A 57,671-nucleotide genomic window follows, 5' to 3' on the forward strand; every position below is an offset into this window, starting at 1 on the left:
GCCGGCGCCACCGTCACCCCGGAACGCCGCGGCACCGCGCTGGCCATCGTCAACGGCGGCATCTCGATTGCGGTCGCCTTCGGCGTGCCGCTGGGCGCACTCATCGGCGCACATCTCGGCTGGCGCATGACCTTCTTCGGCGTCGCGATGCTGTCGGCGCTGGCAACCGCCGGCCTGATCTTCGGCCTGCCGCGCGGCATCGGCGCCAATCTGCCGGTCGCCAGCCTGCGCGAGCGCATCGCTACGGCACGGCGCCCGATCATTCTGATGAGTCTGCTGGTGACAACCTTGTGGGCCATGGGCGCGTACACCGTCTACACCTATCTCGCACTTCTGGTGTCGCATGCCACCACGCTGCGCGGCGCCGAGATCGGCTACGTGCTGTTCATGTGGGGCGCTGCTGCCGCAATCGGCGTGGCTATCGGCGGCAAGGCGGTCGACCGTCTCGGTCCGCGTCCGGTGATCCTGCCCAGCCTTGCCATCATGGCGCTGGCGTTTGCCCTGCTGTCGGCCACCGCTTACTGGCTCTCGCCCGTGCACGCCCTGCTGCCGCTGCTGATCGGCGTGGTTGCGTGGGGCCTGGCGCACTGGTCGTTTTTCCCGGCGCAGCAAGCCAGCCTGATCGGCATCGCCGGCCTGAAGGGAACGCCCATCGTGCTGTCGCTGAATGCTTCCTTCATGTACCTGGGATTCTCACTCGGCGCAGCGCTGGGTGCGCTGACCCTGAGTGTGTTCTCGGTCGCGGATCTCGGCTGGGTGGCGGCAGCGTGTGAAGCCGGCGCGCTGGCGCTGACGCTGGCGGTGAACAATGTGTCTGCGCGTTGCGTGAAGCCGGCCGTAGCTTGATGAATCAGTAACCGCTGCTGCGATCCACCAGATTGCGCAGCGGTTCGCCTTGCTGCAGGCGGCGGATATTTTCTTCGATCTGATCGAGTACGCTGTCGTAGCTGGCGGCAGCGGCGATGTGTGGCGTGACGATGACGTTGGGCATGGACCAGAACGGACTCTCGACCGGCAAGGGCTCCTTCTCAAACACGTCGAGAATGGCGCCGCGCAGATGGCCGTTTTCCAGCATGGCTTGCACCTCTGCCGATACCAGATGACCGCCGCGGCCGACGTGGATCAACGCAGCGCCGGCCGGTAGTGCAGATAGCGTGGCGCGATTGAGGATGCCCTGCGTCTGCGCCGTCAGCGGCAACAGGCACACCAGAATATCGGTGCCGCCGAGGAAGTCGCTGAACTGCGGATCGGACAAGGATTCGCCGTAAAAACTCTCCATGCCCTCCACCGTCTTTTCCTGACGCGACCATCCTCGCACCTTGAAACCCATCCGCAGCAATTCATCGGCAACATGCGCGCCGAGCTGGCCCACGCCCATGATGCCGACCGTGCATGACGACGCAGCGGCAGGCGCGGTGCGATGCCAGATCTTGTTGCGCTGATTGGCGAGGGCACGGTCCAGATCCCGATGGTAGTAGAGCACGCCCCAGCTGATGAATTCCGTCATGGCGACGGTGAGGTCAGGCGCGACCACGCGACACAGCGGCAGCGCCGGCAGTTGCGGATCGCACAGGATGTTGTCGACACCGGCGGCGATCGCATGGATCAATCTCAAGCGCGGATAACTTGCCAGTGCGCCGGGAGGCGGCGACCAGCAGACGGCGACTTCGGCCTCGTCCGCACCGGCATCGCCGGGCAGCAAGACCTCGATGTCGCCGGCACGCTCGCGCGCCAGCGCCGCAATTTTAGGGACGTCGGAACTGACGCCGAGAAAGACGACCTTGGTCATGGCTAGAGGATCAGTAGAGAATCAGCGGAAACTCATTGACGATAATCGGGCTGGTCGTTTTCGATCAGCCGCAATGCCGCCTGCCATGCCAGATCCATGATGCCGCTCGCGTTGTCGCCGGCGAACTGTTGCGCCGTGCGCAGCCGCACCGCTTCCGGCGGCAGGCGCAACGCCTGTCCGCCCGACGTCGCGGCAACCTGCGCCTGGCAGGCGCGTTCAAGAAAATAGATTTCGTGGAAAGCTTCGGCTGCCGTCGACCCCGCCGCCAGCAAACCGTGATTGCGCAGGATCATCGCCTTGTTGTTGCCGAGGTTGGCGACCAGCCGCTCGCGCTCGGCGAGGTCGAGCGCGATGCCTTCGTAGTCGTGATAGCCGAGCTTGCCGTAGAACTTCATCGCATGCTGGCTGATCGGCAATAATCCCTGCTCCTGCGCCGCCACGGCGATGCCAGCCGAGGTATGCGTATGGATGACGAAATGCAGATCGGGCCGCGCATGGTGAACCGCCGAATGGATCGTGAAGCCGGCGGCATTGACGCGTTGCCCGGCCGGTGCGCCGTTGCCGGTTTTGAGTTCGCGTCCGGCGTAGTCGACCTTGACCAGATCGGAGGCGCGCATCTCATGGAACAGCACGCCGTAGCGATTGATCAAAAACTGATCTTCATACCCCGGCAACCGTGCCGAGATATGCGTGTCGATCATGTCGGTCATGCGGAAATGCGCCGCCAGCCGGTACAGCGCCGCCAGTTCGCAGCGCGTCTTCCATTCCGCGCTGTCGGTAACGTCGGCAACCTCTGTCATGGTTTATTTCCCCTGATTCACTGCAACCGGCATGCTCGACGATTGCAGCTTGTACTTCGCCAGCAGCTTGTCGTAGGTGCCGTTGCGTTGCAGGTTTTGCAGTGCGCCCAGCACAGCGGCCCGCAGTACCGGCTCGGTCTTGGAAACCGGGATGCCGGTCTCCTGCTGGAACAGCGGCTGGCCGAGCAGGACGTAGGTGTTGGCTTCCATGGTCTGGAAGTACGGCAGGGTCTCGCTGCCTTGCACGGCGACGTCGATGCGGCCGGTCTTGAGTTGCGTGCGCGCATCGACCGAACCTTCGGTGCCGATCACGGTGATGGCTGGCTTGCCCTTGGCGACGCAATTGTCCGTGCTCCAGGCAGCGATCTGGACCGGCCAGTTGGTGTTGCGGCTGGCGCCGACCTTGGTGCCGCAGACATCGGCGATGCCCTTGATTTTGGCGGCATTGGTTTGCAACGTGAAGAACTGCGGGCCGGTCTTCATGTAGTCGATGAAGTCGGCGACCTTCTGGCGTTCCGCCGTGTCGCTGATAGCGACCATGGCGATGTCGACGCGGCCGGTAGCCAGCGAGCTGAAGACCTGGGCGAAGGCGGTTTCCTGATACTCTACCTTGAGGCCGAGTTCCTTGGCGATGGCTTCTCCGAGCTCAATGTCGAGGCCCATCAACTGGCCGGTTTCGGGATTCTTGTAGGCGATCGGCGGGTAGTTGGCTTGTGTCGCGATGACCAGCTTGCCGGCTTTCTTGATGCGGTCGGGCAGATCGGCGGCGTGTGCCGACAATGCGCCCATTGCAGTGATGGCAGTGACTGCCAGCGCAACACTGCGCAGGCTCATATTGGTCAGAATTCGGTTAAACAGTTGCACGTGATTCCCCTTAAAAATTTCACTTCAAGATCAGCTCAAAATCGCTGCAATAAATTCCCTGGTGCGCGCATGCTGCGGACGCGTCAGGACTTCAGCCGGCGTGCCGCATTCCAGCACCTGGCCCTGGTCCATGAAGACCACGCGATCCGACACTTCACGTGCAAACCCGAGCTCGTGCGTGACTACGATCATGGTCATGCCGGACAGCGCGAGATCTTTCATCACACCCAGCACTTCGCCGACCAGTTCCGGATCGAGCGCGGAAGTCGGCTCGTCGAACAGCATTAGCTTGGGCCGCATCGCCAGCGCGCGCGCAATCGCCACGCGCTGCTGCTGGCCGCCCGACAATTCGCCCGGATAGGCGCCGGACTTGCCGGCCAGGCCGACGCGCTCAAGCAGGGCTTCGGCCTCGTCGCGCACCTCGGCGCGCTTGCGCTGCTGGACGACGACCGGGCCTTCCATGATGTTTTGCAAAGCGGTCATGTGGCCGAACAGATTGAAGCGCTGGAACACCATGCCGCTGGCCAGCCGCTGACGCGCGATCTCGCTGTCGCTGAGTTCGCGCAGTTCGTCGCCCTTGCGGCGATAACCGCACAGTTCGCCGCCGAGCCAGATTGCCCCGCCGTCGGTGCGCTCCAGCTGATTGATACAGCGCAGGAAGGTGCTCTTGCCGGAACCCGACGGCCCGACGATACACATCACTTCGCCGCTCGCAACTTCCATCGAAATGCCCTTGAGAGCGTGGTAGCTGCCGTAGTATTTCTGAACATCGTGCGCGACTACCATCGGCATGGCGGTTTGCGCTTGCAGGACGGCGCTCATGGCTACACTCATGATTGCGCTCCTTCGATGACCGCGACGGGCGCCGCTTTCAGCTTTACGGTCTTTGCCACCTTGCGCTGATTGCGCGCGAACGCTTTTTCCAGAAAATGCTGGCCGATGGAAAACACCGTCACCACCGCCAGGTACCAGACCGTCGCCACGATCAGCAGCTCGATCACGCGCGCGTTGGCGAAGTAGATGGTCTGGGCGTTGTGCAGGATCTCCGAAAACTGGATCACGCTGGCCACCGAAGTCAGCTTGACCATGCTGATGACTTCGTTGCCGATGGGCGGAATGATCACGCGCATCGATTGCGGCAGGATGATCCGGCGCAGCGCGGTCAGGCGCGTCATGCCGATGGCCTTGGCGGCTTCGGTCTGGCCGTTGTCGACCGACAGGATGCCGCCGCGCACCACTTCGGCGGTGTAAGCGCCCTGCCCGATGCCCAGGCCCAGCAGGCTGGCGATGAAGGGCGTGATCAGATCCACCGTGCGTGCTTCGAACAGACCGGGAATGCCCATCGTCGGAAACACCAGCGCCAGGTTGAACCACAGCAGCATCTGCAGCAGCAGCGGCGTGCCGCGGAAGAACCAGATATAAAAACCGGCGATGGCCTTGAGCATGGGATTGGGCGACATCACCATCACGGCGAAAATCACACCCAGCACAATGCCGATGGTCATCGCGTAGATAGTCATCAGGATGGTATTGAGCAGCCCGTGCATGATGACCTTGGCGGTCATGAACTGCGCGACGATCTTCCATTCGATCTGGCCGTGCGCGAAGGCGTTGACGATGAAGGCGAACACCAGCAGGATCAGCGCCGCCGACAGCCAGCGTCCGTAGAAACGGCGCGGCACGATCTTCAGGTGATCGATGGCGAACGGTGAGTTTGCGGAGGTCGTTGAAGAAGACGGCATCGTCATGAGGCACCTGCACTGGATAATTCCGAAGAGCCCGTCGGTCCGGCTTCATTGCCGCACCATGCGCGCTGGCCGGCGACGGTCTGTTGCAGCCGCTGCAATTGCGCGGCCACCTGGGCCGGCGCGGTGCCGCCGTAGCCGCTGCGGGCGTTGACGGCGGCTTCCGGCGTGAGCACGCTGCGTACTTCCGGCAGCAGGTACGGACTGACGGCGCTCATCTCGGCGTCGCTCAGTTCGTGCAGTTCGACCTGTTTGTCTTCGCACAGCTTGACCATCGCGCCGGTGATTTCATGCGCAGCGGAAAACGGCACGCCGCGGCGCGCCAGCCAGTCGGCCACTTCAGTCGCCAGGGTGAAGCCCTGCGTAGCATCGCGGCGCAGCTTCGCAGTATTGACGCGCATGGTGCGGATCATGCCGGCCATCGCGGGCAAGACTTTGTGCAGCACATCGACCGCTTCAAAGGCGGCGAACTTGTCTTCCGCCAGATCGCGGTTATAGGAAAACGGCAAACCCTTCAGCGCCACCAGCATGGTGGTCAGCATGCCGATCAGACGCGCCGCGCGGCCGCGCGTGAGTTCGGCGATGTCGGGATTTTTCTTCTGCGGCATGATCGAGCTGCCGGTGGAAAAGCTGTCGTCCAGATCGATCCACTGGAACTGGCGCGACGCCCACAGCGTGATTTCTTCCGACAGGCGCGACAGGTGTACGCCCAGCATGGAAGCGACGAACAGAAATTCGGCGACATGGTCGCGGCTGCCGACGGCGTCGATGGAGTTTTCGCACGGCGCATCGTAGCCCAGATCGGCCGCGGACAACTCGGCGTGCAAGGCGATCGCCGAACCGGCCATGGCGGCCGCGCCCAGCGGCGAGCGCGCACTGCGGCGATCCCAGTCAATGAAGCGCGACATGTCGCGGCTGAAGGTCTGGGCATGCGCCAGCAGCTGATGCGCAAACACGATGGGCTGCGCCGCCTGCAAATGCGTGAAGCCCGGCGCCAGCGTTTGCAGATGCTGGCCGGCTTGTCCCATCAGAGCATCCTGCAAGTCGAGCAACAGGTCGCCGATGGCGCGGCTCTCGGCGCGCAGGTAGAGCTTGAGATTGTTGGCCGCCTGGTCGTTGCGCGAACGTCCCGCGCGCAGCTTGGCGCCGGTGTCGCCGAGTGCGGCCACGAGGATGCGTTCCATGAAGGTGTGCACGTCTTCATCGGCGGGCGATGGCGTGATCTCGCCGCGCGCAAAGGCGGCGCCGAGTTCGCCGAGCTTGCCGACGATGGCGCTGCATTCGTCCTCAGTCAGCAGCCTGGCGCGCAGCAACTCGCGCGCGTGCGCCTGCGACGACACGATGTCGAAATGCGTCAGCCGGAAATGCGCCATGCCGCCGCGCGACAGGTTCATCAGGGCTTCGTCAGGGGCGGAGCGGAAACGCGCGCCCCACAACCGGGTTTCACTCATGGAATGCCATCCTTCGATTTCGTTTTAACAATACTGATATGACGCGCAAAGCATCAGGCCCGATACTTCACGCCGGGAAACACGCACAACATTTCATACGCCAGATTGGCCGCCACCAGCGCCGTGGTGCCGGCCTGGTCGTACGGCGGCGAGACTTCGACGATATCGGCGGAAGCAATATTCAGGCCTTTGGCGCCGCGGATGATCTCCATGCCTTGCTGCACGGTCAGGCCGCCGATTTCCGGCGTGCCGGTGCCGGGCGCAAAGGCCGGGTCGAGGCCGTCGATGTCGAAGGTCAGGTAGACCGGGCCGTCGCCCATCTGCGCGCGCACTTCCGCCATCAGCGGCGCCAGCGACTTGTTCCAGCATTCTTCTGCCTGCACCACGCGGAAACCCTGAGCCCGGCACCAGTCGAAATCGTCGGCGTGATAGCCGGTGCCGCGCAGGCCGATCTGGACCACGCGCTGCGGATCCAGCAGGCCTTCTTCAAAGGCGCGGCGAAATGGTGTGCCGTGGGCAATCTTTTCGCCGTTCATGGTGTCGTTGACGTCGGCATGGGCATCGACGTGGATCAGGCCGACCTTGCCGTATTGCTTGTGGATCGCGCGCAGGATGGGCAGGGTCATGGTGTGGTCGCCGCCCATGCTGATGGTTTTGCAGCCGGTGGCGTAAATACGGTCGTAGGCTTCCTCGATCATGCGCACCGAGTCGAGCAGGCTGTAAGGATTGAGTGCGACATCGCCGATATCGGCGACCTTGAGCGAATCGAAGGGCGCGGCGCGCGTGGCCATGTTGTAGGGACGCAGCAGCACCGATTCAGTGCGGATCTGGCGTGGGCCGAAACGCGTGCCGGAACGGTTGGAGGTGCCGAGATCCAGCGGCACGCCGACGAATCCGACATCCAGGCCGGCCGGATTTTCGACATACGGCAGCCGCATCATGGTGGCAATCCCCCCAAAACGGGGCATCACATTGCCGCCCATGGGCTGATACAGTGCATGTTCCATCGATATGCGTCCTTGTAAATGGAAGTGGTTTTACCCATTGTAGCGATGGACTTTGCAAACAAATATGCGTATCTCGCGACGTTTGCATCGATTGGCATCGATGTATAGACTGAGGCCTTTCCTTCTTGATGGCGGCCCATGCTCAACAACGTATTCGATCTGGATATCCGCCTGATCCGGGTGTTCCTGACGGTGGTCGACGCCCACGGCGTGTCGGCTGCGCAATCCAAGCTCAACGTCGGCCAGTCCACCATCAGCGCCCAGTTGAGCGCACTGGAGACGCGACTCGGCTATCGCCTGTGCGAACGCGGCCGCGCCGGTTTCCGGCTGACCGCGAAGGGGGAAAAATTTGCCGATTCGGCGCGCCGCATGATCGAGGCGCTGGCCGAGTTCGGCATGGAAGCGCGCAATCTCGACAAGAAGCTGGTCGGGCGGCTCAGCATCGGTCTGATCGGCCACACGCCGACGCATCAGAACACGCGCCTGTCGGAAGTCATCCGCCGCTTTCGCCAGCGCGATGAGGCGGTGCGCCTCGACATCGTGGTACGCACGCCGAGCGAACTGGAAGAGATGCTGATCAACGGCAGCATCCAGGTGGCGATCGGTTATTTCTGGCGGCGCGTGACGGCGCTGCAATACACGCAGTTGATGCTGGAGCGCCAGGTCGCCTACTGCGCGCCGCCGCATCCGCTGTTTTACAAGGAAGAAGAAATCGATCCGGAAGAAGCCGCCGGCTATGCCTGGGCCTGGCGCGACTATCCGGTGCCGCCCGGCCATGTGCCGATCCACCGCCGCAACATCATGGCCATGACCGGCAACATGGAGGCCATGTCGATCCTGATCCTGTCAGGCCAGCACCTCGGCTACCTGCCGGAAGAAATGGGCCGCGAACACGTCGCGCGCGGCGCCATGAAAGCGCTCAACCGCACCGAGCTGTCATACGAAGTCGGCATCAGCGTAGTGACCAACCGCGCCAATGCGAACGAACCCATCGTCGCGGCGTTTCTGGAAGATCTGAAGTCGGTGCAGCTGTAGTCCGCTTCACGCGCCGGACCTGATCGGACGAGAGCGCCGCGTTCCTGCGCGCCGGCGGCAGCCACGGCGTGAAGCGGGCGGGCGCCGGCGGCGGCCCATACCACTCCCCTCTTCTTCGGATAACGATCCCGGCCGGCATGCCTGGGCGACAATGTCGTTTCATCAATATATCTCTCGCGCACGCAAGAAAACCGCACATTTTCTTTACAAAATGAGACAGGCGGGTAAGCAGCGAAAGATTTCTCTGCCACAATCTTTGTGGCAGGCAGAAAACAAGACCTCTGAAAAACGCAACAAGGGAACAGGCGCGGCCTGGCGGGCAGATTGCGGGAGACATGGACACGGCGTCGCGCATGGCGACGGCCGGCGGCAATTGCATTGCCGTGTGCAACTCATTCTTGAGGTCTTATGGAACAGACATTACCGACCGCAGAGTTCCTGCGCTACATGCCGGATGTGGCATTGTGCGAACGTTCGCTGCGCGAACTCAACTTCGCCTGGCGCCTGATCGAATCGACCGCAAAGATGGTCTGCCCGGTGGAAGCCAAGAGCATCCTGCCGACCATGAAGGTCACGCGCGAAGGCTTCAATAATCTGGAGCAGCGCCTCATCGCCAACCTGGTCCGGCAGAACATCGCCAAATCGGTCCAGGAGATCGACTTCAAGGCGCAGGTCGTCATCGACATCGTGGTGCGCAACCTGTTCGAACGCACCGCCGATGTCGGCTTCCTGGCGATGGACGACGCCATCCGCACGTTCATTCTTAATCATCAACGCGATCAGGATGACACCGGCAACATGGTGGCGCGGCTGCGCGCCTATCGCGACAAGTACACCGTCTACGACGAGATTCTGATCCTCGATACCGAAGGCCGGGTGCTGGCCAACCTCGACGGCAACAACGAGGTGACGCGTTCTTTCGATCCGCTGATCGCGCAGACGCTGAAGTCCGGCCGCTACGTCGAAACCTTCGCGCACTCCGACCTACGCGACAGCGGCGAACGCGCACTGATCTATTCGCACAAGATCGTCGATCCGGCGAACGATGAAGCCATCGGCGTACTGTGCCTGTGCTTTCCGATAGCGGTGGAAATGAAGGACGTCTTCAGCGGCCTGCGCAAAGCCGCCGACCGCTCAGTGATGCTCATGCTCGACGACGCCGGCTGCGTGATCGCCAGCAGCGACGCTGAACATATCCCTGCCGGCAGCACCGTGCCGCTGGCGCTCGAAGGCGACTACCAGATCGTGGTCTACGCCGGCCGCGAATATCTGGCCCGCACCTGTGCAGCGCGCGACTACCAGGGCTACGGCGGCCCCGGCTGGTACGGCCACGTCATGATCCCGTGCGAAGCCGCCTTCCGCCAGCAGAACACGGATGTGCTCTCCGGCTATGACGCGGCCATGCTCAACGGCGTGATGTCGCATGCCAAATCATTTTGTCCGCCGCTGCACGACGTCACCATCATGGCCGAATCGATCAATCATTCGCTGCGGCGCGTGGTGTGGAACGGCAAGATCATGTCCGCCGGCGAAGACCGCGATCTGCTGCGCCTCAAAGCGATCCTGCAGGAAATCAGCCAGACCGGCGACGAGACCAACAGCATTTTCAGGGAATCGATTCAGGACCTTTACGGCACCGTCGTCTCGTCCAGCCTGCAGGACATGCAGTTCATCTCGCGCCTGATGATCGACATCATGGACCGCAACCTGTACGAACGCGCCAACGACTGCCGCTGGTGGGCGCTCACGCCCGACATCCGCCGCATCGTCGCGGATCACCGGCGCGGCGAACCGGAGCGCGCACGCATTGCACAGATCCTGGCATCGATCAACGCGCTCTATACCGCTTACGCCAGACTGGTGGTATTCGACGCCGGCGGCGCCATCATTGCGGCGTCCGACCTTCACGGTGACGGCCCCGGCATCGTCGGCCGCAGCATGGACGACTATCTGGTGCGCAAGACGCTGCAACTGGCCGACAGCCAGGCTTATTGCGTCTCGCCGTTCGAGCCGACCTGGCTGTACGGCGACCGCCCGACCTATGTGTATTGCGCCGCGATCTTTCATCCGGACCACGCCGGACAGGCGGTCGGCGGAATCGGCATCGTGTTCGACGCCGAACCGGAATTCCGCAACATGCTGTCGGCATCGCTGCCGGAGCAGGACCAGGCCTTCGCGGTCTACACCGACCGCAGCGGCCACGTCATCTCTTCCACGCATGCCGGTTATCCGCCCGGCAGCGTGCTGCGCCCGGACGCCGACGCCATGGCAGCCGGCAACGGCATCAGCTCGGCCGCCATCCGCATCCACGACGGACAATACATGGTGGTCGGCCACACCGCCTCATTCGGCTATCGCGAATTCAAAAACGCGGACAACTACAGCAATGACGTCATCGCCATGGTGTTCGTACCGATCGGCGCGCAGGATGATGCTGCAGCAGCCGCACAAACCGATGCGGCCAGGCTGGAAGTCGCGCCACACAGCGGCAGCGCGCGCGAATACGCCACCATCCTGATCGACGGCGACATCTTTGCAATGCCCGCCTCGAGCGTGGTCGAATCGCTGGAAGTCGAACGCATGCTGACCGCATCGACCCTGAAGCCGGTCATCGCCGGCGTACTGAATTATCAGGACAACAGCGGCAGCGCCTCGTCCTTCGTGCCGGTGATCGACATGCGGCAACTGCTGCATCCCGGCGCGCCGAAGCTGGACGCCGCCAGGGAAATCGTCGTGGTGCGCCACGGCCGCCATACCCTCGGGCTGCTGGTCGACGATCTGCACAACGTCATGGAATTCGGCGCGGCACAGATCGACCCGCCGCTGCCGATGTTCAGCAACCGCGCCAGCTACGTCTGCAACATCATCCGTACCGCCAACCCGGGGCAGATGGTGCAGGTGGTCGACATCGAAAGCATCGTGCGCAATGTGTTCGGCGGCAATGTTGCGGAATTCACTTTCGAGGCCTCCGCCGGCGCCAAGAAAATCGTCGTCAGCGATGTCCTGTAAATGCAGCTGCAACTGCTGCTGCAATTGCGAGCGTCGTCATCAATAACCTGATGCGGCATCCAGCTGCTGCGTCATCCAGGCGATGAAGTCGCCCTGCATCTCGGCATTGAGTTCATGGCCGGCGGTGTATTCGCGATAAGCCGTCGGGACCTGATGTTCAATAAGCAGGCGGCGCGCATTGCGTGCGTATTCGACCGTCAGCTTGTTGTCCTGCACGCCGTGCGAGACGTAGGCGCTGCTCTTTCTCAAGGCATCGGCGCCGGCGATCAGCGGTGCGATCTCGGGCAGGATGCGTCCGCTCAGGATACCGAAACCCGCCGCCTTGTCCGGCCGCGTCAGGCCAACGCCGGCGCTCATGATGCCGCCCTGGCTGAAGCCGGCGATCCAGACTTTGTCCGATGCGATGCCATACGCTGCCGGCAAGCCCTCGATGAACGACACCAGCATGGCGCGCGACGCCTCCGCCTGCACCGGGTCGATCACCGGACCGGCGGCCGTGAAGCTGACGTTGAACCAGCCATGCTGATTGGGCCCGAAGGCCAGCGGTCCGCGCGGCAGGATCACGGTCAGGCGCGGATCCTGCGCCTGCGCAAAAGCGGCAAGACTGTTTTCGTTCGAACCGACGCCGTGCAACAGCAACAGGCAAGCATTACTCCCCTCGACGGCAATAGCGCCGGCAGCCGGACGGCGCACCAGATGATGCAGAGGCAGGCCGTAGCCTTCGGAACTGCTGGAGGAGGCGTTCATGATGATCCTGTGATGAATGTGGGGTCACTCTAGCGGGATCACTGCTGAAAATAAATACTGGCCAATGCGACGATTTGTCTTGTTATCCGTGACAATCGACGCCCCACCTGGTCGCCGGCAAACAGCCTGGTCACCGCCGAGCGCAGCCGGACGATCTTGAGATCCTGTGGAAGTGCCGGTGCCAGTGCATCTTCAAATCGTAGATGGGGATGGACTTGCTGGACAATTTTGGTGACGACCCAGACAGTGAACCAGCGTCGTGGATCTCTTTTATAAGCGCCTTCGTGATCGGTGCCAGAATAGCCGACGCAGATCCGCAATCGCGGACAGCAACCAAGCGAGGTTGACTCAGTTGAATTCTTCGTACTGCGGCAACTGATCCGTGATGGTGAACCACGGCGCCTTGGAGCCGGCGAAGATGTGCGCTGTCGGCCGGACAGACGGCGTGTCGACCAGGGTGCCGAGCGTGACATGCACGTAAGCGCCGTCGCGCACCAGCGAGTACAGCAGGGAGCCGCACTTGCCGCAATGGGCGTCGTGCGCCTCATGTTGTTGTGGAATGCCGTCGCCGCCGAAGCGATGCAGGTGTTCTTCGCCGGCGGTGATGCGCAACTTGTGCGCTTCGATGCCGCCGAAAGGCTTGAAGGCCGAGCCGGTGGCGCGGCGGCAGTTGGAGCAGTGGCAATTCAGCGCGTACTGAAAGCTGTCTTCCACCGCATAGTGCACCGCGCCGCACAGGCACTTGCCGGTGAGCATGCGCGGGGAATTTTCATTGGGAGCAGTCATGAGATTCCCCTGATGAAAAACGTCCTAGTTCAGCGACTGCCAGCCGCTGTCGTGGGTCTCGCCGCCGGTTTCCGCCCAGCCGCCATAGACCGTGCTGCCGCTCTCTTCCACCTTGCGTGGAATCGTCACGGTGAAGACCGTATGCCTGTCTGCGGACTGCACGCCGATCTCGCCGCGGTGGGCGGTGACGATCTGCTCGACGATATACAAGCCGAGACCGAGGCCGTCGCCGTGTCCTTCTCGACGGTGCCCACCACGGAAGGGATTGAAGATGTCGGGCAAGATCGCCGGCGGAATGATGCCGGCGTTGGCGACCGAGAACACCACGGTGTCGCCGCGGGTGCCGTCGATATGCACGCGCACCGGCTCGGCGGCATCGCCGTGGCGGCCGGCGTTGCCGATCAGATTGGCGGCGACTTGCGCCAGCCGGTCGGCGTCCCACTCGCCGGCAGCATCGCCTTCGACACGCACATCGATACGGCAATGCGGGAAGCCCGCCTGATATTCCTGCACCACGCGCTGGACGACGTCATCGAGCCGCGCGGCAGTGCGCACCAGCGCGATGCCGCCGGCCAGACGTGCCCGCGCGAGGTCGAGCATGTCGTCGATCAGGCGGCCCATGCGTTTGCCGCTGTTGACGATCTGTGCCGTGGCTTTCTGGTTGATCTCTTCCTTCAGCGAGCGTTGCAACAGGGTCGCTGCAGTCAGGATGGCGCCCAGCGGATTGCGCAGATCGTGGCCGAGAATGGCGACGAACATTTCGTTGAGACGCAGGGTCTCGGTACGCTCGCGCAGTTCCAGCGCGAGCTGCTGCTTCTGGCGGTACAGCTGGAAGAACACTTCAGCCTTGTTGCGCAGGATGTGCGGTTCGATCGGTTTGTACAGGAAATCGACTGCGCCGCTTTCGTAGCCCTTGAACAGGCGGCGTTCGTCGCGCACGCCGGCGGTGACAAAGATCAGCGGCACGTGGCGCGTACGCTCGCTGCCGCGAATCAGTTCGGCCAGCTCGAAACCGTCCATGTCGGGCATCTGCACGTCGATGAAGGCCAGCGCCACATCGTGCGCCAGCAGGTATTCGAGAGCTTCGAAGCCGGAGCGCGCCTGCAGCAGTTCGACATCGTCGCGCCTGAGCAGGGCCGATAACGCCAGCAGGTTTTCGTCGAGATCATCGACGAGCAGGAATTTCACGCGGGGCAACATATTATCGTCCTCTTTTGTTTTATACATTTTTCTCTCCGCGAGGCAGGGTTGCCAACAGCGCTGCAATCTGTTGCAGCGTCATGGTCGCATCGACAGCGCCCTGTTGCAAAGCCAGTTCAGGCATGTACGGCGCCTGTGCATCTTCGGGCTGTTGCACGATGGTCATGCCGCCGGCCCGGCGCACCGCCTGCAGGCCGGCGGCGCCGTCATGGTTGGCGCCGGTGAGAATGATGCCGAGCAGGCCGTCGCCGTACTGGTCCGCCGCCGACTCGAACAGCACGTCGATGGCCGGCCGCGAAAAATTGACCGGCTCATCGCCAGACAAAGCCAACTGCGGACCGTCGTCGACCAGCAGATGATAATCCGGCGGCGCGAAATAGATCGTCCCCGCCTCGACCGGCTCCTTGTCCTGCGCCTCACGCACCGGCTGGGTGCATTTGGGCGTGAAGATGTCGACCAGCAGGCTGGGCCGTTCGCGCGGCAGATGCAGCACCACAAAAGTGGCCGCCGCAGCACCGCGCGGCAAGGCCGGCAGCAGCGTCGACAACGCGTCCACGCCGCCGGCCGAGGCGCCGATCACAATGGCGGCGATGCGGCGCTCAAATTTGGTCACGACGTTCATACCGGGTTCTTCTTCTGAAAAATGCGGTCTTCGCGCACGATCTCGTCAAAGGCGTCGGCGTGGCTGGAAAAACGCAGCGACTCTTTTGCACCCAGGCCAAGAAATCCTTTGCGGCACAGCGACTCGCGAAACAAACCCAGCGCACGCTCCTGCAACTGGCGATTGAAATAGATCAGCACATTGCGGCAGGACACCAGGTGCATTTCCGCAAACACGCTGTCGGTCGCCAGGCTGTGGTCGGAGAACACGATGTGCTGGCGCAGCGTCTTGTCGAATACGGCGCGGCCGTAACCGGCGGTGTAGTAGTCCGACAATGAACTCTTGGCGCCGCTCTTCTGGTGGTTGCTGGTGAAACCGGCGATGCGATCCAGACTGTAGACGCCGGACTCGGCTTTTTTCAGCGCTGTCGGATTGATGTCGGTGGCATAGATCAGCGTACGTTCCAGCAAACCCTCTTCGCGCAGCAGGATGGCAAGCGAATACACTTCTTCGCCGGCGCTGCAGCCAGCCACCCAGATTTTGAGCGACGGATAAGTCCGCAGCAAGGGAATCACCTTCTCACGCAGCGACAGGAAATAGCCCGGATCACGGAACATCTCGCTGACCTGCACCGTCAGGTAATCCATCAGCGCCGGAAACACTTCCGGTTCGTGCAGCACCTTGTCCTGCAGCTGCGACAAGGTCTCGCAATGAAAACGATTCATCGCCGTCATCAACCGGCGCTTCATCGAGGCGCCGGCATAGCCGCGAAAATCGCAGTGATATCTGAGATAGATCGCATCCAGCAACAACTGCATTTCTATATCGAAATGGTTGGCCTGCGGGCGCGTTCTGTTCTTTACTTGGGCATCCATACGCGTACCAGTGACAACAGCTTTTCAACATCGAGCGGCTTGGCGATGTAATCGTTGGCGCCGGCAGCCAGACATTTTTCCTGATCGTCCTTCATGGCTTTGGCGGTCAGCGCAATGATCGGCAGCTTTTTCCATTCGGCGCGCTTGCGGATTTCACGCATGGCGGTCATGCCATCCATCTCCGGCATCATGATGTCCATCAGCACGAGGTCGATGGCCGCACCCGATGCGGCCTGGCTGCGCTCCAGCGCGGCCAGCGCTTCGATGCCGTTGCGGGCGATTTCGATTTTCATGCCTTTCGGTTCCAGCACGCTCGACAACGCAAAAATGTTGCGTACGTCGTCTTCCACCACCAGGATGCGGCGGCCTTCGAACACGGTCTCACGATCGCGCGCCACCTTGAGCAGGCGCTGGCTTTCCACCGGCAGTGTGGTTTCGACCTGGTGCAAGAACAAGGTAACCTCATCCAGCAGACGCTCCGGCGACCGTGCATCCTTGATGATGATGGAACGGGAGAAGCGGCGCAGTTGCTGTTCTTCTTCCGCGTCCAGCGAACGACCGGTGTAGACGATCACCGGCGGGAAGGAAACGTCATCCTGCCGCGCCATCTTTTCCAGCAGCTCATAGCCGCTGAGGTCGGGCAGGTTCAGGTCCATGACCATGCAATCGAAAGTCGTCGCCTGCAATTGCGCCAGGGCGTCGGCGGCCTTTTCGACGCCAACGATATTGATGCCCTGGCTGCCCAGCAGCTGGCGGATGCTTTCACGCTGACGTGCATCGTCTTCCACCACCAGCACGTGATGCAGGCTTTGCGAGAACTTGGCTTCCAGCTTCTTGAAGGCGTCCACCAGCTCCTTGCGCTGTACCGGCTTGAGCGCATAGCCGATGGCGCCGCGCTCCAATGCTTCTTGCGAGTAGTCGGCGACCGACACAACATGCACCGGAATATGCCGCGTGGCGGGGTTGCGCTTGATCTGGTCGAGTACGCCGAGCCCGGAGAAATCGGGCAGGTTCATGTCGAGCACGATGGCGTTGGGGTGATACTGAGCGGCGGCAGCGACGCCTTCATTGGCGGAATGCACGACGATGCACTGGTACCCCATCTCATGCGCAAGATCGCGCAGAATCAGCGAAAACGCGATGTCATCTTCGATCACCAGAATGCGGCGCGCGACGGTGTCGAGCCGGTTGCGGTCGTCGTCGACGGCGCCCGGTTGCTGTGAAATGGGCGTGCTACGCGCCGAAGCTTCGGCCACCGCCGTCGGCAAAGATACCGGTGCGGTCTTCGGCGCAGATGGAAAGTTCGGCTGGCCGGGCTGCTGTAAAGACGCCGGCGCGTCCAACGCACCGGGACGTGCCTGGACGGCATCGGCGGAATACACGGCCGGCAGGGTCAGCGTGAAGATGCTGCCTTCCCCGGGCTTGCTCTGCACCTGAATATCGCCGCCCAGCAGACGCGCCAGATCACGCGAAATCGACAGTCCCAAACCGGTGCCGCCGTATTTGCGGTGCGTGCTGCCGTCAGCCTGGCGGAAGGCTTCGAAGATGAAGTGTTGCTGATCCTGCGCAATGCCAATGCCGGTGTCGCGCACCGAGAAGGCCACCTTGCCGGCGGCAACCGGATAGATGGTCAGCGTGACTTCACCCTTGTCGGTGAACTTGAGCGCGTTGGACAAGAGGTTTTTAAGAATCTGTCCGATACGCTGGATGTCGGTTTCGATATGCGTCGGCGCGCCGGCTTCGATGATGGTTCTGAAGCCCAGGCTCTTTTGCTGCGCGGTCGGCCTGAAGCTGGCCTGCATGTCGTCGGCCAGTTTGGTCAGCGCCACCGGTTCGGACAGGATGTCGATCTTGCCGGCCTCCATCTTGGACAGATCAAGGATGTCGTTGATCAGCGCCAGCAGATCGTTGCCTGCCGAAGAAATGGTCTGGGCGAAACGCACCTGCTCGCCGGTCAGGTTGCCATCCTTGTTGTCGGCCAGCAGCTTGGCCAGGATCAGAGTCGAGTTGAGCGGCGTGCGCAGCTCGTGGCTCATGTTGGCGAGGAACTCGCTCTTGTACTGATTGGATCGCTCCAGCTCGCCGGCTTTTTCCAGCAGCACATCCTGGGCCTTGGACAGATCGTCCTTTTGCGCTTCCAGCTGTTGCGCCTGTTCCTCGAGCTGGGCGTTGGTTTCTTCCAGTTCGGCCTGCTGCGTTTCGAGACGGAACTGCGAAGTCTTGAGCGCCTGGCTCTGCTCTTCCAGTTCTTCGTTGTTGACGCGCAGCTCTTCTTCCTGGGTCTGCAATTCTTCGGCCTGGCGCTGGGTTTCTTCCAGCAGCTCTTCAAGACGGGTGCGGTCCTTGGAGGAGCGCACGGCGACCGCGATCATGTCGGCGATATTGGAGAGGAAGTTCGCTTCATTGGCATGCAAGGCGCGGAAGAAGCCCAGCTCCACCACCGCTTGCACACCGCCATCGACGCTGGCCGGCACGATGAGCAGTTCCAGCGGCGTCGATGCGCCCAGACTGGACGACACCGGCAGATACCCGTTCGGAACGTCGCGCACATGCATGGACCGGTTCAGCTTGGCCGCCTGACCCAGCAAGCCGTCACCAGGTTGCATGCGGGTGTGCCGGTTGTCGGCTGCCAGCGCATAGCCGCCGAAGCGCTGAAACTCGCCGCCTTCTTCCTGAATATAAATGGCGCCGACCTGTGCGTTGAGATAATCCGCCAGAAAGGCCAGCGCGTTGGCGCCCAGTACATCCAGCCGTTGTTCGCCTTGCAGACGTTCGCTCAGGCCGATCTGACCTGCACGCATCCAGACCTGCAACTCGCGCGCGCGGTAGTCGCGCGAAGTCATTACCGCGGCAATTGCAATCAGCACCAATAGCAGAATCGACCCGCCCCAGGTGATGGTATTGGACAAGGTGACGGCAGTGCGCCACTCGGCCTGCCGGTCAGTGAGCAGATCGCGCTCGTGCGTTTCCATGCGATCGACCAGCGTACGCAGGCGATCCATCGCCAGCTTGCCGCGATCGGTGCGCACCACTTCCAGCGCCGCATCGCTACCCTTGGTGCGGCGCAGATCGATGCTTTCCGCCAGTTCATCCATCTTGACCTTGACCAGCGAGGTGATGGCGTCGAGACGCTGCAACTGCTCCGGACTGTCGCTGACCAGATTGCGCAGTTTGTTCAGCTCGCTCGGCAAAGAAGCGCGCGCATTGATGTAAGGCGTGAGGTAGCTCTCGGTATTGGTCAGCAAGTAACCGCGCTGGCCGGTTTCGGCATCCTTGAGCGCCGACACCAGCAGTTGCAATTGCTCGCGCACTTCTATCGTGTGCGACACCAGCGCCGCCGTGTTCTCGCGCGTCTGCAGCGAGCGATAAGAGAACAAGGCGATCAGGATCACCGCCAGAATGGCGACGGCAAAACCGACCAGCGGTCCCGGCGGCAGCGGCGGTCCGCTCACCGGCCCCTTATTGCGCACCCGGCCCGATGGTGTCAATGGCGTTGATGGCGTCGATGGCTTCCGTTCATCAGCTTGCATGGCAGAACCTGGCACGGCGAACTCCGTAATAAATGGCAATACAGGAAAAAAGAGGATGACCGGGTGAAATGGCCACCAGAAAAGATCTTTATATTTCTTTTAGAAAATCGCAAAAATTATACTAGATTGCTAAGAGCGGAATGACCGGCATTCCGTTCTCGGCGGGGTAACTATTTACGCCGTTTTTTGCCGAAAAATGCGAGCAGACAGCAGTCAGGGGACGTCGCCTGTCTCAATGCAAGGCGGCCACCTCGCCCGCCCATCCGTCCGCCCGTCGCGCGATCACCAGGCATTCACCGTCGCCGGGCGCATCCACGATCAGTTCGCCGTCAGCCCAAAACGCGCTGCGGCCGACCGCCAGCCAGTCACCGGTGGGGCCGCCGTGATTGGCCATCAAGACACCGATGCCGTAACGCGCCGAGTAGCCTTGCAGCATACTGGCCTCCGGCGCATAGCCTTTGCCGGTCACCATGACGCCGGCGGCATAGAGCGCCGCGTCATCCGCCGCAGCCTGTGCCACATGGCCGGGCTGCGAAATATCGGCGCAGATCGCCAGTGCGACGCGCGTGCCGCCTACCTCGCAAAGATTGTTTTGCCGGCCGGGGCTGAACAGCTTGTTCTCGTCACCGTACAAGTGTTGCTTGGCGTAAAACGTCGGTACATCGGACCCACCCAGCAACACCGCGCCGATGTACGGTCGACCTCCATCCTCTGCCGCCACCGGCACGCCGACCGCCACCGTCATGCCGAGACGCCGCGCCTGCAAATGCAGCGGCGCCAGCATCGCGTCGTCCGGCCGGATCGCCAGCGAGCGCGCTGCGTTCAGTTCGTAACCGGTCAGCGACAACTCGGGAAACACCAGCAATTTCACGCCATGCTGGCCGGCCTGTGCGATAGCTTCGCCGTGCCGGGCAATGTTGGCGGACATGTCGCCGGTTACCGAGAGGGTCTGTGCCGCCGCAATTACGAATGGGGTCATGGTCTGGTTCGGAATGACTGCAAAGTGAAAGTCTGAAATAAACGCAGCAGCCGCAGCGGTCTCAACCGGGCAGCGCCTGCATGCGAAACGTAAAGGTTGTCTGCGCCGCATCCGACGCCACCGTCAGCTGACCGCCATGAGCGCGCGCGATCTCGGCGGCGATGAACAAACCGAGGCCGAGGCCGAGACCGTTCTTTTCCTTGCGGTCGCCGCCGCGTACAAAAGGCTGGAACAAACGGCGCTGCACATCGGGTGCAATCGGAAAGCCTTCGTTCTGCACCTGCAGCTCAAAATGTTCCGCATCGCCGGTCACTTTCACGGCGACGGCGCCATGGCGGGAGCCGTGCGTCAACGCGTTGGACAGCAGGTTCGACAGCATCTGGCAGATACGCGCACTATCGCAATGAATCGGCGCGGTGAGCTTGATGTCAACGTGGATTTCGCGGTCCGGCCAGACGGCGCCCAGTTCGGCGATGACCATTTCCAGGTCCTTGCGCAGCGCATTGTCGGAGGTCTTGTCGAGCACGAAGCCGCCGCCCAGACGCGCGCGCGAAAAATCCAGCATGTTGTCCACCAGACCGGAAATGCGCCTGGCGCTCTGCTCGATCTGGGTCACGGTCTTCTGGCTTTCTTCCGAGGCCCGGGCGCGCAACAGACGTGCGGCCAGGGTGATGGCGGTCAGCGGATTGCGCAGGTCGTGGCCGAGAATGGCGATGAACTGTTCGCGCAGATCGGCCGCCTGCTGCGAATTCAACAGCGCCGCTTCACTGGCCTCGGCCCGCTCGAGGTTGTCCAGATGCGAGCCGATCAGCTGGGCAAACAGCTTGAAGGTATTGATGACTTCATCGGTTTGTACCCTGGCCGGATTGGGATCGATGGCGCACAAGGTGCCGAAGAATTCTTTGTCGCGCCAGAAGATCGGCACCGAGATGTAGCTCTGCAGGCCGTACATCCGGGGCGTGTGATGGTTGCAGAAGCGCGGATCCTCGGCGACGTGGTCTATGGCGACCAGTTCGCCGCTGTCGCGGATTTCATCGCAGATGGTGGTATCGACCTGCAGCTCGCCGCCGACTCCCAGGCCGAAGGCGATCTTGTCGAGCACGCCGGCGGCGATCCAGCGTTCTTTGGTGACGCGCGCAACTGCGGCGTAGCCCATGCCGGTGGTGCGGCACACCACATCCAGGATCATCGGCACGGCGTCGATTCTGGCCACCGAGGCCACCTCGGCTTGCAGTTCCCGTTCTTTCTCTTCCATCGCGGACAACGCGCTCCCTGATTTCCCTGTTTGATTTATCGCCGCACATGCGCGGCAGTATGTCAGCTTAACCGAAAGTAACGCTCAAATGTTGGCGGCGATGCAGGCCGAGGGGCGCTTGTAGGACAACGCCTGACAAGCAGTAAAAGCAAGTCGCAGAAACAGTTGCAAAAATGCCGCGCAGTGCTGCGCGACGACGTCAGTTGATCAGATCAGTCGGTCATTCCGGACTTCATTTAGCCGCCGGCGTAATCCACGATGGCGCGCCGTGCAATACGCAGCGCGGCGTCCAGCTCGGCCGCCTTGACCTTGCAGTCGGAGGCGGATGCATCGCCGGAGAGCAGCGCCTCCAGCTCGCCCGCGAGACGATGCACGTCGGTCAGCGCCAGCGTGCCCGCGCTGCCGCGCAGCTTGTGCGCCAGCGTTTTTGCCTGGGACAATTCGTTGGCCTGAATGCGGGCCAGGATATCGCTGCCGGTTTTCTCGTATTGCTCGGCGAACTTGCTGAGGAATTTGCTGTAGACCTCCTTGCTGCCCCAGGCTTCCAGGCCGACCGCGACATCGAGTCCGGGCGTGGCGCTGGGAGTGGTCTCGATGATGGTCGGAAAGGTGGTGGCAACACTGGCCGATGCGTAGGCCGGCTTGGCTTCGCGGCGCCGCTCCAGTTCATCGCCCGACAGATGCGCAATGTGCTGGCGCACCACCGAGATGATCTGCTCGACGTTGTAGGGCTTGGAGAGGAAGCCGTTCATGCCGGCCGTCATTGCCGCCTCTTGCTGCGCCTTGAAGGCGCCCGCCGTCAGCGCGATGATGGGCAGCGCGCGCAGTTGCAGCGTCTCGCGGATCTCGTGCGTGGCGGTGTAGCCGTCCATGACCGGCATCTGGATGTCCATCAGCACCAGGTCGGCGCCGTCCGGGTGTTCGCGCAGCCAGTCGACCGCTTCGCTGCCGTCGCCGACGGCGATGACCTCGGCGCCGTCGGCTTCGAGGATGCGCTTGGCGACTTCGCGGTTGATTTCGCTGTCGTCGACCACCAGCACGCGCACGCCGTCAATGCGGTTGTCGCCGGCGACGGTAGTGCTAACGCCGGCCTTGTCGGCCCCTGCCCCTGCTCGTGTGCTGCCGGCGCCCGCTTCGCCGCTGCGGCGCTGGCGCACGTGAACGATGGTGTTGTACAGCGTCGACGGCGTGACCGGTTTGGTGATGACCGCGTCGAGCAATTGCGCGTCAGGCGAAGTCATGACGTCGTCGCGGCCGTAAGCCGTCACCATGATCACGATCGGCGGCTGAGCATGCGAAGACGATGCTTCACGGATCGCCCTGGCGGCCTCCAGACCGTCCATGCCCGGCATACGCCAGTCGAGCAGGAAAATGTCGTAGCTCAGGTTATGGCGCAGCCGCACCATGGCCTTGGAAATCGCGTCCTCGCCGGATTCCACCGTATCGACCTGCCAGCCCATGGACTTGATGGTGTCGGCCAGCACGGCGCGCGCGGTGGCGTTGTCATCGGCCACCAGCACGGTGAGCGGTCCTTCCAGCGGCAACTTCTCCGCGGCATGCGGGATCACCTGGAACGGCAGCATGAACCAGAACTGGCTGCCCTTGCCCGGTTCGCTGATGACGCCGATTTCGCCGCGCATCAATTGCACCAGGTGGCGGCAGATGGTCAGGCCGAGGCCGGTGCCGCCATAGCGCCGCGTGGTGGAGGTGTCTTCCTGGGTGAAGGCGTGGAAAATATCCTGCTGGCGTTCTTCCGGGATGCCGATGCCGCTGTCGGTCACGGCAAAGCGCAGCATGACCTGGTCGCCGACTTCGCTGATGACGGCGACGTGGACGCTGATCTCGCCATGTGCGGTGAACTTGATAGCGTTGCTGGTGAGATTGGTGAGGATCTGCTCCAGCCGCAAGGCATCGCCGTGCAGATGTTCAATGCCGACATCGTTGAAGCCAACCACCAGTTCCACATCTTTGTCGCCGATATTAGGGGCGGTGACGTTGACCACGTTTTCCAGCACCGCACTGAGGCGGAACGGCACGTGCTCGACCTCCAGCCGTCCCGCTTCGATCTTGGAGACGTCGAGGATGTCGTTGATGATGCCCAGCAGCGAATGGCCGGCGGTGATGATCTTACGCACCAGATCGCGCTGGTCGGCGTTGAGTGCGGTCTTCTCCAGCAGATAAGTCAGTCCGAGCACGGCGTTCATCGGCGTGCGGATTTCGTGACTCATGTTGGACAGGAAGCTGCTCTTGGCGCGCGTGGCCGATTCCGCCCGCGACAATGCCAGTTCGAGATTGCGGTTGGCGTCGAGCAGGTTTCTGGTTTGCTGCTCGACCAGACCCTCCAGACGCTGGCGGTATTGGGTCAGTTCTTTTTCCAGATGTTTGCGATCGGTGATGTCGCGCGCGATATACGAGGTGCCGACGATCTTCTTCTCGCCATCAAGGATGGGCGAAATCGTCACTGAAATATCGAGCAGGCGGCCGTCGCGGTGCCAGCGCGTGGTTTCGTAGTTGACCACGGTCTCGCCCTGCAGGATCTGCGCAGTGATACCGCGCGTTTCTTCGTTCTTTTCGGTCGGCACCAGCACGTAGACCGACTGATTGATCATTTCGTGCGCAAGATAGCCGAATACTTTTTCCGCGCCGGGGTTCCAGCTGTTGATGAGATCGTCGAGACCGGTGCCGATGATGGCGTCGTCCGACGACGCCACAATCGAAGCCAGCACGGACCGCGTTTCCTGATGACGCAGCAGGTCGGCGACGCGCTCTTCGCTGGCAATCAGTTCTGTTTCAGCTTTGAGGCGTTCATGCACGGCAGCTTCGCGGCGCTTGCGATGCACCGCCAGCTGCCAGCTCAGCAAGGCCAGGGCCAGCAGGATCAGCGCGACAAACCAGCTCAGCCGCATCAGAATGCGGTGGCTGTCGACGATCACGCGCTTCTGCGGCAGGAACAGCGCCACGGTCCAGGGCGATTGCTGGTGCAGGCCGTAACGGCCAGTGTTGCCGTCGATATCGACGCGTTGCCACGACCAGATGCCGTCGTCACCGATGATATTGCCGGCCGGCTGCGCCTGTATCTGCGTCCAGACGGCGGGATAGTCGCGCTTAAGACTGTCGTCACGCTTGAACATGAAGGCCCATTCATCAGCGGTATTGGTGCTGTAGAGCCAGAAGCCTTCGCCGTTGAGCAGCATGGCGCGGTTGACGCCGCGTTCAACCTGATTGGAGAAACGGTCCAGCAGCGGCGCCATCAGCAGGTTGATGATCAGGATGCCGCGCGCCTGGCCGCCACTGGTAAAGACCGTTACCGCCAGCCGCACGGTGGGCTTGTGCGGGACTTCGATCCTGCCGTTTTCGACGTTGAGATCCATCGGCGAAATCAGAATTTCGCCGCGCGGCAGCGCCATGGTGTCGGTGAAGTAGGGACGATCCTTCTTGCTCTGCAGATTTTTGTCGGCGATCAGCATCGGTCCGGTGCTGGTCATGTTCACGCGAACCTTTTCCATGCCGTCCTGATCGATCCAGCGCACCTGGTCGTAGTAGGGGTTGCGCAGCATCAGCGTGGAAAAACTCTCCACCATGCCGGCAATATTTTCCGGCGTCGGATCGTTGACGGCGCGGGCAATGGGCGGTTCGCCGGTGAGAATGCTCAGATGGCGCAGCGGCGCGTCCATGTCATTGGTCAGCGACGCCACGCCGAGCGCCACGCGTTCACGCTGCTCCAGTTGCAGGCGGTTCAGCTCGGCGTCAATGCGGCTGTGATAGAGGAAGGCCGCCGCCGCCAGCACCATGGCGGCCAGCGGCAGGAACTGCGCCAGAAAGTAATGCTGATTCCCCTTCAGCCTGCGCATGCGTTCTCCCGATGGAAACACTGGTCCGGAACCCGTTGACGGCAGGAGCGCCGCCGCTGTTGTTATCCCGGTCCGGTGTGCAGCCCATTATGCCCATGAACATCCGGCGTGGCAATTTGGTTGCCGGGACTACGCAAGGGGAGTTACGCGGCGCAGTTGCCGGTGGGTTACCAGGAAATCACGCTTCGGTAAACCGGAGCCCGCGCGGCGGACTGCCTGATTGTTGTGCTGCCTAGTTGGGCAAGTTCTGGGCTGAGAGTGTGTGCGCCAGTTTCTGCTCGCGGAACGCTTCGGTGACGAAGTCGACAAAGGCGCGCGTCTTGCCCGGCAGCAGTTTCTGGCTGGCGAAATACAGTGAAATCGGGCCGACGTCGGCATGCCAGTCCGGCAGCACGCGCACCAATGCGCCGCTTTGCAGGTGCGGCAGTGCATGCAGCACACCGACCAGGCCGATACCCATCCCCAGCAACGTGGCATGGCACACTGCCTCGGGATCGTTAAACAGCATCACCGGTTTTTGCACGGCTGTCATTTCGACCCCGCGACTATTGCGCATGATCTGTGTGCGTACCCGGCTGTTCAACGGCGAGCGCATGGCGACGCAAGGGAAGTCGCCGAGAGCAGCAGGATCTTTCGGCAAACGCTTGCCGCGTAAAAATGCCGGAGACGCCGCCGCAATGACGTGCACCGGCGCCAGCTCGCGCGCCACCATTCCGGGCGGCAGATCGAAGCCGCCGCCGATAGCCGCATCGAACCCGCCGGCGATCAGATCCAGCGGGCGGTTGTCAAAAAACCAATCGGGCGTCACTGCCGGATAACGTTCGAGAAACGCCGGCATGAGCGGCAGCAGATAGTCCATTCCCAATGCCTGCGACGTACTGAGCTTGAGCACGCCGGCCGGCTGCCCGGCATTGACGGTGATATCCGCGATGGCGCCCTGAATACTGTCCAGCCCGCCCTGCACCGACTGCAGAAAGCGCTCGCCGGCCTCGCTCAACGTCAACCCGCGCGTGCTGCGCTGGAACAGGCGCACGCCGAGATTGCGCTCCAGCTGCGCGACATTGCGGCTCACCGCTGCCGGCGTCAATGCCAGCCGCCGCGCCGCCGACGAGAAACTGCCGGTCTCCGCGCTGCGGACAAACGACTCCAGATTCGCCAGGGTTTCCATAAATCACTTTCAAGTAATGCTTGAAAGTGATTCTATCCGATCGCGACTAACGCGAGGGGAATGAAAGGCCTACAGTTCAATTCAGCAAAACCCGACTCAGCAAACCTTGCTGTCGCCCTGACGGCGCAGTACATCGCTGAATTCACACGTCACGACCTGACCACGAACTGAAAGGAAACATCATGAACATCAGCATCATCGGCGCCGGCGCCATCGGCACAGCCATCGCCCGCCAATTCGCCCGTAACGGCATCGCCGCCTCCATCGCCAACAGCCGCGGTCCGCAATCGCTGCAAGCGCTGACCGGCGAACTCGGTCCGCATATCAAGGCTGTCAGCGTCAAAGAAGCGGCGCAAGCCGACATCGTCTTCCTCGCCGTGAACTGGGGACGCATTCCCGACGCGCTCAAGGACGCCGGCCCATGGAACAAGCGCATTCTGATCGACGCCAACAACGCCGTCGACGCGGCGACGTTCAAGGGCGTCGATCTGGGCGGCCGCGCTTCCAGCGAAGTGGTGGCGGAATTTGCGCCCGGCGCGCGCGTGGTCAAATCCTTCAATCATTTGCTGGCCGCCGTGCTGGCCGGCGATCCGCAATCGGAAGGCGGACGCCGCGTGCTGTTTTTGTCCGGCGATGATGCCGACGCCAAGAAGACGGTCAGCGATCTGATCGCGCGCCTGGGCTTTGCGCCCGTCGATCTGGGCGGTGTGAATGAAGGCCGGGCGGCGCAATTTCCGGGGGGTCCGCTGCCGGTGCTGAATCTGGTGAAGTTCGGCTGAAGTCCAGCTGAACTTCAGTAAAGGTGCGTTCAGAATGGCGACGCACCGGCATGCACCTGCCCGATGCCGGCCACTTCGTCCTCGATCTGGAACAGATCCGAAAACTCGCAGCACTCCTGCGCCAGCATCAGGATCGATGAGATGAAGTTGCTCTTGCGTTCGCCGCGATAGAGCGCAACGTAGGGAATTTCCGGCAAGGCAGGGATGGTCTCGACGACCTCCAGCGCGCCGCGCTCGACCAGCGAGCGCAGGCACAAATGCGGCAGGTAGCTCACGCCCATGCCCGACACCGTCAGGCCGATCAGCGCCACCAGGCTGCTGCAGCTGATGGAATTGGACGGCGACACCACCTGCGACTTGAACCAGCGGTCGTAGATGATGCCGGTGCCTGACTTGTCGCCCTGCGTCAGTATGGTGTACTGCGCCAGCTCATGCATGCGCAGCACTCGCGGATTGGAAGACGAGCGCGGCAGCAAACCGGGCTTGGCCATCCACACACTCTTCACCTTGCCCATCGGCAGCACCGAGAAGCGCGATTCGGCAAAGGCGTCCGGCACGATGATGGCGTCGATCTCGTCGGCCAGCAGTTTGTCGCGCAGACTCACGCTCAGATCCACGTCCGGCTCGATCACCACTTTTGGATAATGCTCGCGCACCTGCTTGACCAGACGCGGCAGCCAGGTCATCGCCGTCAGCTCGGTAACGCCGATGCGCAGGCGGCGCTCCACCACTTCCGGTTTGCTGAACTGTTCGACGGCCGCGTCGCGCTGCTCCAGCAGGCGCTTGGCCACCATCAGCAATTCCTCGCCTTTTTCAGTCAACCGCGCCTGCCGCAGATCGCGGTCGAACAAGGCTGTGTCGAAACTGCTTTCCAGCTCCTTGATGCGCTTGGATACCGCCGACTGCGTGGTGTTGAGCTTGCGCGCGGCCGCCGCAAAGCCACCCAGGGAGGCGATCCAGTACAGGGCTTCGAGCTGTTTGAAGGAGAACATGCGAGCGCGGGAGTGAGGTGCATTGAGATGGTGCAATAAGCTGATTGTATTCCTAAAAGCGATGCAAATTGATAATTAAATATCGCTTTTTTTAGTTTTTCGGCACTCCTATTATCGAGCTAACGAGTAGGTACAAAACAAACACAAGCTTGAGGAGATCTTCACATGTCTGCATCCCCCTATGTCATCCATCCGGCCCCCGCAGTCGCCCCCGCAGCCATGCTGGACGCACTGCACGGGCTGGTGGTCTCGCACCTGAGCGACAACCTGCAACGCCTGTCGGGCGTGCGCGGCCTGCAGCGCCTGCATCCGGAGCGCAAGCTGGTCGGCACCGCTTTCACCGTCAAGACCCGCCCCGGCGACAACCTGCTGATCTACAAGGCGCTGATGATGATGTCGCCCGGCCATGTGCTGGTGGTCGACGGCGGCGGCGATACCAGCAACGCGCTGGTCGGCGAACTGATCATGCTGTACGCGCAGCAGCGCGGCTGCGCGGGTTTCGTGATCGACGCTGCGGTGCGCGACAGCGCAGCGTTCCACGCGGCGGACTTTCCCTGTTATGCGCGCGCCATCGGCCATCGCGGTCCCTACAAGAACGGCCCCGGCCAGATCAACGTGCCGGTCAGCATCGGCGGCCAGGTGATTCGTCCGGGCGACCTGATCGTCGGTGACGAAGACGGCGTGGTGTCGTTCGCGCCCGAACAGGCCGATACGCTGATCGCCGCCGCGCAACAGACGGCCGCCATGGAAGACGCCATCAAGGCCGAAATCGCCAACGGCAAGGTCGAACAGGCCTGGCTGAGCAAAGTCTTGCAGCCCTACGGCCTGTAGTTCGACCTCTTATTCATCCCCTTCTTCTTTCTTTTTTCTTTCACTGGAGCCGCAATTGGACAAGCTTCTGGCAGACCGCCTTTCTGCCGTCAAACCCTCACCGAGCATGGCCGCCAAAGCCCGCGTCGACGCCCTGCGCGCCGCCGGCCGCAATATCATTGATTTCACCATCGGCGAACCCGATTTCCCGACACCGGCGCACATCATTGCCGCCGGCGTCGATGCGCTGCAATCGGGCCACACGCGCTACACCGGCTCGACCGGCACGCCGGCGTTGCGCAAGGCGATTGCCGCCAAGCTGGAGCGCGAAAACCATCTGCGCTACGGCATCGACGAAATCGTGGTCGGCAACGGCGCCAAGCACATCATCTACAACGCCTTCGCCGCCACGCTCAATGACGGCGACGAAGTCATCATCCCGACGCCTTACTGGGTGTCGTATCCGGACATGGTGGCCATCAACGGCGGCAAGACGGTCATCGTCAGTTGCGATGCGGCCGGTGGTTTCAAGCTGAGCGCCGCTGCGCTGGAATCGGCGATCACCGCGCGCACCCGCTGGCTGGTGCTCAATACGCCCAACAATCCGAGCGGCGCGGTCTACACGTCCGACGAACTGACCGCCATCTGCACCGTGCTGCTGCGCCATCCGCAGGTATGGCTGATGACTGACGAAATCTACGAACACTTCGTCTACGGCGACGCGCAACATATCTCGCCGCTGCAAATCGCGCCTGCCCTGAAGGCGCGCACGCTGGTGGTCAACGGCGTATCGAAGGCGTATGCGATGACCGGCTGGCGCATCGGCTACGGCGCCGGGCCGCAGGAACTGATGAAAGCGCTGGCGCTGCTGATGTCGCAAAGCACCACCTGCCCGAGCGCGGTCAGCCAGGCCGCCGCCATCACCGCCTTGTCGGGGCCGCAGCAATGCGTGCTGCAGGGCCGCGATCTGTTCAGCAAACGGCGTGACGCCATCGTGGCGCTGATCAACGGCATCCCCGGCCTGCGCTGCCTGCCGCCGGACGGCGCCTTCTATGTTTTCGTCGATGTCGCCGGTCTGCTGGGTAAGCAAACCCCACAGGGCGCGACGCTGAACAACGACGTCGATGTCATGATGTATTTTCTTGAGCAGGCCGGCGTCGCCACCATTGATGGCGCATCCTACGGTCAGCCATCCTATTTGCGCATGTCGTTTGCGACCTCGATCGAGCAGATTGAATCGGGTTGCCGGCAACTGCGCGATGCTGTATCTCAATTGATGCCTTAACTGTCGTCTCAATAACTTGTCTCAGTCATTTCACTAACACCTCGGGAGAAATCATGTTCACACTCAAGCAGTCCGCCATCGCAGCGCTCACGACAGCAGTCCTGATGACGATCAGTTTTTCCGCCAGCGCCGACCAGCTCGCCGACATCAAGCAAAAAGGCACGCTGATTTGCGGTACGCTGGGCACCGCCGAGCCCTTCAGTTTTCCTAATCCGTCGACCCGCGAGATTCAGGGTTACGACGTCGATTTCTGTAAGGCCATCGCCAAGAGTCTCAACGTCAAACTGGAGCTGAAGATGATTTCGGTGGCGGCGCGCATTCCCGAGCTGCAGCAGAACCGCGTCGACATCGTCATCGCCAATCTGGGCTGGACGCCGGAACGCGCCGAGCAGATCGCCTACAGCGACGGCTACTACGCCAGCCTGCAAAAGGTCGCCGCGCGCCGCTCTTCCGGCTACAAGGGCTTGAACGACCTGGCCGGAAAACGCGTCAGCGCCACCAAGGGATCGACCTCGGAACTGGGCGTGCGCAAGTCCCTGCCGACTGCATCGACCACCACCTTCCAGGACCCGCCGGCCGCCTTCCTGGCAATGCAGCAAGGCAAGGTGGAAGGTTTCGCCGTGTCCGAGCTGATGCTGGTCAAGTTCAAGCAGCAGACCGAAGACAGCTCGCCGATCGACATCCTGGAACCGGCGCTGATGAACGAATACTGGGGTGTCGGCATGCGCAAGGAAGAGTCGGGTCTGATCAAGCATGTCAACGGCGTGCTCGAAAACATGGAAAAGACCGGCGAAGCCAAACAGGTCTTCGACAAGTGGCTTGGCCCGAACACGGCATACAAATTGCAACGCGGCTTCAAGATCGAACCGATCAAGGGTTGAGCGGTAAAAGCGACGATCTGCGCTGCCGCCTGCCCCGGATCACCCGGACAGGCGGCAGCAACGCAATGGGGGAAGGAACTGTATGAGTACCAAACTGGATTTTTCGGTGCTGTTGCGCGAGGACTATCCGCGCCTCATCATCGAGGGCATCAGCACCATGCTGCAACTGACCGGCTATGCCTGGATCCTGGCGATGACGGTCGGCATCCTGCTGGCGCTGCTGCGCATGACACGCAATCGCTGGGCCGAGCGCGCGGTCGCGCTGTTTGTCGAGTATCACCAGAACGTGCCGATGCTGGTGCAGATCTTTCTCTGGTATTTCGGCGTGCCGACCTTGCTGCCGGACAGTGTGCAGCTGTGGTTCAACCAGCGTCACAGCGAATTCCTGTTTGCCATCATTGCGGTCGGCCTGTGCATGTCGGCCTACATCTCCGAAAGCCTGCGCAGCGGCATCCGCGCCATTCCCGGTTCACAGATGGAAGCGGCGCGCGCCCTCGGCCTGTCCTACCTCGGGGCATCGCGCCTGGTGATCTTGCCGCAAGCCTTGCGCATCGCCCTGCCGACGCTGGTCAGCCACACCGTGCTGCTGTTCAAGAACACCAGCCTGGCGATGGTCGTCGGCGTCGCCGAACTGACCTACGCCACGCGTGAAATCGAAAGCCAGTCCTTCCACACCATCGAAACCTATCTGCTAACGACCATGATCTACCTCGGCATATCGCTGCTGATCATGGCCGGCGGCGCGATGCTGGAAAACCGTTACCGCATCAAGACGCGCTGAGGACCATCGTGATCATCGACATCTTTCATATCCTGCGCGACAACTGGACGCTGCTGCTAATCGGCCAGTACCCCAACGGCCCGCTGGGCGGCCTGGCGGTCACGCTGATCCTGTCCGTGGCCGGCCTGGCGCTGGCGTTTCCGGTGAGCGTGCTGCTGGCGCTGGGACGCGTCAGCCCGCTGGCGATCCTGCGTGCGCCGGCCATCGCCATCATCTATACAGTGCGCGGCGTGCCGCTGGTGATGTTCATTTTCTGGGTGTATTTCTTTGTGCCGCTGCTGATCGGCACTACCATTTCCGGCTTCACCACGATGCTGGTGACGGTGGTGATCTATGAAGCCGCGTATCTGGCCGAAGTGATCCGCGCCGGCATCGAGGGCCTCCCCAAAGGCCAGGTTGAAGCCTCACGCGCACTGGGCATGAGCTATCTGCAGACCATGTTCAAGATCGTGCTGCCGCAGGCGCTCTACAACATGCTGCCGGCGATGATCAGCCAGTTCGTCTCGACCATCAAGGAAACCTCGCTGGGCTATGTCATCAGCGTCAACGAACTGACCTTCGCCGCCAACCAGATCAACAGTACCTTGCTGACCAAGCCCTTCCCGGTATTCGTGATGCTGGCGCTGATCTACTTCGTGCTGTGCTCGCTGCTGACGCAATTTGCCCGCTGGCTGGAACGCCGCATTGCCAGACGCCGCAGCGGCGTTCCTCGCAGCACGGTTGCAACGGTAGTCCCAAATAGCAATACGGTCGCAGCGACCACGGCGGCCTGATCAATTTCAACGGAATCGACACCATGGAAACATCTTCCGGCGGCATCGCCACAACCACGCCTAACGATACAAACAGCATGATCAGCTTCGATCAGGTCAACAAATGGTACGGCTCCTATCACGCACTGGCCGACGTCAACGCCAGCGTCACCAAGGGTGAGGTCGTCGTGGTTTGCGGCCCTTCCGGATCAGGCAAGTCGACGCTGATCCGCACCGTCAACCGGCTCGAAGAAATCCAGAAGGGCAAGATCGTCTTCGACGGTCAGGATGTGCATGCGCCCAAGCTGGATCTGAATCGCTTCCGCGCCCGCGTGGGCTTTGTGTTTCAGAGCTTCAACCTGTTCCCGCATCTGTCGGTGCTGGACAACATCGTCATGGCGCCGGTCAACGTGCGCGGCAGCAAACGCAGCGAAGCGCGGGTACGTGCACTGGAGTTGTTGGAGCGTGTCGGCCTGGCCAGCAAAGCCGAGTCGTACCCCGGCCAATTGTCCGGCGGGCAACAGCAGCGCGTGGCGATCGCACGGGCGCTGGCCATGGATCCGCCGGCGATGCTGTTCGACGAACCGACTTCCGCCCTTGACCCGGAAATGGTCGGCGAGGTGTTGCAAGTGATGAAGCAACTTGCCCGCGACGGCATGACCATGATCTGCGTCACGCACGAAATGGGCTTCGCGCGCGAAGTCGCCGACCGCGTATGGTTCATGGACCAGGGACGCATCGTGGAAACCGGCACGCCGGAAGATTTCTTCCTGCGTCCGCAAAGCATGCGCGCGCAAAAATTCCTGTCGGAGTTGCGCGCGCATTGATTCCGTCTTCAGAAATTCTGTCTCTAGCTTAACCGGCCAGTAGACGTCCTTTCAGGACGCCACGCAGTCAGACAAACTGCCATCCTGCCGTCGGAAAACTCCTTGATCGTGTCGATCTGAAGAATCGTTTTCCAGCGGTGTTTTTCCTTTCTTCTTTCACCGGCTCTTATTGAACTTTCGTTGTCGGCGCGCGGCCCAACCGTCTGCTTCCAGCCAATTTTCGATGAGACCATCATGAAAGAAAACCAGCAAGAAGACTTCCCCGGCGCATCCCCTCGCAGCAATGCCGATGACGGCGCGCCCCGCTCTGCCCCTTCCGTTGTCGAAAACGCAAATCCATCGGCACAGGCCAATGGCATTCCGCATCTGACGCGCCGCTCCTTCCTGATGTGGGTCGGTTCCAGCGGCGCGGCGACGGCCTTGCCTGCGTCGGCACTTGCAGCGCCGCTGGCGGCGCCCGCTCCGTTAACTGCCGATCCGGGACTAGTGAATGTACGGCTGACCGTCAACGACGTCGTGCGCGACGTTCAGGTCGACGTGCGCACCAGCCTGCTCGATTACCTGCGCGAAAATCTCCAGCTTACCGGCACCAAGAAAGGTTGCGATCACGGCCAGTGCGGCGCCTGTACGGTGCATGTCAACGGCCGCCGCGTGAACTCCTGCCTGAGCTTCGTGGCGATGCACGATGGTGATGCCGTGACCACCATCGAAGGACTGGGTACACCGGATCGGCTGCACCCGATGCAGGCGGCCTTCGTCGCCCACGACGGCTTGCAGTGCGGCTACTGCACCGCGGGCCAGATCATGTCGGCGACGGCCCTGCTGAAAGAACCCTGCGGGCGCAGCGACACCGACATCAAGGAAGCGATGAGCGGCAACATCTGCCGCTGCGGCGCTTATTCCAACATTGTGGCGGCGATCCGGCAGGTTCGCGACGCTACCTGATCACTCTCTCCAAGGAATCGCCATGCACACCTTCCAGATGTTGCGCGCACAGACGCCCGACGACGCCGTGCGGCTCGCTGCCGCCGCCGATGGTGCAGACATCGCGCCGCGGCCGATCCGTTTTCTTGCCGGCGGCACCACGCTGGTGGACCTGATGAAACTCGACGTCGAGCAACCGCAGCAGGTCATCGACATCAACCGCCTGCCGTTCGATCAGGTAGAGCAAACCGCCGACGGCGGCCTGAAGATCGGTGCGCTGGTACGCAACAGCGATCTCGCCAATCATCCGCTGGTAATGCAACGCTATCCAGTGCTGAGCCAGGCGCTGCTGTCGGGCGCGTCGGCGCAGTTGCGCAATATGGCGACCACCGGGGGTAATCTTTTGCAGCGTACCCGCTGCGTGTATTTCCGCGATATCGCCGCGGCCTGCAACAAACGCCGGCCCGGCAGCGGCTGTGCGGCGATGGAGGGCTTCCATCGCAACCTGGCGATCCTCGGCATCAGCGATCAATGCATCGCCACCAATCCCTCCGACATGAACGTCGCGCTGACGGCGCTGGAAGCGATCGTCCACGTGCAGGGCGCCGGCGGTGCGCGCATGATTCCGATCAACGATTTCTACCTGTTGCCGGGCGCCACGCCGCAGCGCGAAACGGTGCTCGCGCCGGGCGAGCTGGTGACGCACGTGTCGCTGGCCGCACCGGTGGCAAACGCGGCATCGACCTATCTCAAATTGCGCGACCGCGCTTCGTATGAATTTGCGTTGTCGTCGGCGGCAGTGCTGATTGGCGTCAGTGGCGGCCGCATCTCGCATGCGCGCGTGGCGCTGGGCGGCGTCGGCACGCGGCCATGGCGGTCGCCGGAAGCCGAAGCGGTGCTGCAAGGTGCAGCGCCGAGCGTCGATACATTTGCGCGAGCGGCGGCGGCATCTGTGCGCGATGCGCGCACGCATCGCGACAACGCGTTCAAGGTGGACCTGATCCAGCGCTGCCTGGTGCAGGCGCTCAAGATCGCAGTTTCACCTGCACAAAGGAGCGCATGATGCCTGACACTATTGTGACCACCATCCCGATCCAGTCGCAGACGCCCGCCATCCAGACCGGCGTCGGCGCTGCCGTGTCGCGCATCGACGGCCCGCTCAAGGTCACCGGCCGTGCGCGCTACACCTCGGACCATCGCTTCCCCGGCATGCTGATTGCGGTGCCGGTATGCGCCACCATCGCCAGCGGCGCGATCCGGGGCATCGATACCTCGGTGGCAGCGGCGATGCCGGGCGTGCGCATCGTCTACACGCACGACAACATCGGCAAGTTCTTCCACATCAATGCCGCCTCGGGCGTGAAGACCGACGAGCGCCGTCCACCGCTGGAAGACAATACGGTGCGCTACTACGGCCAGTATGTGGCGCTGGTGGTGGCCGACACCTTCGAGCAGGCGACTGCGGCGGCAGCAACAGTCAAGCTCGACTACCGCCGCGATCCGCACGACGTCAGCAAGCTGCTCGCGACCGATGACAAACCCAAGACCGACACCGAGCGCGGCAATCCCGATCAGGCCTTCGCTTCCTCTGCGGCAGCGGTACGGCTCGACGAAACCTACACCACGCCGGTCGAAACGCACAACCCGATCGAGCTGCACGCCTCGATCGCCCTGTACGACGGGCCGTCGCAATCCTTCACGCTGTACGAAACCTCGCAAGCCATCGTCAACCATCGCGGCGTGATGAGCCAGATGCTGGGCGTACCGCAGGAGAACATGCGCATCGTCACCGAGTATCTCGGCTCCGGTTTCGGCGGCAAGCTCTGGCCATGGGGACACAGCCTGCTGGCGGCGCAGGCGGCGCGCAATCTGCGCCGTCCGGTCAAGCTGGTGATCTCGCGCGACATGATGTTCCACAACGTCGGCCACCGCACCAACACCCAGCAGCGCATCCGGCTGGCGGCCACCAGCGGCGGCAAGCTGCTGTCGCTGCAGCAGGATTATCTGTTCCATGTGGCGCAGGTGGAAGCCAGCATGGAGCGCTGTGGCGAATCGACGGCCTATCTCTACGGCACCGAAAACATGCGCATCACCGGCGCACCGGTCAAACGCCACATCGCGCCGAACACGTCGATGCGCGGACCGGGCGCCGTGCCCGGCCTGTTCGCTACCGAATCGGCCATGGACGAACTGGCCGTGCGGCTCAATATCGATCCGGTGCAACTGCGCCTGCTCAACGAACCGGCGACCGACCAGAGTATCCGCGCACCCTTCTCTTCCCGGCATTTGCGCGAAGCTCTCCTGACCGGCGCCGAACGCTTCGGCTGGGAGCGCCGCAATCCGCAGGTCGGCAGCATGCAGCAAAACGGTGAGATCCTCGGCTGGGGTGTGGCCGCGTGTTCGTGGATTGCGCGCCGCGTCGGCGCCGAAGCCTCGGTGACGCTGGGCAGCGACGGCGCCGCGCGCATCTATTCCGCCGTGCAGGATATCGGCACCGGCACCTATACCGTGGTGTCGCAGATGGTGGCGGAACTGACCGGCATTCCGATGGCGAAGATCATCGTCGCCATCGGCGATACGCGTCTGCCGCCGGGTCCGATGTCGGGCGGCTCGATGGCGACCGCCTCCATGGTGCCGGCAGTGGCGCAAGCCGCGCGCGCGGCGATGAAGCAAGTCGTGTCGCTGGCGTCCGAGCATGAGCGCTCGCCCTTCCACGGCGTCAAACCGGATGCGCTGGCGTTCACGCAAGGCCGCGTGCATCGGCATGACCAGTCGCCGCAAAGCGGCGTGCCGTTCGCCGACATCCTTGCAGCTGCGCAGGTGAGCGGCGTCGACGGCAAAGGCAAGTCCGGTCCCAGCGGCGAGGACCCCGGCGCGAAAAATATTTCCATCCATTCCTACGGCGCGCACTTTGTGGAAGTGCGCTGGCAACCCGACATCGCGCGGCTGCGGGTGAGCCGCGTGGTGACCGTGATCGACGCCGGCCGCATCATCAATCCGCGCACGGGACGCAACCAGATCGAGGGCGCGGTGGTGATGGGCATCGGCATGGCGCTGTTCGAGCAGACCCACTACGACCAGCGCAGCGGCAAGCCGGTTAACAACAATCTGGCCGATTACGTGATGGTAACCAATGCCGATTCGCCGGAGATGGACGTGGTGTTCCTCGACTATCCCGACAAGGCGCTCGACGAAATCGGCGCGCGCGGCATCGGCGAGATCGGCATCGCGGGCATCGCGCCGGCAATCACGGCTGCGGTGTATCACGCCACCGGCGTGCGCGTGCGCGACCTGCCGGTGGATATCGAGGACTTGCTGAAGGCGCCTTACCGTTACAGCGCTTAAAGGACTTGAAACGGCACTTGAAACGGCGCCTGAACACCGGCGCTGAAACTGCGCTACATTGAGCATTCTTTTCCCACTCCAAGGAACGCTCATGTCCAGCCCAGCCATCGAAGTCAAACGCGACCAGTCGCTCGCCATGCGCCACATCGTGCACGTGCGCAATCACCTGATCTCCGTCGACGGTTCGGCGGAAGAAGGCGGCGACGACGCCGGTCCCAATCCGCATGACCTGTACGACGCCGCGCTCGGTGCCTGCAAAGCGCTGACGCTGGTGTGGTACGCCAAGCGCAAGAACATTCCGGTGGAAGACATCCAGGTCGCCATCACCCGCGACAACAGCGAAGAACGCCAGGGAACCTATCGCCTGGCAGCGTCAATCAGCCTGACCGGCGATCTCACCGAAGCGCAGCGCCAGGAGCTGCTGGCCGTCGCGGAAAAATGCCCGGTGCAAAAACTGATGACCAGCGTCACGACCGAGGTCACCACCACACTGGCCTGACCCTTCCTCAATCCTCAATACTGCACAACTCCCGCACCAGCCCACGCAACCACTTGTGCACCGGATCCGCGTGGCGGCGCGGGTGCCAGCTTTGCGAGACTTCCACTTCCGGCGTCGCCAGCGGCAGCGGAAAGATGTGCAGGTCCAGATGTTCCGTTGCCCACCGCGCGAACGTGGCCGGCGCCGCGGCGATCATGTCGGAAGAAGCCGCCATCATCACCGCCGATTGAAATCCCGGCGCCACCAGCCTGACCTTGCGCTGCAAACCGCGCGCCGCCAATGCGTCGTCGATCGGACCTTTATCGTTGCCGTTGCGCGACGCAGAGATATGCGGCCAGGCGGTGAAACCGGCGAGGCTGACTTTCTTGCGCGCCAGGGGATGGCCGGCACGCACCACGCCCACGAAGGGCGTGCGGAACAAGACCTGGCTGTGCAGCTCTTCGGACATGCTATCGTCACCGGGATGCAACGCCCCCACCTCCAGATCCACCACGCCGTCGCGCAGGGCGCCGACGTATTTGTCGGTGCGCGGTGAAAAGCGCAGTGAAATGCCGGGCGCTTCCTGCGCGACGCGTTGCGCCAGCCGCGCCGCCCATGCACCGGCGAAGCCGTCGTTGGTGCGCAAGACCAGCGTGCGTTCCACCGTCGACAGATCGACCTGATCGGTCATGAACACCTTACGCATCTGTTCGGCAAGGGCGTCGATTTTTTCTCGCAGTTCCAGCGCGCGCTGGGTCGGCACCAGTCCGCGTCCGGCCGGGACGAACAGCGGATCGCCGACGGCATTGCGCAAATTGGCGAGGCGGCGGCTCATGGCCGGTGCGCTCAGGTGCAATCGCCTGGCCGCGCCGACGACGCTTCCTTCGCGCAGCAAGGCCTCAAGGTCGAGCACCATGTTGAAGTCGAGATCGCGCATGACGTTGCTCCTGGAGATGAAGGTTTGCGGTATCGGTGAAAGAGGATTGTTACTGCATGACTGCCACGCCGATTGCTGCATGTAATGCACTGATCAATTGCAACAATATCACTTTATGCATGCATCGCAATACCGCAGGATAGTGCAACAACACCTCAAGGAGCAATCATGTCGAACAACACATCTTCGCTTGCACAGCCTGTCCCTACGGCGCCGTCCGACCTGCGGTTCTATCTCTTCCCGCTGCTGGCGGTCTGCATCTGGAGCGGCAACACCATCATCACCAAGGCGGCGTCGACGGCGATCGAGCCGGCGGCCATCGCCTTCTATCGCTGGCTGCTGGCGGTGCTGGTGATGACCCCCTTCCTCGGGCGCGAGGCATGGCGGCAGCGCGCAGTGATCGCCGCCCACTGGCCGCGCCTGCTGCTGCTCGGCGCATTGGGCATGGCGATGTATCAGGGCCTTGCATATGAAGCGGCGCGCACCACCTCGGCCGTCAACATGGGCGTGACGGTGGCCCTGATGCCGCTGATCTCGGCCTGCCTGAGCAGCCTGTTTGCGGGCGAGCGCCTGTCCACTGCGCGCATCGTCGGGGGCGTATTGTCGCTGCTGGGACTGGTGGTGCTGAGTTCGCACGGCGATCCGGCCCGGCTGTTCAGCGGCGGCGTGCATATCGGCGACGCGCTGATGCTGATTGCCGTGACGTCCAACGCCTTCTACGGCGTGCTGCTGAAACGCTGGGCGCTGCCGCTGTCGACATGGATCCAGCTGTATGTGCAGGCTGCATTCGGCAGCCTGATCCTGCTGCCGTTCTGGCTGGCGGCGCCGGCCTCGCCGCTGACGGCGCAAAACCTGCCGATGGTGATGTATGCCGGACTGCTGGCCTCGATCGGCGCGCCGTTCATGTGGATGAATGCGATCAGGCATCTGGGCGCTCCGCGCAGCGCCTTGTTCGCCAATCTGATTCCGCTGCTGGTGGCGCTGGCGGCATGGGCGCTGCTCGGCGAACAGTTGCACGCTTATCATGCGCTGGCCGGCGCCCTGGTCCTCCTCGGCGTGGCATGGGGCCAGCGCAGTGGGAGCAAGTCGCAGGTGAAGGGAAAATGAAAAGGCAATGAAGAAGCAACGACGATGCGCAGCCGATCAGCCCCGCCTGACCGGCTGCTGTCGCGTCAGCGTTAAGCGCCGCGTTTAATCAGCTCCTGCAACACCGTCTCCAGACCGACCACACCCTTGCGCGTGCCGTCGCGGCCCGATTCAAAATCGATCCAGCCTTCGTTGAATCCATCCAGCATCTGCATGCGCGGCAGAGGATTGCGCATGCCCTGCGAGCGAAACACGTCGTCCCAGGTGAAGCGCGGCACGGCTTCCATCTTCACCTCGCGACCCAGCAGCTTGCCGAAGCAGGCGGCGATCTCCAGCGGAGTGGTGCGCTTTGGACCTTCCAGTTCGACGATGCGTACGCCGCTCCACTCTTCCAGCAACATTTCTGCCGCGACGCCGCCGACGTCGGCGGTCGCCACCATCGGCACCGGCTTGTCCAGCGGCTGCAGATAGCTGGGGATCACGCCGTCGCGTGCGGGCGCCACGTCCCAGACGGCGTTTTCCATGAACCAGCCGGCGCGCAGGAAAGCCACCGGCATCGGCAGATCGCTCAGCGCTTCTTCCAGCAGACCGAGCTGATTCAGCAGATTGGTCTGCGTGGCGCGCGCGCCGATGGTCGAGAGGCACACCACTTTGCCCGGCCTGGCGGCGAGCAAAGCCGTCTTGATGGAGGCGATGGCGGCGCGTGCTTCCGGATAGCCGGCGCTGGGGTCAAAGGTCGGCGGCAGCAGGATGAAGACGCCTTCCATACCGGTGAAGGCGCGCTCCAGCGAAGCGCTGTCTTCCACCGTCGCCAGCGCCAGGTCACATCCTTGTGCGGCCCACAGCGCACCTTTGGCGGCATCGCGAACAACGGCGCGCACCGATTTTTTCTGACCCAATAATTGACGGGCGACAACGCCGCCGACCTGACCGGTAATTCCTGTGATGGCAAACATGGCTTTCTCCAGATGATTTCAGAGTTGAAATAAAGACCCAGCAAAATGCTGGCTGGAGTGAATTTTCGGCGTTGGCGACAGGTTTTGCGATAGCATGAATGGCATTTCATAAGTGCCGAAATGTCATCAATTACATCGCCGGACATCGCTGACAATAAAGACCGGACACGGCCGGACATAACCAGGAGAACCCACATGAGCTTTGATGAACGTATCCTGAACGGCATGAGCGTGCTGGTCGCTATCGTCGATGGCGGCAGCTTTGCCGCGGCAGCCGACATTCTCAACATGTCTCCGCCGGGAGTGAGCCGCGCCGTCGCCCGGCTGGAGACGCGGCTCGGCATACGCCTGTTTGACCGCACCACGCGTTCGGTAACGCTGACCGACGAAGGCCGCCGCTTTTATGAACAGGTGCAGCCGCTGCTGGCCGGACTGGAAGACGCCGCCGCCAGCGCCTCCGAAGGTGTCAAAACCGTGCGCGGACGTTTGCGCATCAACATCGACCCCTTCTTTTCGCGGCTGTTGCTGGGGCCGCAGCTGGGCAACTTCCTCGATCGCCATCCGCAGCTGGAACTGGATCTGGTCACACGCGACCGTCTCGGCGACATGGTTGGCGACGGCTTCGACCTGGCGTTGCGCTTCGGCCATCCCAAGCCTTCGACGCTGGTGGCGCGCAAGCTGTTCGACTCGCGCATCATCACGGTGGCGGCGCCATCCTATCTCGAACGCCGCGGCCGGCCGGCAACGCCGCAGGATCTGGAGAACGGCCACGTCTGCATCCTGTTCCGCGAACCGGAAAGCGGCCGGCCGTTTTCATGGGAATTCCACCGCGGCCGCAAGAAGCTGGAACTGCATCCCACCGGCCAGCTCACGCTCAACGACGCCGGCACGCTGTGGAGCACCTGCCTGGCCGGCTATGGCATCGCACAGATGATGGATATCGGCTCGGAAGGCTTCCTCGCCGACGGCCGCATGGTCGACCTCTTTCCCGACTGGCCCGACGAGCGTTATCCGCTGTATGCGCTGTACCCGTCGCGCCATCACGTGCCGGCCAAGACGCGGGCGTTTCTGGATTTTCTTGCGGAGATCGGCGTCGCCGGCGCGGCCGCCTCTGCGCCCGCGAAGATTGTGGCAAAAAGCCGCCGCAACATGTAAAAACCGGGCCGGGTGCGATTTTTCTCATTACACTTGTCGGTACCGCTGCATTTCCTCCAGACCATAAGAATAGGGAGAAGCAACATGGACCGGTCCCGCGTCATCTTTGTCACCGTCTTGCTGGCCCTCGTCGGCGCTGCGCTGCCGCTGGTCATCATGCTGTACTTCTCGTGGTCGCGCGCGGTCAGCGAAGAACAGACCCGCCTCGCCCAGTATGCCCAGCAAGCCATCCTGCGCGCCAACATCTCCTTCAACGAAATCCGCTCGGCGCTGCACGCGATTGAGCCGCTCAACCTCAAGCCCTGCTCCGACGCGCACATCGCGCGCATGCGGCAACTCACCGTCAACACCCGTTCGATTGAAGAGATCGGCTACTTCCGCGACGGCAAGCTGCAATGCACCTCGTGGGGCCGCGCCGACAAATACGCCGAGCAGACGCCGGTCGATTTCGTCACAGCCGACGGACTGCAAATCACCCTGCGCATGACGCCGGCCATCAGCCAGGGCAATCCCATGATGGCGATTCAATACGGTGCGCACAATGTGCTGACGGTGCCGTCGCGCTTCGTTGACGTCATCGTTGATTCCGGCATCCAGCTGGCGACGGCGACCGAGCAGGGTTATGTACTGGGTGAACAGAACGGGCCCGACGCCATGGTGGTGCGCGACATCGTCGCCAATCCCGTCAACAGCGTCGACGACAACTATCTGATTGCCTCCGTGCGTGCATCCGGACTGATTGCCATCGCCATCGAACCGCGCAGCTACCTGTTCAAACGCTTGCGGCAGGAGCAACTTGTCCTGCTGCCGATCGGCGCCGTGATTGCGGCGCTCATCGTCGCTGCCATGGTCTGGGGCGTGCGGCGCCGGCTGTCGTCGCTGGGCGAACTCAGCGTCGCCATCAAGCGGCGAGAATTTGTCGTGCACTATCAGCCGATCGTCGAACTGCGCACCGGCCTGTGCGTCGGCGCCGAAGCGCTGGTGCGCTGGCAGCGCGCCGACGGCAGCATGGTGCGGCCCGACCTGTTCATCCCGCTGGCGGAAGAAAGCGGCCTGATCCTGCCCATCACCGACCAGGTCATCGACAACGTCGTCAAAGACCTCAGCCGTTTGCTGATCGAAGACCGCAACATCCACATCGCCATCAACCTCAGCGCCGACGACATCAAGACCGGGCGGGCGCTGACCTCGGTGCAGGCGGCGTTAAAAAATACGGGGATCGAACCGCAGCAAATCTGGCTGGAAGCCACCGAGCGCGGCTTCATGGACATCAACTCTGCGCGCGTCACTCTGACCAGCGCGCGCGCCGCCGGGCACGCCGTCGCCATCGACGACTTCGGCACCGGTTATTCCAGCCTGTCCTATCTGCAGAGCCTGCCGCTGGATTCACTCAAGATCGACAAGTCCTTCATCGACACCATCGGCACCGACTCGGCCACCAGCAGCGTGACGCCGCACATCATCGGCATGGCCAAAACACTCAAGCTGAAGATTGTCGCCGAAGGTGTGGAAACGCAGGAACAGGCCGACTACCTGCGCAAGCACGAGGTCGAATTCGTACAAGGCTGGCTCTACGCCAAGGCGATGCCGGCAACCGAATTCATCGCCTACTACCGGCACAATCTTGCCCGGCATCAAGGTGAAACGGCCTCGCCGCTGCCCGCGCCTGCTGTCACGGCCGCGCCGCCGGAGCCGGTATCGCTCGGCGACGATCCGCCGACTTCCGGCTGATCGGGCGGCATCGCCATCAGCACGCATTCTCACTATGCCGGACAATAGACGCCGGCAGGCAAGTCATGCATCGCGGTAATGCCTTTTGCCCCAAAAGGTAATTCCAAATCAGGCAACCCTCTTCCATACTTGGCCGCACAAAAATCGCGTCGGCACGATCCGCGCGCGAGACACCTATAAAAATACCGACAAGAAATTCAAGGAGACAAGGCCATGCTGCAAGACAGAGTGGAAACACCCGGCGCTGCCGGCGCATTCCTTCATCATCCCCATCCGGAGACGGCAGCATGAGCGCCTCCATCGACATCGGCAAGACCCTCGACGACGGCGTCTTCACCGCGATGCAAAAATTCGTGGTCTGCCTGGCCGCGCTGTCCATCGTCATGGACGGCTTCGACGGCCAGCTGATCGGCTTCGCGATTCCGGTGCTGATCAAGGAATGGGGCATCACCCGCAGCGCCTTCGCGCCGGCGGTCGCCGCCGGGCTGATCGGCATGGGCATCGGCAGCGCCTGCGCCGGATTGTTCGCCGACCGCTTCGGTCGCCGCTGGGCCATCATCGGCAGCGTACTGATCTTCGGCGCAGCCACCTGCGCCATCGGCCTCGCACCCGACGTGCTGACCATCGCCATCCTGCGCCTGATCGCCGGCTTCGGCATCGGCGGCGCCCTGCCCAGCTCCACCACCATGACGGCGGAATTCACACCGGCCAAACACCGCACCGTCGCCGTCACCGCCACCATCGTCTGCGTGCCGCTGGGCGGCATGCTGGCGGGCCTGTTCGCCGGCGCGGTGATGCCGCTGTACGGCTGGCGCGGTTTGTTCTTCATCGGCGGCGCGCTGCCGCTGGTGCTGGCCGTGCTGTTAATCCTCGCCCTGCCCGAATCGCCGCGCTACCTGGCACGCCGTGAACAACGCTGGCCCGAACTGCGCAAGCTGCTCGCGCGCATGGCCCGCAACGTCAACGCCGCCACCGGCTTCACCGACATGAGCGAACAGAAGGCAGAGCAGCGCCTGGGCTTCCGCGCCCTCTTCAGCGACGGCCGCGCACGCGACACCATCGCCATCTGGTGCGCCTTCTTCATGTGTCTGCTGGCGGTGTACAGCGCCTTCAGCTGGCTGCCTACCATGCTCGCCGCCGAAGGTCTCAACGTCGCCATCGCCGGGGCCGGTCTGACGGCATACAACTTAGGCGGCGTCATCGGCGCGCTGGTCTGCGCTGTCGCCATCACCCGCTACGGCTCACGCGGCCCGCTGCTCCTGTGCAGCATCGGCGGCGTCGCCAGCGCGCTACTGCTGCTGGGTGTGGACGCCTCGCACGCTACCGGCGTCTTCATCTTTGGATTGGGTCTGCACGGCCTGTTCGTCAACGCGGTGCAATCCACCATGTTCGCGCTGTGCGCCTACATCTACCCGACCGGAGTGCGCGCCACCGGCACCGCATCCGCCCTGGCCTTCGGCCGGCTCGGTGCGATTCTCAGTGCATTTGCGGGAGCGATAGTGATCACCGGCGCGGGAGCCAATGGCTATCTGGTGATGCTGGGGACGGCTATGGTGTTTGTGTTGGGGGCGTTGTTGGTGGTGCGGGGGCATATTCCTAAACTATTTAGTTCAGAAAATCCCATTGCTAAAGAAATATTAAGCGAAAGCTAAATTCGCTACACGGACCGCTGACGAGAAAGGTCCGTGTAATAAATTAATCAGTAATAGACAGAGAAATATCTTCCCATTTAATCGGCGATGAAGCATCAAATGCGTTGAAATCCTCGTTTCGACAAAATGGAATGTGATCTTTAGGAAACGTTCCCGATAGACGACACAATAGACGCATATTTAGAGGAGCATCGTGATTCACTCTACGCACATGAACCGTCAGCGTAGAAGGACTTGCTGCTAGAGCCATCTGAATGTCTTGTTCGTAATATCGCGGACAATATCCAAGAAAATTGATAGGGGCATCGGAACGCAAGGCCAATGCCAGTGGATCAAATTTATTCTGACAATCATGCATTACAAAAAGCGCATCGTCGGGCTGAAGTGCGTGCACACGTTCAATAGACTCTTTAGTCAAGTAAGCTAAACCTCGTGCAAAGAAATCAACTGTATATTTCCCATCCTCGGTGACAATCGGTAAAGGAAATAATTCGAGGGAATCCGTTCCTCGAATTCCTCCCGTTAAGCCGAGCATTGCCATAGGATCTTCTGGCAGCGAATCGAGTGCTAACCACTGTAGATAGTCTCGATATTCTGGACGCGACTTACTGATAATCCTATTGGAAAAAAGAGGGAATAAACGATTTGACTCGTAAACCGCATCAAGTTGATCCATTTTTCCAAACGTCTGAAATCCACCGGCACGAGCGGCACCCCGAGTATACGCAAATCGATACACATCTCCATCCTTGTCCAAACGTGCGACAGGGATCAGTTCTCGAGAATTTGGCTGTTGCCAAGCAACAAATAATGATTTCATTTCAAAGTTTTAAATCAAGCAGTCTTTGGCGATTGATATCCAGAAGACGAATTGTGAAGTCTCTTGCAGTGTGACTCATATAATCAGGCGGCATTAGATCAACGATAGATTTTATCTTGTCATGTGACACCTTTTCCAGCCGCTGCAACCACTGATGACCTGTCGCAGGCCGTTGTTTCCATGCAAAATGGAAAGCTTCGATCGTCAAAAAGGGATGTTTGGCATCTGGATTCCCGGGAAACAATGCCGATTTTGCCGTTAACGCGTACTTATCAACACTAGCGCCCTTGTCCTTCGTTGTAAGTCTCTGAAGACGCTTTGCATCTGACTCATTGCGAGCGAGACTCGAACCGTGATCATAGGATGGTGCAAGATAGAAATTGGAATTTTCATTGCGAATGATCCCCCAATTTTCTGAATGTCTGTCCTGATTGGCAATCCACGTATCAAACATAAGATAACCGATAAATACATCTAGCGCTGAAGCAATTTCGTCCGTCGGAACAAAGTCAAGCGGAGGAGAAACTAGACCACTACTACTTGCGCGCTTCAGGAAGCCGATAACGGTTGGAGCTGTGTGACTTCGTTGCGCATAGTGCTGCAGCCCATCACCTTCACCTGAAGTGACTCTTGCCAACAATTCATTGCCATGAATCAGTCTTTGTCCTGTCTGAATTAAATTGGGCGAAATTACACCAGCTTTATCGCGCCAATTTGCTAACTCATAATATGCATGAGGCATATCAATGGTCTGCGCTAATTCGCATGCTAACTTCTCGGCCCAGTTTTCCCCTGTTCCCGGTCGCCCCTCCTTGAACAGTGTTCTACCAAGCTGCTCGTCTTCATACCAGAACTTGAACTTTGTCCCCATTTGCTCGGAAATTTCGGCCGCGTCGTCAGGTACTGTGATCGTGGTGTACATACCAACCTTTAATAAACACCTCTAGATGAAACGCTTACTGATTGTAGGATAGATCGTTCATTGAACATTCTTTGTTTCAGTATTAACGTAAGTATTTGAAGAACAAGATCGTCAACTATATCGCTAACCCCGCACCGTCAACACCCTCAACTCCTCCAACAACCTAACCGCCGGCCCCGGCAAAATCCCGTGCCTCCGGCGAAACGCAGTCAGCGTTCTCGTCCCCGTCGCGCCTTCAATCTCCAGCGCGGTAATCAACTGCGCCTTGCGGTCCACTTCGAACATCGGGGCGGGCATCCAGCTCAGGAATCCTGAGCGTGTCACCAGACTCTTCAGCACCATGACCGAGCGCGTCTCTACCGCGCTGTCGGGCATGGGCAGGCCGTGGTTGTGGAAGACTTGCTGCATCTGCTCGTAGGGGCCGGTGCCTTGCGGCGGGAGCGCCCAGGGTTGCGAGAGGGTGTCGATGAGGGCGAGCTTTTTTTTGCTGCGCAGCGGGTGATCGGCGGCGGCGACGACGTAGCTGGTGTCTTCCCAGCGGCAGTCGCCGATGGCGCAGATATCCTCGGTATCGTCGACGGCCATGCCAAGGGCGAGGTCGACTTCGTGGGTGATGAGGGCGTCGGTGAGTCGGTCCCACACGCCTTCGATGACTTGCACTTGCAGGGTGGGATGCTTCTTGAGGACTTCGCCGATGGCCAGCGGCAGGACCATGCTGGCGATGCTGCCGACGGCGCCGACGCGGATGGTGCCTTTGACGAGGCCGCGCATGGCGTCGATCTCTTCGGCGGCGTGTTGGGCTTCGCGCAGCAAGAGCGTGGCGTGCGGCAACAGGGCCTTGCCGATGGCGGTGAGTTGCATGCCTTTGGAGTGGCGTTCGAAGAGCGGCGCGCCGACTTGTTCTTCGAGGCGCTTGATGGTGCGGCTCAGCGCCGGCTGCGTGACGTGCAGGGCATCGGCGCTGCGGCCGAGACTGCCGGTGGCGACGATGGTGGTGAAAGCGGTGAGCTGGCGCAGATCGAAAGTCATGCGAAAGAGTAATGTCTTTTATCCCAAAAGGCAATTTCAAAACAAGGCTTGGGCTTTCATACTTGCTGCAGCTGTCATGCGGCCGGACTACGCTTCATGACACCGCAATCCCTACATTGAATACAGGAGAATCAGGGTGAGTACTTCCCAATCCACGCACACCGCTGCGGCGACATCAAGCACATCGTCTTCCGCCACGCCGTCTTCAACCATCACTGTGCGCGACGCCGTGCTGGATTTCATGCGGCGGGTCGGCATGACCTCGGTGTTCGGCAATCCGGGTTCGACCGAGCTGCCGATGTTCCGCGATTTCCCGGAAGATTTCCGCTACGTGCTGGGCTTGCAGGAGGCGGTGGTGGTGGGCATGGCCGACGGCTACGCGCAGGCCACGCGCAATGCGGCGATGGTGAACCTGCATTCGGCGGCGGGCGTGGGCAATGCGATGGGCAACATCTTCACGGCCTTCAAGAACCGCACGCCGATGGTGATCACGGCGGGTCAGCAGGCGCGTTCTATTCTGCCGTTCGACCCTTTCCTCTTTTCTGCGCAGGCGACCGAGTTGCCCAAGCCCTACGTGAAATGGAGCGTGGAGCCGGCGCGCGCGGCCGACGTGCCGCTGGCGATTGCACGCGCGTATTACATCGCAATGATGCCGCCGCGCGGGCCGGTGCTGGTGTCGATTCCGGCGGACGACTGGGATCAGCCGGCGGAGTTGCTGGCGCCGCGCACGGTGAGCACCGAGCTGCGCGCCGAGCCTTTTGTGCTGGACCAGATCGGCGCGATGCTGGACGCGAGCAAACGCCCTGCTTTCGTGGTCGGCGCGGCGGTGGATCGCGACAATGCCTGGGACGCGGTGGTGCAGCTGGCCGAGCGCCACAACGCGCGCGTGTTTGCAGCGCCGATGTCGGGGCGCTGCAGCTTTCCGGAAGACCATCGCTTGTTCGCCGGTTTCTTGCCGGCGATGCGCGAAAAGATCGTCGGCCTGCTCGACGGTCACGATTGCATCTTCGCACTCGGTGCGCCGGCGTTTACGTATCACGTGGAAGGCAACGGGCCGCATCTGCCGCAAGGTGCGGCGCTGTGCCAGCTGACCGATGATCCGACCACGGCGGCGTGGACGCCGTCGGGCACGGCGGCAGTCGGCAGCATTCGCCTGAGCGTGCTGGATCTGCTGGCGCGCGCAGCGCCGCCGGCGCGTGCGCTGCCTGCACCGCGCGCGCTGCGTCCACGTGCGGAGCCGACCTCGCCGCTGTCTGTGGCGTATGTGATGCAGACGCTGACTGAGTTGCGCAAGCCGTCCGACATCATCGTGGAAGAGGCGCCGAGCGCGCGCTCAGTGATGCAGAACTATCTGCCGATCACGCAGAGCGCGGGATTTTTTACGATGGACAGCGGCGGATTGGGCTACGGCATGCCGGCGGCCCTGGGTGTTGCACTCGGGGTCGCATCCACTAAGCCCGATGCTCGTATCATAGGAATCTTCGGCGACGGCTCCAGCATGTATTCGATCCAGTCGCTGTGGAGCGCGGCGCAAATGCAGTTGCCGATCACCTTTGTGATCCTCAACAACGGCCGCTACGCCGCGCTGCAGGATTTTGCGCCGGTGTTCGGCTTCAGCGCGACGGATGTGGTGCAAGGCACCGAGCTGCCGGCGATCGATTTTGTCGGGCTGGCGCAGGCCCAGGGTTGCACCGCGCTGCGCGTGGCCGATGCGTCGGCCTTGCGCGATGCCCTGCAGATGGCGTTGAGCCGCAAGGATACGCACAAGCCGATGCTGATCGACGTGGAAGTCGCATAGGCAAGGTCCCGACGAACAACGCAACGAATAACTGAATGGAGACAACGATGAACAAGATAGCCATGCTGATCGGCGGCGAACCAACCCAGGCCAGAAACGGCGCGACCTTTGAGCGGCGCAACCCGCTCGACGGCGCAGTCGCCACCATCGCACCGGCAGCCGGCGTGGCCGATGCGGTACAGGCGGTGGAAGCAGCGGCGGCGGCTTTTCCGGCATGGGCGGCGACCGGTCCCGGTGAACGCCGCGCCTTGCTGATGAAGGCGGCGCACGCGCTGGAAGCGAAGGCCGATGCCTTCGTGCAGGCGATGGCGAGCGAGACCGGCGCGTCAGCGATCTGGGCCGGTTTCAACGTGCACCTGGCGGCCAATACCTTGCTCGAAGCCGCATCGCTGACGACGCAGATCAGCGGCGAAGTGATTCCTTCCGACCTGCCCGGCAACCTGGCGATGGCGGTGCGCCAGCCGGCCGGCGTGGTGCTCGGCATGGCGCCATGGAATGCACCGATCATCCTCGGCGTGCGCGCGATTGCCGTGCCGCTGGCTTGCGGCAATACGGTGGTGCTCAAGGGATCGGAGTTGTGCCCGGCCACGCACGGCCTGATCATCGAAGCCTTGCAGGAAGCCGGCCTGCCCAGGGGCGTGGTCAACTTCGTCACCAATGCGCCGGCCGATGCCGCCGCCGTGGTGGAAGCGATGATCGCGAACAAGGCGGTGCGCCGCGTCAACTTCACCGGCTCGACGCATGTCGGCAAGATAATCGCCATGCTGTGCGCGAAATATCTCAAACCCGTGGTGCTGGAGTTGGGCGGCAAGGCGCCGGCGCTGGTGCTGGACGACGCCGACCTGGAGGTCGCGGTCAACGGCGTGGCCTTCGGCGCCTTCGCCAACTCGGGCCAGATCTGCATGTCGACGGAACGCATCATCGTCGACAACAAGATCGCCGACGACTTCGTCACGCGCCTGGCGGCCAAGGCATCGAGCCTGCCGCTGGGCGATCCACGCCAGGGGCCGGTGGTGCTCGGCTCGGTAGTCGATCAAAAGACCGTCGAGCGCTGCAACGCGTTGATCGACGATGCGCTGGCCAAGGGTGCAAAACTGGTGTGCGGCGGCAAGGCCGACTCGACATTGATCCCGGCGACGCTGCTGGACCATGTGACGCCGGCGATGAACATCTACAGCGAAGAGTCCTTCGGCCCGGTCAAGGGCATCGTGCGCGTGGACGGCGAAGACGCGGCGATCGCCTGCGCCAACGACAACGACTACGGCTTGTCGTCGGCGGTGTTCAGCCAAGATACGGCGCGCGCCCTGCGTGTGGCGGCACGGATTGAATCGGGAATCTGCCACATCAACGGCGCGACCGTGCACGACGAACCGCAGATGCCGTTCGGCGGCGTCAAGAGCAGCGGCATCGGTCGCTTCGGCGGCAGGGCGGGGATCGAGGCGTTTACCGATTTGCGCTGGGTGACGGTGCAGACGTCGGCGCGGGCTTATCCGTTTTAATTTATTTCAAGAGAGTCTGGGCTGGCTTGCCGATAGGCTTCGGCAAGCCGCTGAAACGACCTGCACAGAGTTGCCTGGCTTACCGCTTCTGAGCATGTGCAGAAGGAGGCATTGCGCAGAACGTCTCTGCGCCGGTACGCTAAGCAGATTCTTTCATGGACTCGGGTAGTCGATCAAAATACTCTTTCATCATGAAGTCACCGATGACGACGCCCGCTGCCAGCAAGAGATGTCCATCCGGACTGTTATTCCAAGGTCGATCTGTTGCAATGGCATGCACGCCTCCCGGGGCCAGCCCCTTTGCGATCGCCGTAATGATGAGCGCAATCCCATCCTTGTCTACCAATTGCATGCCGACACGCAATCGACTTGCCCGGATGTATTTCCCATTCGGCAATAGAAAGCACGTGTCGTGCATGCTGGCAATCCAGGACTGATCCATGGAAATATTCAGGATATCAATCCCCTCGTACGAGGTTCCGCTGCTAAATCCAACCGTGGCAGCCTCCCATGCAAGTCGCAGCTTTCCTTCGGCTGAACTGACAGACGCCGTGAGCACCCGATCCCCGCTCCAGAGGTCGGAAATCGCCCTTTCTCCATTTGGTGTAGCAATGGGGGTCGGGCTTGCGACGGCGCTTAGATTCTTGTCTGCACCAGGCAGAGCATCGTCCAAATTGGATTCCATTTTTTCTCTCTTCCCGTCCTGACGAGGGACACAAATCCGCACAGCGGCGGCAGCCAACGCCAATCAAAAATTCAACGACTCGCCGATAAGCAGCAAGACTCAGTCAAACGTTGGATACACACCTTCCCCACCGGCGGACTGAGTCAAGATGTAGTACGCCAGCGCGCCGAACGGCTGGCGGTTTTCGTGTGCATCGGTTCCGCCTTCGAGCTTGCCGAGCGTATCCGCCATTTTTGAATCACTCGCGCTCTTGGAAAAAATCTTCGAATCCGGCAGCGCCAGGCTGTGACCGGCAACGGGGATGCTCGTCCGGTTATCGATCTCCTGGCCGGAGGTCGGATCAGTGGTCTTGGGGATACTGAAAAAATTCAGCCCGTGACTATGCGCCGGCGTTTGCTCTGTCGCCAGCTTCACGTTGTTGGTGCCGAATGTGTCACCCATTCGCCGCGCCGTCGTTCCGATTCCCTGGCCCTGACCGCAGACTGCGCGCCCCATCAGATTAGGCAGTTGAAACTGCCTGACGCCGTCGCCGCCATAGGAGTTGCCGATCAGGGAAAACAAGGGTGTATAGCTATTGACCGGAAGTGATGCACCATTGCAAAGCGCCCATCCCGGAGGGGCGTAGCCGAAACCAAAAATTTGAATTTCACCGATGAATGCCATGTTGCGATGCTCCTGTATTGGTGTTCTTAATCTCGGGAAGGGAAAAATCCCCGGGCGCAGATGCAATACGACAGCGTCACGGTCGGCATCATATTTTCATGCGGCTGGGAACCGCCGACAACGGACGTTGTGGCGTCGGCAGTCGCAGCAGACGCTGCGCTGCCAATTTTTTCCGGCGCGACATAGAGATTGTCTCCGACAGATTTGCCCAGGATGTTGCCATCAGGTTGCACACTGTCAGCCGAGTCGGCGCTTACCTCGAACGAATGGGTATGGGCGGGGATATGGGTGACTTGCAGCGTCACTGTTTCGCTCCCGCCTCTGGCACCCAGATAGCGGTTGGTCATGGGGCCTGACCGGTCCCGACCCTGCCCCTGATGTACCGGCACACGCCCGCGCAGATCGGGCAAGACGAAGGTTTCGGCGCCGTCGCCGCCATAGGTGGTGCCGATCAGCGTGAACAAGGCATCGTAGTCGGCAATTCTTTTGGTGCTGCCGTCGCACAAGAGCCAATCGGTCGGCACGCGGCCGAAGGCGAACATGCGAACTTCTCCAATCATGGGGCTAGGCATGGTAGGTAGTCCTGTCTGAAAAGTAGTGAGGGCGAAAGTAAATCAGGTGCGGGAAGGGAAAACACCCTTGAGCGCAATGCAGAAGCTGAGCACCTGATACGGTTGCATGTTGTCGTGGGCGGCGCCGGCGCCGCGACTGCTGACGGCGTTTGCGGCGAGTTGCACTTTCGCGGAGGAAGCGGCGTTGCGATAGATTTTTTTATCGGAGCTGACGCCAAGTAAATTGTTGATGGGCGTACGCAACTCGCTGGCGCCGGCCTTGACGACATTGATGTTGTCGTGTCTGTGGGCAGGCAGTTGCGTAGCTGTCAGCGCCACTGTTTCTGCACCGTCGAGCGTACCGATGTCATACGGCGACGGTTGCCATACGGCGTCGACCGAGGTCCCGGCGCCGACCGGCGTTCTGCCACGCAGATCGGGCAAGGCGAAAGTACGGATGCCGTCGCCGCCGTAACGCGTGCCGAGTAGCGCAAACAATCCCTGATAGACATTGATCGGCATGAGTTGTCCATTGCAAAGAGCAAAGTCTTTCGGCACGAAACCGAAAGCGGTCGTGACGATTTGCCCCAGATAGTATTCGCCATCCATTCTTTTCTTCTCCCTTAGCTGTATCGCTGCCGCATCGCGACCTCAGCTTCAGAGGGCGTGGATGCCGCAATCGCGTGAAAAACATTCCCAGTAGGACGAGGAGCAGTCGCTGCACCGGGCCTTTGTTGCTCTCGTTGTTATCGCCGGATGTTGAGATTTCTTAAAATTTTCGCAAAGCATATGGACCGCAGATTCAAGCGTCAAGCGTAATTTTCGCAAGTTAATTTTTATGTAATTTTTCTCCTTTTTTTCTTTAAAAAGTGAGATGTGCGGTCAAGTCCGCCTGCAAAACGGGGATAGAATCGCGTGCGGAAACAAGGTGAATAAAACGCCGGTACGGCCGCGCTACAAAGATTACAGAGAGCGGCAGGAGTCATGTCATGGGGCGGTCATATTGGTGACGCCGGGCGAGATTCCGTCACGCCATCGCAACAGCAGTGCATTAAATAAAAAATCAGAGAGCGTGTCTTGTGCCGCCCTCACGACATCCGCGGATACCGTCGTCATCCCTGCAGTGAGCAGCGGTGACGATCTCGCACGGCAGATATCCGCTTCAAAAGAAATCGCACGATCATCCAGGGGGATGCATGTTTCAAGCCAGCACGCACGGCGTCGCAAATCGCTTTTCTTCGTCGATATCGACATCATTATTGTCATGGCGATGCGGGTGCGTCACGGTAAAGTCGCTACGGTCAATCGGCATGGCATTGATGACGACGCTGGTGCTGATGATGCTGGCGGGCTGGCTTAGTCCCTCCTTTGCCCAGGGCGTTTCTCCCTGCGGACCATTCAACGCTAACGTTGCTTCCGGTCAGCAGGTTCAGATTACCTACAATATCGGAGGCTGTTCGTTCGGAGGCTGGAATGGCGTCGACACGCCTCCCACGAATGGCACCATCCTCGGAAACAATGCGGCGGGCGACACTAACAGCTACATTACCTATTCCAACAACGGCAACGGCCAGCTATCGGACTCCTTTAAGGCGAGGGACTCCAGCAACAAGATCATGACTTTCAATATCACGGTGGCCGCGCCGGTATCGCCGCTGGTAGTTTCTCCGGCGGCTTCCAGCAATCCGACCGTCGGGCAAACCTTCTCTCAGCAGATGAGCACCAGCGGCGGCACCGGCCCGTATACGTATGCGCTCCTTGCCGGTTCGCTGCCGGCCGGGATCACTCTTAATTCCTCCGGTACTTTCGGCGGCTCCCCGACCGCCGCGGGCACTTACAATTTTTCAGTAAAGGTCACCGACTCCGCGGCCACCCCGAATACCATCACCAAGCCATACCAGATGATCGTCGGCGCAGCGACACTCAGCGTTTCGCCGGGGACAGTGCCAAACGGGATGGTCGGTGTCCCGTATAGCCAGCAACTGACCACCAGCGGCGGTATTGCGCCGTACACCTATACGTTGGACACGGGGTTCGCCGCACTGCCCTCGGGACTGCAACTAGACAACGGCTTGATCCATGGCACACCGACAACTGCAGCCACAAGCACCTTCAGATTTACAGTGAGCGACAGCACCGCCGGCACGGCGGCAACTACGACGCCCACCTATACCATCACCATCGACCCCGCACCACCGCCGCCGGTGGCCGGCCCTGTCAGCCTGCCGGTGACTTACAACAGCAGCCTCAACCCGGTAACGCTGTCGCTCAGCGGCGGCACGGCAACGTCGGTGGCTATCGGCACCGCGCCGTTGCACGGCTCCACAAGCATCAGCAGCGGCACCACGATCAAGTACACGCCAACCACCGGCTATAACGGCCCTGATTCCTTTACCTATACGGCGACCAACGCAGGCGGTACGTCTGCCCCGGCGACGGTGAGCGTCACGATGACGGCGCCGACGGTGGCGCTGGGGTTGCCAGCCAGCGCCACGCTCAATGCGACGGGAGGATCGGCGTTCAGCCAGACGTTTACCGCCAACGGCGGCACGGGTCCTTATACCTATAATCAGACCGGCACGCTGCCCACTGGAATGAGCTTTAATGCCGGCACGGCAACGTTGTCGGGAACGCCGACGCAGACCGGCAGTTTCGCCATCACGGTGAGCGCGACCGACAGTTCCACCGGCACCGCGGTCACCGGTTCGCGCAACTACACGCTGAATGTGACGGCGCCGGCGATTACGGTGTCGATCGGTGCGGCCACGCTGCAACGTGGTGTTGCCACCACCCTGCAGGCGACGGCCAGCGGCGGCAATGGCACGTACACGTATGCGGTCACCGGCGGTGCGCTGCCGGCAGGTCTGAATCTGACCGCCGCCACGGGCGCCATTGCCGGTACGCCTTCCGCTGCCGGCCCGTATTCCTTCACGCTCACTGCCACCGACGGCAATGGCTTCACCGGCGCGCAAGGATTCGCCGGCAACGTCGGCGCGGGCGCACCGATCGTTTCTTCCAGCAGCGCGACGGTCGCCTACAATGCCGGCAGCAGCAGCTACACGATTCCCACTTCCGCCACAGGCGGCACGCCGTCTTCGCTGACGGTAACCGGCGCGCCGGCACACGGCTTGGTCAGCGTGCTGAGCGTTTCAGCGTTCAGCTATACGCCGACCACCGGTTATGCCGGCACCGATTCGTTCACCTATACCGCGACCAATGCGGTCGGAACATCAGGAACGGCGACCGTGACGATCACGGTCAGTCCGCCCACGCTGTCGCTGTCACCCACTTCCGTGGCGCTGACCGCCGCGGTCGGTACGCCGTATTCCCAAACATTCTCCGCCAGCGGCGGCGTACCGGCTTATGTGTACGCCCAGACCGGCAGTTTGCCGACCGGGCTGAGCTTCACTGCCGGAACGGCAACGCTGTCGGGGACACCGACCCAGAGCGGGTCATTTACCTTCACGATCACCGTATTGCATGACGGCTCTACCGGTACCGGCATTCCCTTCACAACCTCGCGTACGTACACGTTGACAGTCGGCGCACCGACGCTGGGCATCTCGCCGTCTTCGCTGACCCAGCCTCAGGTGGGCATCAGCTACTCGCAGCAGTTGTCGACGTCCGGCGGCATCTCGCCA

49 protein-coding genes (2 of these 49 cut by a window edge) are annotated in these 57,671 nt (G+C 61.7%); 22 read left to right on the forward strand and 27 right to left on the reverse strand.

The features are described 5' to 3' along the window. On the forward strand, positions 1-846 hold the 3' portion of the coding sequence (locus AC1RN6_RS19385; RefSeq protein WP_493007059.1) for an MFS transporter. Its footprint begins 387 nt before the window's first position; the window shows 846 of its 1,233 coding nt (coding positions 388-1,233); the start codon falls outside the window, past its left edge; its stop codon occupies positions 844-846. Positions 847-850: 4 nt separating this feature from the next. Here AC1RN6_RS19385 and AC1RN6_RS19390 read toward each other — a convergent pair whose 3' ends face one another. Genes AC1RN6_RS19390 through speB form a run of 7 tightly spaced genes read right to left on the reverse strand, consistent with a single transcriptional unit; the run spans position 851 to position 7,656 of the window. Next, entirely contained in the window at positions 851-1,789 is a 939-nt protein-coding gene (locus AC1RN6_RS19390; protein ID WP_493007060.1) for a 2-hydroxyacid dehydrogenase, read from the reverse strand. Between the two features lie 32 nt (positions 1,790-1,821). Continuing rightward, entirely contained in the window at positions 1,822-2,589 is a 768-nt protein-coding gene (locus AC1RN6_RS19395) for a class II aldolase/adducin family protein (protein WP_493007061.1), read from the reverse strand. A 3-nt stretch (positions 2,590-2,592) separates the two neighbouring features. Then, complete coding sequence (locus AC1RN6_RS19400; RefSeq protein ID WP_493007062.1) at positions 2,593-3,453, reverse strand: ABC transporter substrate-binding protein; 861 nt, start codon at positions 3,451-3,453, stop codon at positions 2,593-2,595. A 30-nt stretch (positions 3,454-3,483) separates the two neighbouring features. Next, on the reverse strand, positions 3,484-4,287 hold the full coding sequence (locus AC1RN6_RS19405; protein WP_493007063.1) for an amino acid ABC transporter ATP-binding protein: 804 nt from the start codon (positions 4,285-4,287) through the stop codon (positions 3,484-3,486). Further along, positions 4,284-5,195 carry an amino acid ABC transporter permease gene (locus AC1RN6_RS19410; RefSeq protein ID WP_493007363.1) on the reverse strand — a complete coding sequence of 304 codons (912 nt, stop codon included), beginning with the start codon at positions 5,193-5,195 and terminating at the stop codon, positions 4,284-4,286. Before AC1RN6_RS19410 ends, AC1RN6_RS19405 begins: the two co-directional genes overlap by 4 nt. Before the next feature lie 2 nt (positions 5,196-5,197). After that, positions 5,198-6,649, reverse strand: coding sequence for an argininosuccinate lyase (gene argH, locus AC1RN6_RS19415; protein ID WP_493007064.1), 1,452 nt, complete (start codon positions 6,647-6,649; stop codon positions 5,198-5,200). A gap of 53 nt (positions 6,650-6,702) precedes the next feature. Beyond that, the gene (gene speB / locus AC1RN6_RS19420) at positions 6,703-7,656 is read right to left on the reverse strand and encodes an agmatinase (RefSeq protein ID WP_493007065.1); all 954 of its coding nucleotides are present in this window, start codon (positions 7,654-7,656) and stop codon (positions 6,703-6,705) included. A gap of 138 nt (positions 7,657-7,794) precedes the next feature. Here speB and AC1RN6_RS19425 point away from each other — a divergent pair, with 138 nt between their 5' ends. Together AC1RN6_RS19425 and AC1RN6_RS19430 are read left to right on the forward strand one after the other, a co-directional pair. After that, positions 7,795-8,691: a LysR family transcriptional regulator gene (locus tag AC1RN6_RS19425; protein WP_493007066.1), complete on the forward strand. Its 897-nt coding sequence runs from the start codon at positions 7,795-7,797 to the stop codon at positions 8,689-8,691. 408 nt (positions 8,692-9,099) lie between these two features. Next, positions 9,100-11,700 carry a chemotaxis protein CheW gene (locus AC1RN6_RS19430; RefSeq protein ID WP_493007067.1) on the forward strand — a complete coding sequence of 867 codons (2,601 nt, stop codon included), beginning with the start codon at positions 9,100-9,102 and terminating at the stop codon, positions 11,698-11,700. Between the two features lie 39 nt (positions 11,701-11,739). Here the strand turns inward: AC1RN6_RS19430 and AC1RN6_RS19435 are convergent, their stop codons facing one another. The 10 genes from AC1RN6_RS19435 to AC1RN6_RS19480 all read right to left on the reverse strand — a co-directional run bounded on the left by AC1RN6_RS19435 (position 11,740) and on the right by AC1RN6_RS19480 (position 26,692). Further along, positions 11,740-12,447, reverse strand: a complete 708-nt coding sequence (locus tag AC1RN6_RS19435; RefSeq protein ID WP_493007068.1) for an alpha/beta hydrolase — start codon at positions 12,445-12,447, stop codon at positions 11,740-11,742. A gap of 348 nt (positions 12,448-12,795) precedes the next feature. Next, entirely contained in the window at positions 12,796-13,233 is a 438-nt protein-coding gene (locus AC1RN6_RS19440) for a GFA family protein (RefSeq protein ID WP_493007069.1), read from the reverse strand. 24 nt (positions 13,234-13,257) lie between these two features. Further along, complete coding sequence (locus AC1RN6_RS19445) at positions 13,258-14,433, reverse strand: hybrid sensor histidine kinase/response regulator (RefSeq protein WP_493007070.1); 1,176 nt, start codon at positions 14,431-14,433, stop codon at positions 13,258-13,260. 19 nt (positions 14,434-14,452) lie between these two features. Continuing rightward, on the reverse strand, positions 14,453-15,055 hold the full coding sequence (locus tag AC1RN6_RS19450; RefSeq protein ID WP_493007071.1) for a chemotaxis protein CheB: 603 nt from the start codon (positions 15,053-15,055) through the stop codon (positions 14,453-14,455). Further along, complete coding sequence (locus AC1RN6_RS19455) at positions 15,052-15,909, reverse strand: CheR family methyltransferase (RefSeq protein WP_493007072.1); 858 nt, start codon at positions 15,907-15,909, stop codon at positions 15,052-15,054. The genes AC1RN6_RS19450 and AC1RN6_RS19455 overlap by 4 nt, the downstream gene beginning before the upstream one ends. Continuing rightward, positions 15,894-19,439 carry a response regulator gene (locus AC1RN6_RS19460; RefSeq protein ID WP_493007364.1) on the reverse strand — a complete coding sequence of 1,182 codons (3,546 nt, stop codon included), beginning with the start codon at positions 19,437-19,439 and terminating at the stop codon, positions 15,894-15,896. The genes AC1RN6_RS19455 and AC1RN6_RS19460 overlap by 16 nt, the downstream gene beginning before the upstream one ends. A gap of 232 nt (positions 19,440-19,671) precedes the next feature. Next, positions 19,672-20,418, reverse strand: coding sequence for a carbon-nitrogen hydrolase family protein (locus tag AC1RN6_RS19465; protein ID WP_493007073.1), 747 nt, complete (start codon positions 20,416-20,418; stop codon positions 19,672-19,674). Positions 20,419-20,479: 61 nt separating this feature from the next. Continuing rightward, positions 20,480-21,673, reverse strand: coding sequence for a GAF domain-containing sensor histidine kinase (locus AC1RN6_RS19470; protein ID WP_493007074.1), 1,194 nt, complete (start codon positions 21,671-21,673; stop codon positions 20,480-20,482). Between the two features lie 236 nt (positions 21,674-21,909). Continuing rightward, on the reverse strand, positions 21,910-25,524 hold the full coding sequence (locus tag AC1RN6_RS19475) for a response regulator (RefSeq protein WP_493007075.1): 3,615 nt from the start codon (positions 25,522-25,524) through the stop codon (positions 21,910-21,912). Positions 25,525-25,756: 232 nt separating this feature from the next. Then, the gene (locus AC1RN6_RS19480; RefSeq protein WP_493007076.1) at positions 25,757-26,692 is read right to left on the reverse strand and encodes a LysR family transcriptional regulator; all 936 of its coding nucleotides are present in this window, start codon (positions 26,690-26,692) and stop codon (positions 25,757-25,759) included. A gap of 182 nt (positions 26,693-26,874) precedes the next feature. Between AC1RN6_RS19480 and AC1RN6_RS19485 the strand changes: the two genes are divergently transcribed. Continuing rightward, the gene (locus tag AC1RN6_RS19485; protein WP_493007077.1) at positions 26,875-27,471 is read left to right on the forward strand and encodes an NADPH-dependent F420 reductase; all 597 of its coding nucleotides are present in this window, start codon (positions 26,875-26,877) and stop codon (positions 27,469-27,471) included. Between the two features lie 29 nt (positions 27,472-27,500). Here AC1RN6_RS19485 and AC1RN6_RS19490 read toward each other — a convergent pair whose 3' ends face one another. After that, complete coding sequence (locus tag AC1RN6_RS19490) at positions 27,501-28,463, reverse strand: LysR family transcriptional regulator (protein WP_493007078.1); 963 nt, start codon at positions 28,461-28,463, stop codon at positions 27,501-27,503. Between the two features lie 165 nt (positions 28,464-28,628). Here AC1RN6_RS19490 and AC1RN6_RS19495 point away from each other — a divergent pair, with 165 nt between their 5' ends. The 10 genes from AC1RN6_RS19495 to AC1RN6_RS19540 all read left to right on the forward strand — a co-directional run bounded on the left by AC1RN6_RS19495 (position 28,629) and on the right by AC1RN6_RS19540 (position 38,567). Further along, a complete protein-coding gene (locus tag AC1RN6_RS19495) occupies positions 28,629-29,294 on the forward strand; it encodes an RraA family protein (RefSeq protein ID WP_493007079.1) in 666 nt (221 codons plus the stop codon). A gap of 106 nt (positions 29,295-29,400) precedes the next feature. Continuing rightward, a complete protein-coding gene (locus AC1RN6_RS19500) occupies positions 29,401-30,558 on the forward strand; it encodes a pyridoxal phosphate-dependent aminotransferase (RefSeq protein WP_493007365.1) in 1,158 nt (385 codons plus the stop codon). Between the two features lie 53 nt (positions 30,559-30,611). Next, on the forward strand, positions 30,612-31,439 hold the full coding sequence (locus AC1RN6_RS19505) for an ABC transporter substrate-binding protein (protein WP_493007080.1): 828 nt from the start codon (positions 30,612-30,614) through the stop codon (positions 31,437-31,439). An 82-nt stretch (positions 31,440-31,521) separates the two neighbouring features. Beyond that, positions 31,522-32,220, forward strand: a complete 699-nt coding sequence (locus AC1RN6_RS19510; RefSeq protein ID WP_493007081.1) for an amino acid ABC transporter permease — start codon at positions 31,522-31,524, stop codon at positions 32,218-32,220. A gap of 20 nt (positions 32,221-32,240) precedes the next feature. Continuing rightward, entirely contained in the window at positions 32,241-32,993 is a 753-nt protein-coding gene (locus AC1RN6_RS19515) for an amino acid ABC transporter permease (protein WP_493007366.1), read from the forward strand. A gap of 77 nt (positions 32,994-33,070) precedes the next feature. After that, positions 33,071-33,799, forward strand: a complete 729-nt coding sequence (locus AC1RN6_RS19520) for an amino acid ABC transporter ATP-binding protein (protein WP_493007367.1) — start codon at positions 33,071-33,073, stop codon at positions 33,797-33,799. Positions 33,800-34,186: 387 nt separating this feature from the next. Further along, a complete protein-coding gene (locus tag AC1RN6_RS19525; RefSeq protein ID WP_493007368.1) occupies positions 34,187-34,744 on the forward strand; it encodes a (2Fe-2S)-binding protein in 558 nt (185 codons plus the stop codon). A gap of 22 nt (positions 34,745-34,766) precedes the next feature. Next, on the forward strand, positions 34,767-35,786 hold the full coding sequence (locus AC1RN6_RS19530) for an FAD binding domain-containing protein (protein ID WP_493007082.1): 1,020 nt from the start codon (positions 34,767-34,769) through the stop codon (positions 35,784-35,786). Continuing rightward, positions 35,783-38,068: a xanthine dehydrogenase family protein molybdopterin-binding subunit gene (locus AC1RN6_RS19535; protein WP_493007083.1), complete on the forward strand. Its 2,286-nt coding sequence runs from the start codon at positions 35,783-35,785 to the stop codon at positions 38,066-38,068. The genes AC1RN6_RS19530 and AC1RN6_RS19535 overlap by 4 nt, the downstream gene beginning before the upstream one ends. Before the next feature lie 91 nt (positions 38,069-38,159). Then, positions 38,160-38,567: an OsmC family protein gene (locus tag AC1RN6_RS19540; protein WP_493007084.1), complete on the forward strand. Its 408-nt coding sequence runs from the start codon at positions 38,160-38,162 to the stop codon at positions 38,565-38,567. Between the two features lie 7 nt (positions 38,568-38,574). On the opposite strand, the gene AC1RN6_RS19545 is transcribed toward AC1RN6_RS19540, so the two are convergent. Then, positions 38,575-39,483 carry a LysR family transcriptional regulator gene (locus tag AC1RN6_RS19545; protein WP_493007085.1) on the reverse strand — a complete coding sequence of 303 codons (909 nt, stop codon included), beginning with the start codon at positions 39,481-39,483 and terminating at the stop codon, positions 38,575-38,577. Positions 39,484-39,651: 168 nt separating this feature from the next. Here AC1RN6_RS19545 and AC1RN6_RS19550 point away from each other — a divergent pair, with 168 nt between their 5' ends. After that, positions 39,652-40,590: a DMT family transporter gene (locus AC1RN6_RS19550; RefSeq protein WP_493007086.1), complete on the forward strand. Its 939-nt coding sequence runs from the start codon at positions 39,652-39,654 to the stop codon at positions 40,588-40,590. A 71-nt stretch (positions 40,591-40,661) separates the two neighbouring features. Here AC1RN6_RS19550 and AC1RN6_RS19555 read toward each other — a convergent pair whose 3' ends face one another. After that, positions 40,662-41,525, reverse strand: a complete 864-nt coding sequence (locus AC1RN6_RS19555) for an NmrA family NAD(P)-binding protein (protein WP_493007087.1) — start codon at positions 41,523-41,525, stop codon at positions 40,662-40,664. Positions 41,526-41,720: 195 nt separating this feature from the next. Here AC1RN6_RS19555 and AC1RN6_RS19560 point away from each other — a divergent pair, with 195 nt between their 5' ends. The 3 genes from AC1RN6_RS19560 to AC1RN6_RS19570 all read left to right on the forward strand — a co-directional run bounded on the left by AC1RN6_RS19560 (position 41,721) and on the right by AC1RN6_RS19570 (position 46,063). After that, positions 41,721-42,680, forward strand: a complete 960-nt coding sequence (locus AC1RN6_RS19560; RefSeq protein ID WP_493007088.1) for a LysR family transcriptional regulator — start codon at positions 41,721-41,723, stop codon at positions 42,678-42,680. An 84-nt stretch (positions 42,681-42,764) separates the two neighbouring features. Beyond that, positions 42,765-44,411 carry an EAL domain-containing protein gene (locus AC1RN6_RS19565; RefSeq protein ID WP_493007089.1) on the forward strand — a complete coding sequence of 549 codons (1,647 nt, stop codon included), beginning with the start codon at positions 42,765-42,767 and terminating at the stop codon, positions 44,409-44,411. A gap of 287 nt (positions 44,412-44,698) precedes the next feature. Continuing rightward, the gene (locus AC1RN6_RS19570) at positions 44,699-46,063 is read left to right on the forward strand and encodes an MFS transporter (RefSeq protein ID WP_493007090.1); all 1,365 of its coding nucleotides are present in this window, start codon (positions 44,699-44,701) and stop codon (positions 46,061-46,063) included. 43 nt (positions 46,064-46,106) lie between these two features. Here the strand turns inward: AC1RN6_RS19570 and AC1RN6_RS19575 are convergent, their stop codons facing one another. The 3 genes from AC1RN6_RS19575 to AC1RN6_RS19585 all read right to left on the reverse strand — a co-directional run bounded on the left by AC1RN6_RS19575 (position 46,107) and on the right by AC1RN6_RS19585 (position 48,834). Next, complete coding sequence (locus AC1RN6_RS19575) at positions 46,107-46,883, reverse strand: hypothetical protein (protein WP_493007091.1); 777 nt, start codon at positions 46,881-46,883, stop codon at positions 46,107-46,109. A gap of 1 nt (position 46,884) precedes the next feature. After that, on the reverse strand, positions 46,885-47,805 hold the full coding sequence (locus tag AC1RN6_RS19580; RefSeq protein ID WP_493007092.1) for a HipA domain-containing protein: 921 nt from the start codon (positions 47,803-47,805) through the stop codon (positions 46,885-46,887). 123 nt (positions 47,806-47,928) lie between these two features. Then, the gene (locus AC1RN6_RS19585) at positions 47,929-48,834 is read right to left on the reverse strand and encodes a LysR family transcriptional regulator (protein ID WP_493007093.1); all 906 of its coding nucleotides are present in this window, start codon (positions 48,832-48,834) and stop codon (positions 47,929-47,931) included. Positions 48,835-48,970: 136 nt separating this feature from the next. Between AC1RN6_RS19585 and mdlC the strand changes: the two genes are divergently transcribed. Further along, on the forward strand, positions 48,971-50,632 hold the full coding sequence (mdlC, locus tag AC1RN6_RS19590; RefSeq protein ID WP_493007094.1) for a benzoylformate decarboxylase: 1,662 nt from the start codon (positions 48,971-48,973) through the stop codon (positions 50,630-50,632). Positions 50,633-50,679: 47 nt separating this feature from the next. Next, positions 50,680-52,131 carry an aldehyde dehydrogenase gene (locus AC1RN6_RS19595; RefSeq protein ID WP_493007095.1) on the forward strand — a complete coding sequence of 484 codons (1,452 nt, stop codon included), beginning with the start codon at positions 50,680-50,682 and terminating at the stop codon, positions 52,129-52,131. Positions 52,132-52,270: 139 nt separating this feature from the next. On the opposite strand, the gene AC1RN6_RS19600 is transcribed toward AC1RN6_RS19595, so the two are convergent. From AC1RN6_RS19600 to AC1RN6_RS19615, 4 genes are all read right to left on the reverse strand, one after another. Continuing rightward, the gene (locus AC1RN6_RS19600; RefSeq protein ID WP_493007096.1) at positions 52,271-52,816 is read right to left on the reverse strand and encodes a hypothetical protein; all 546 of its coding nucleotides are present in this window, start codon (positions 52,814-52,816) and stop codon (positions 52,271-52,273) included. 99 nt (positions 52,817-52,915) lie between these two features. Beyond that, positions 52,916-53,479, reverse strand: a complete 564-nt coding sequence (locus AC1RN6_RS19605; protein WP_493007097.1) for a phage tail protein — start codon at positions 53,477-53,479, stop codon at positions 52,916-52,918. A 26-nt stretch (positions 53,480-53,505) separates the two neighbouring features. Further along, positions 53,506-54,021, reverse strand: a complete 516-nt coding sequence (locus AC1RN6_RS19610; protein ID WP_493007098.1) for a phage tail protein — start codon at positions 54,019-54,021, stop codon at positions 53,506-53,508. Between the two features lie 72 nt (positions 54,022-54,093). Continuing rightward, the gene (locus AC1RN6_RS19615; protein WP_493007099.1) at positions 54,094-54,639 is read right to left on the reverse strand and encodes a phage tail protein; all 546 of its coding nucleotides are present in this window, start codon (positions 54,637-54,639) and stop codon (positions 54,094-54,096) included. 319 nt (positions 54,640-54,958) lie between these two features. On the opposite strand from AC1RN6_RS19615, the gene AC1RN6_RS19620 reads away from it, so the two are divergent. After that, entirely contained in the window at positions 54,959-55,390 is a 432-nt protein-coding gene (locus AC1RN6_RS19620; RefSeq protein WP_493007100.1) for a hypothetical protein, read from the forward strand. Beyond that, positions 55,341-57,671 carry the 5' end (the start) of a putative Ig domain-containing protein gene (locus tag AC1RN6_RS19625; protein WP_493007101.1) on the forward strand. It continues 2,754 nt past the right edge of the window, so the window shows 2,331 of its 5,085 coding nt (coding positions 1-2,331); the start codon lies at positions 55,341-55,343; the stop codon falls past the right edge of the window. The genes AC1RN6_RS19620 and AC1RN6_RS19625 overlap by 50 nt, the downstream gene beginning before the upstream one ends.

The sequence above is a fragment of the Herbaspirillum sp. GW822-FHT03A08 genome, from assembly GCF_058801885.1.

Excerpts from the sequence above, each read along its gene's own strand:
- AC1RN6_RS19390 (WP_493007060.1), bottom strand. The coding sequence starts at position 1,789 with ATGACCAAGGTCGTCTTTCTCGGCGTCAGTTCCGACGTCCCTAAAATT.
- AC1RN6_RS19395 (WP_493007061.1), bottom strand. The coding sequence starts at position 2,589 with ATGACAGAGGTTGCCGACGTTACCGACAGCGCGGAATGGAAGACGCGC.
- AC1RN6_RS19405 (WP_493007063.1), bottom strand. The coding sequence starts at position 4,287 with ATGAGTGTAGCCATGAGCGCCGTCCTGCAAGCGCAAACCGCCATGCCG.
- AC1RN6_RS19410 (WP_493007363.1), bottom strand. The coding sequence starts at position 5,195 with ATGCCGTCTTCTTCAACGACCTCCGCAAACTCACCGTTCGCCATCGAT.
- argH (WP_493007064.1), bottom strand. The coding sequence starts at position 6,649 with ATGAGTGAAACCCGGTTGTGGGGCGCGCGTTTCCGCTCCGCCCCTGAC.
- speB (WP_493007065.1), bottom strand. The coding sequence starts at position 7,656 with ATGGAACATGCACTGTATCAGCCCATGGGCGGCAATGTGATGCCCCGT.
- AC1RN6_RS19425 (WP_493007066.1), top strand. The coding sequence starts at position 7,795 with ATGCTCAACAACGTATTCGATCTGGATATCCGCCTGATCCGGGTGTTC.
- AC1RN6_RS19430 (WP_493007067.1), top strand. The coding sequence starts at position 9,100 with ATGGAACAGACATTACCGACCGCAGAGTTCCTGCGCTACATGCCGGAT.
- AC1RN6_RS19435 (WP_493007068.1), bottom strand. The coding sequence starts at position 12,447 with ATGAACGCCTCCTCCAGCAGTTCCGAAGGCTACGGCCTGCCTCTGCAT.
- AC1RN6_RS19440 (WP_493007069.1), bottom strand. The coding sequence starts at position 13,233 with ATGACTGCTCCCAATGAAAATTCCCCGCGCATGCTCACCGGCAAGTGC.
- AC1RN6_RS19445 (WP_493007070.1), bottom strand. The coding sequence starts at position 14,433 with ATGTTGCCCCGCGTGAAATTCCTGCTCGTCGATGATCTCGACGAAAAC.
- AC1RN6_RS19450 (WP_493007071.1), bottom strand. The coding sequence starts at position 15,055 with ATGAACGTCGTGACCAAATTTGAGCGCCGCATCGCCGCCATTGTGATC.
- AC1RN6_RS19455 (WP_493007072.1), bottom strand. The coding sequence starts at position 15,909 with ATGGATGCCCAAGTAAAGAACAGAACGCGCCCGCAGGCCAACCATTTC.
- AC1RN6_RS19460 (WP_493007364.1), bottom strand. The coding sequence starts at position 19,439 with ATGCAAGCTGATGAACGGAAGCCATCGACGCCATCAACGCCATTGACA.
- AC1RN6_RS19465 (WP_493007073.1), bottom strand. The coding sequence starts at position 20,418 with ATGACCCCATTCGTAATTGCGGCGGCACAGACCCTCTCGGTAACCGGC.
- AC1RN6_RS19470 (WP_493007074.1), bottom strand. The coding sequence starts at position 21,673 with ATGGAAGAGAAAGAACGGGAACTGCAAGCCGAGGTGGCCTCGGTGGCC.
- AC1RN6_RS19475 (WP_493007075.1), bottom strand. The coding sequence starts at position 25,524 with ATGCGCAGGCTGAAGGGGAATCAGCATTACTTTCTGGCGCAGTTCCTG.
- AC1RN6_RS19480 (WP_493007076.1), bottom strand. The coding sequence starts at position 26,692 with ATGGAAACCCTGGCGAATCTGGAGTCGTTTGTCCGCAGCGCGGAGACC.
- AC1RN6_RS19485 (WP_493007077.1), top strand. The coding sequence starts at position 26,875 with ATGAACATCAGCATCATCGGCGCCGGCGCCATCGGCACAGCCATCGCC.
- AC1RN6_RS19490 (WP_493007078.1), bottom strand. The coding sequence starts at position 28,463 with ATGTTCTCCTTCAAACAGCTCGAAGCCCTGTACTGGATCGCCTCCCTG.
- AC1RN6_RS19495 (WP_493007079.1), top strand. The coding sequence starts at position 28,629 with ATGTCTGCATCCCCCTATGTCATCCATCCGGCCCCCGCAGTCGCCCCC.
- AC1RN6_RS19500 (WP_493007365.1), top strand. The coding sequence starts at position 29,401 with ATGGCCGCCAAAGCCCGCGTCGACGCCCTGCGCGCCGCCGGCCGCAAT.
- AC1RN6_RS19505 (WP_493007080.1), top strand. The coding sequence starts at position 30,612 with ATGTTCACACTCAAGCAGTCCGCCATCGCAGCGCTCACGACAGCAGTC.
- AC1RN6_RS19510 (WP_493007081.1), top strand. The coding sequence starts at position 31,522 with ATGAGTACCAAACTGGATTTTTCGGTGCTGTTGCGCGAGGACTATCCG.
- AC1RN6_RS19520 (WP_493007367.1), top strand. The coding sequence starts at position 33,071 with ATGATCAGCTTCGATCAGGTCAACAAATGGTACGGCTCCTATCACGCA.
- AC1RN6_RS19525 (WP_493007368.1), top strand. The coding sequence starts at position 34,187 with ATGTGGGTCGGTTCCAGCGGCGCGGCGACGGCCTTGCCTGCGTCGGCA.
- AC1RN6_RS19530 (WP_493007082.1), top strand. The coding sequence starts at position 34,767 with ATGCACACCTTCCAGATGTTGCGCGCACAGACGCCCGACGACGCCGTG.
- AC1RN6_RS19535 (WP_493007083.1), top strand. The coding sequence starts at position 35,783 with ATGATGCCTGACACTATTGTGACCACCATCCCGATCCAGTCGCAGACG.
- AC1RN6_RS19540 (WP_493007084.1), top strand. The coding sequence starts at position 38,160 with ATGTCCAGCCCAGCCATCGAAGTCAAACGCGACCAGTCGCTCGCCATG.
- AC1RN6_RS19545 (WP_493007085.1), bottom strand. The coding sequence starts at position 39,483 with ATGCGCGATCTCGACTTCAACATGGTGCTCGACCTTGAGGCCTTGCTG.
- AC1RN6_RS19550 (WP_493007086.1), top strand. The coding sequence starts at position 39,652 with ATGTCGAACAACACATCTTCGCTTGCACAGCCTGTCCCTACGGCGCCG.
- AC1RN6_RS19555 (WP_493007087.1), bottom strand. The coding sequence starts at position 41,525 with ATGTTTGCCATCACAGGAATTACCGGTCAGGTCGGCGGCGTTGTCGCC.
- AC1RN6_RS19560 (WP_493007088.1), top strand. The coding sequence starts at position 41,721 with ATGAGCTTTGATGAACGTATCCTGAACGGCATGAGCGTGCTGGTCGCT.
- AC1RN6_RS19565 (WP_493007089.1), top strand. The coding sequence starts at position 42,765 with ATGGACCGGTCCCGCGTCATCTTTGTCACCGTCTTGCTGGCCCTCGTC.
- AC1RN6_RS19570 (WP_493007090.1), top strand. The coding sequence starts at position 44,699 with ATGAGCGCCTCCATCGACATCGGCAAGACCCTCGACGACGGCGTCTTC.
- AC1RN6_RS19575 (WP_493007091.1), bottom strand. The coding sequence starts at position 46,883 with ATGAAATCATTATTTGTTGCTTGGCAACAGCCAAATTCTCGAGAACTG.
- AC1RN6_RS19580 (WP_493007092.1), bottom strand. The coding sequence starts at position 47,805 with ATGTACACCACGATCACAGTACCTGACGACGCGGCCGAAATTTCCGAG.
- AC1RN6_RS19585 (WP_493007093.1), bottom strand. The coding sequence starts at position 48,834 with ATGACTTTCGATCTGCGCCAGCTCACCGCTTTCACCACCATCGTCGCC.
- AC1RN6_RS19595 (WP_493007095.1), top strand. The coding sequence starts at position 50,680 with ATGAACAAGATAGCCATGCTGATCGGCGGCGAACCAACCCAGGCCAGA.
- AC1RN6_RS19600 (WP_493007096.1), bottom strand. The coding sequence starts at position 52,816 with ATGGAATCCAATTTGGACGATGCTCTGCCTGGTGCAGACAAGAATCTA.
- AC1RN6_RS19605 (WP_493007097.1), bottom strand. The coding sequence starts at position 53,479 with ATGGCATTCATCGGTGAAATTCAAATTTTTGGTTTCGGCTACGCCCCT.
- AC1RN6_RS19610 (WP_493007098.1), bottom strand. The coding sequence starts at position 54,021 with ATGTTCGCCTTCGGCCGCGTGCCGACCGATTGGCTCTTGTGCGACGGC.
- AC1RN6_RS19615 (WP_493007099.1), bottom strand. The coding sequence starts at position 54,639 with ATGGATGGCGAATACTATCTGGGGCAAATCGTCACGACCGCTTTCGGT.